Source organism: Suilimivivens sp. (assembly GCF_037359455.1).
In the GTDB taxonomy this organism is placed as follows: Bacteria; Bacillota; Clostridia; order Lachnospirales; family Lachnospiraceae; genus Suilimivivens; species Suilimivivens aceti.
The window spans coordinates 1-49576 of record NZ_JAXXXI010000027.1 but is presented as its reverse complement, the minus strand read 5'-3'; the positions used below and the strand labels follow the sequence as shown (position 1 = coordinate 49576).

The window sequence follows — 49576 nt, the reverse complement described above, 5'->3', positions numbered from 1 at the left end:
TAATCCTCGTCGTCTTCGTAATCCTCGTCGTCCTCGTAATCCTCGTCGTCCTCGTCGTCCTCCGCATACTCATCCTCATCATATGCAGCTTCTGTTTCGTCCTCTTCTATCTCATCATAATCATCATCGGACTCGTATTCATCGAATTCATCGTCTTCATATTCGTCTTCATATTCGTCTTCATATTCGTCAGTCTCTCCGTCCCACTCGTCCTCATACTCTTCCATGTCATCATCAAAATCCATCCACTCCATGGATCTGTTTCCTGACTTCCTGACATTTCCTGCCCGCTTTTTTTTCTTCTTATTATGTAAAAAAAGTCTGCTCATTCCAGTTTTAATCCTCCAGCTTCTGTCCAGCCCGTCTGCTTCGGACAGCATTTACCCAAAATAATTACATTTTAGTATATCATTTTCACCCTGTAAGCACAATTCCTTTCTCTTTTTGCTATTCTTAAAAAAAACTTAATGTCATTTTCCCTAAATTTCTGCTGTCGTCTTTTCCCGAGTGCCGAAAAAACATAGTCTATTTTTCCCATTTTTGCTAATTTATACGATAACTTAACAAAATCTTAACTGTTTTCACGGGTTTATCCATTGACAAAGATTGTAAAAAAAATATAATATTAAATCAGATTTACAACTTATAAAAGGGGGAATTTTATATGATGTATATGCATTACTGCAAAAAATGTCACCGGATCATGATGCTGACCGGTCACAAGATGATCTGTCCAAGGTGTACAGATCCGCTCACGGAGCTTCGTATCTCCTACCTGGACTATGTTGATCTTGATCCCGGAGAACGGGAAGCACTTCTTCAGAAATGTGCCAATGAAAGCGAACTGTCAGGCCTGAAGACAACCTACCGGATGTACAAGTACAGCAAATGGTACCGGGAACTGCAGGCAGAAAATTCTGACGAGCTTCCCATCACGGTTCTGCTTGCCGAAAAAGCCAACAAAGCACATCACAAGTAATACACAGCAATTCCTGCAAAGATCAGCGCCATTCCCAGGACTTTTCTTTTGGTGATCTTCTCATGGAAGAAGAAATAACTAAGGATCAGCACCATGATATATCCGGTCGCTTCCACGATCTGCACATTGGTAAAGTCCATACCGGAATAGGCGATGATCGTCAGGAACATAGAAAGAAACATCATTCCATATCCACAGATCACGTAAGGATTCAGATATTCGTAGATTATGGATCGATAGGTTTTCTGTGCACTCTTCTTTAACAGGATCTGTGAAAAGGATGCCACTACCACAGACAGGATCAGGATCAGTAAATGTGTATTCATTCCTTTACCTCCTCACTGTTCAGCACCACGATCCCAACGATCACAAGCAGAATGCCTGCCACCTTTGTCAGTGTGATCTGTTCTTTAAATAAAAGTGCCCCAAAAACCATGGCCCACAAAAGGACAACTGCCTTATTGGAATAGGCAACCGACAGTTCCATTCTCTTGATCAGCTGCTGCCAGAGGATCGCATAAACGCCAAGTACACACAGCTCCAGTCCGTAAAGCAGAATAAAATTCAGGCTAAATGGCTCCTGCGCCGATGCAAATTTCGCAACTACACTGTTAATACTGTAGATAAAAAAAACAATCTGAAGCATCAGAATATCTTTGATCTGAAACTTCCTTTTCTGATCTTTCATAACCTTCTCACCTTCCACCGGATGCTTATTACCGGATGTCCGTTTTTGAAATACGTTACTATTCTATCACATCCCCTCTGGCCAGTATATTAATTTTTTATGAATTAGGTAGATTTTTAGGCAGAATAATAGTAGAATAGCAGGGTACATTCCCTTAGAACAGGAGATTATCAATGAAAAAAGAAATAAAAGCCCAGGAGCTGCCTGATCCTGAAATTGAAGATCTGGATCTGGAAATGGACAGTATTCCAGATGCTCAGGCTGATGATGACGATACAGACAATGATGCATCTGATAATGAAGACAGGAGTCCGTCTGATACTGATAATGATAATGAAAGCGATGACATCGAGGATGTCGATATGGACAGTGTCCCTCCCTCGGAAGAAAAAGCTGCCGGCTCCGGCAGACAGCCACATATCCAGCTTGGTCTTCACCTGATCCTGCTGGCAGTCATCCTCTTTATCGGCGGCTTCTCTGTTTACCGCCTGGTGAAATGGAATCAGGGTACAAAGCTCGAGAAGATCGATCCCAATGAAGATACCTCCGAATTTGACATCGAGACCAATGATATGATCATTCCCATGGATTCTTCCAGACTGGAAGGTCATGAGGATGACGGCGTGACGACGATCCTCTGCCTCGGCAATAATCCCTTTGCTGATGACAGAAGCGGCGACGGCCTTGCTTCCCTGATCGCAGGTAAGACAAACTCTACTGTATATGACTGTTCCTTCCCGGATTCTTCTGCTGCCTGCAGGTATGCCATTTACAATCCGGAGTATACAAAGGATCACTTCAATTTATACTATGTAGTAGAAAGCTTACGCAGCGGTGACCTGACAGCCATCAATTCCATTGCCGGAGATGAGCCTGATCCCCGTTATCAGGAAGCTGTAGATGTAATGAAAACAGTAGATATGTCCAAGGTTGATATCCTGATCATCATGTACGACAGCACCGATTATAACAATGGCACTCCCTCTGATAATCCGGATAATGCCTACGATGTAACTGCCTTTACCGGTGGTCTGCGTATTTCCCTTAAAAATATTCAGGAAACCTGGCCATACATCCGTATTTTCGTAATGTCACCAACCTATGCCCAGTACATGGACGAGGACGGGAACCTTCACAACGGCACTACCACAGATCTTGGCAATGGTACCCTGAACCACTATCTCCTCAAAGAGATCGATGCTTCCATGGACTGCGGCGTATCCTTTATCGATAACTACTTTGGCACGATCAACGAGGATAATTACAAAGAATACATGCGCGACTATATGCATGTCAATCAGGCTGGACGCGAAAAGCTTGCAGACCGCATCGCCGCCATCATCAATGCCACAACAGGCACTGCAAATGCAACAGAAGAAGCTTCCTTTAGTGAATAACTACTCACCAGAAAGAAGCTCCTCAAAATCATAATTCTGAACAATGGTTTTCATGTGGGAAAGATATTCATCAATCGTCTTTCCCTTTTTTGATCCCTCTTTTGCCACAAGTCCTGTGCTGCCATCTGCAAAGCACTCTGCCATAAACCTGTTATACCTTGGATGATAATGGCTGTAATCCGCATAGTTATTCAGATCCAGGATGATATCCTCTCTGTCCGGGAAAAAATAGACCTCCACATTATCATAGGCATTCAGACGCTCTGCCAGATACCGGTATTGTGCAAGAGTCGCCTCCAGATGATTTCCAACAACCACATCATTCCAGAACAGAATACTGTACGGCGGAAAAAATACCACAAACTTGGTATCCGGATTCTGTTCAATATAGGGACAGATGTTAACATCTAGATTTTCCCTTGTCCCGGGCAGATATTCCTCTGCCGGTGCTTCCTCCTCCACAGGCTGAGGACTTTCATAATTATGCAGCACCCATTCTTTATTATAATATTCCTCAGTCCACCAGCTGGCATATACATTTGAGAGATTCGTCGGATCCGGATCTGCCATAGGCCTCAGGATGTAATTCAGGATCACATCCTTATTCAGTACATACTCTATGTCATTCAGATAATTGTCATCATACAGATATTCCGGGATAGGATACTTTGTCTCATCTACACCACCCATATAGGTGATCACATCAATACCAAGAAAAACCTCTTTTACCTCGTGGCCGCTGTCAAAGATGATCTTCATGATATTGGACTGATCCTTCGGATATGCACCGCTGTAGCTCAGCTTGATCGTATTGAGTCCCATCAGCTCTTTAAACCAGTCTGTCTGAAAATTTACGGTCATGGAGGATCCAAGGATCACGCTGTCATATTCCATATGTTCTGCCATCCCCGGATTCTGGGAAAGCTGATTGTCGATCAAATACGGAAAGCCCTTCAACGGCTTATGATAATGGAAAAAAGGATCTACTATAATGACCAACGTCATTGCCAGTATACAGCCCAGAATAAAGATGCCAAGCAGTCCTGCCACTGCTTTCCGAAAGGCTGATTGCTTCATCGTTCAAAATCTCTCTTTCTAAAAATTCAGGTAAATAAAGGAGCTGACACCGCCAAAGCCAAGCACACACCATAGTAAAAGTACTGCCAGTACCAGCGTGGACAGGGCTCCCGGCTTTATCTTTTCTGCCATTCTTACAGCGCTTTCCTTTTTCATGGAAAGGACAAGTGCCACTGCCAGGATCAATACCATCAGTATGTAATGCGCATACTGCCAGGAATCCAGATGCAATACCTTGATCACGTACCAGAATTCATCCAGTTTAAAGCTTCCGGCAAGATTCCAGTTTATCCTGGTAAAGGTAAGACTTCCCATCCGTTTAAACAGTGCCAGCGCATCATCCACAGACGGTGCCCGGAAGAATACCCACGCCGCATTCACAAATAAGAAAGTAAGGATCGTGCAGTAGAGCTTTCTGATCCCGGATGGGAAATCCCCCCTTCTCTCCATTCTTCCTGATGCCACAGCCCTGTCCTTCCTCCTGTCATGCAGCCATCTTGTGATCACATACAGTACGCCATGCATGCCACCCCAGATCACAAAGGTAAGTCCTGCCCCATGCCAGATACCGCTCACAAGAAATACCACCAGTGTATTTACATAGGTACGGATTCTTCCCTTCCGGTTTCCTCCCAGCGGGATATACAGATATTTCGTAAAGAAACGGGTCAGTGTGATATGCCAGCGTTTCCAGAAATCCATGATGTTTTCTGCCCGGTAGGGCATATCAAAATTTAACGGCAGCGAAATAGAAAAGCACTTTGCAATTCCCATTGCCATATCGCAATAGCCGGAAAAATCAAAGTAAAGCTGCAAGGTATAGGACAGCATGACGATCAGTGCATCCGGTGTATTCAGTACCGATAGATTGCTGTATCCAAAATCTACTGCTTTTCCAAGCGTATCTGCAAGCAGCACCTTCTTCGACAGTCCAAGAATAAACAGCGTCAGCCCTCGATACAGATTCTCAATGGAAAATCCCTTTTTTCCGCTCTCCTGATACGCAGGCAGAAAATCCGTCGGAAGTGCTATTGGGCCTTCCATGATCTTAGGGAAGAAAGTGAGATACACACTGTAATCAAGAAGGCTCGTCCTTTTCAGGCTTCCCCGGTATCCCTCCACCAGAAATGCGATCTGGCTGAAGGTAAAGAAGCTGATCCCCAGTGGTACAAAGGTGCTTCCCGTATATTTAAAAATGCCAAGCACCAGCAGATCGAGAAATATCCCCCCTGCCAGAAATGCTTTCTTTTCCTTCCTTTTTTCTATCTGTCTGTAAAAGGCAAAGTTCACCAGAAGGCTTACCAGCAGAACCGGCAGATATGCCGGCTTCAGATAACCATAAAACAGCAGGGATGCTGCCACCAGAAACAGAGAAGGCAAAAAGCTTCTTCCCTTCTTTTCCGCAGCTTTAACACACAGCCAGTAACCGGAAAGGCTCACCGGAAAAAACAAAAATACAAAGATATAGGAATTAAACAGCATTACTTATCATCCTCTTCATAATATACCGCAAAGCTTTCTGCCGCCGCCTTTGAAACAGGATCCAGATAGATCAGATAACCATCTATCTCTTCCACAAGTGTCAAGCCGGCATTCTCCGGATTTCCTGTCATCTCCCTGCTTTTATCCAGAATAATATACTGACAGTACTCTTCCCTGCAGGCCTCTACCAGCTTTTCCGGATCCAGAACCTCGTCCTCTTCCATGGCCTCGTGAACCTTATTATAGTAATCCCACTGGCTGGCGATCATTTCCCGTCCGTAGGGCATTCTGATATCCGAATCATACTGTCTCACAAAATGCACCAGCTTCTCTGGAAATACAGCTGTCACCTGTACATCCGGATCAGCATCAGATGGATGGATCAGGTCACAGATCCTCACCACTGTATCCGGAATGTGATATAAATTCTCCGCCTTGGAAATATAATCACTTTTGTATACATAACTGCCACAGAGTATGATCAGCACCATACTGACAAGAAGGCCGATCCTTCTGTGCCTGCCTGTCAGCTTCACAGCTCCGTAAGCGGTGATCATCCCCATCGGAATCGTCCAAAGCACCCGGTAATAGGTCTCCCCATCCAGCCCCATGGCCACAAACAGCTTCCGGCTCACCGGGAACAGAAATAAGACCAGGATCAGCACCGGTGCATATACAAACAGCTGCCGGATCGTTTTATCCTTTTCTGTGACCAGGAGATAAAGAAAGGACACCAGTGTCAATACAAACAGAAGCTTCAGTCCCGTATATAGCTTGAAGATCACAAGACTTTCCATAAAAATTCCAAACACGACAGACTCCTCTCACATATGGCTGGCAATCAGATAGATCAGCATATATGCTGCTCCGGGTACACAGGATAAACAGGCTTTTACCAGAATCCCAAGGCGTTTTTTACTGACTGCAAGAAGCAGGCCAAGTCCCGCCGTCAGAAGGCAGGTAAGCAATACCCCAAGGGAGCTGCTGATACCGGATGCCAGATTTAAAAATGCCAGCAGGAAAAACAGCTTCTGCTGTGCTTCTCCCCGGAACATACACAGATACAGCCAGAAGATCGCCGGGATCATGAAGTTTCCACACAGGGATTTGCCCTGCCAGGTTCTTGTCAGGAAAAAGGTCTCACTGGTGTAAATAGACACATTTCCAAAAATCTGGAACAGTGCCATCAGAATAAGAAACCGCAGTATCTCTGTTCTTTTCCCCAAAAACAGCTTCCTTCCAATCTGAAAATACAGTGCGTAGGTCAGCAGGATCAGACCGATCGGTGCTGCGCTGTGTGCAATGATCGTTGCATGGATCCCGCTCATTTCCCCAAGGAATGCCTCATAGATCGGCATCAATGCCAGCGCATGCCGGATATCTAATGGTGCACTTCTGCCGGTATTGGGATTGATCCGGTAAAGGGTGTCCTGCTGCTGGGCGATCAGTCCCTGCACACCATAATACGCATCATCCCCGTCAAAGGATGCTCTGGTAAACGCCATATATAGCTGAAATCCAAGCAGCAGTGCAAACAGCACCAAATAGACCCATTCTTCTACAGTCCTCTTTTCAGGGAAGCTGCCTTCCAAAAGACTGCTGTAGTCTTCCTTCTTCTTCAGCAGCCGCACCACTCCTGCAAGGAATCCCACTCCTGCAAGAAGCCCAAAAATCAGGCACAGCCTCGAAAATCCATGATAAACAGTAAACAGTACCACCGGGATTCCCACCAGCTCAAACAGGGCAAACAGTACCAGATAGCCACTGATCCAGATCCCCGTCAGTGTCCTGTCCTCTTTTTTTAGCCACCGTCCCGGCAGCACGCCAATCCCAAATGGCAGAATAACCATGCAGAAGATCAGCATCAGTATCTGCAATACGATCATTTCCTAATCCTTTCTCCGGAACAGATAATAGGTAAAGTCCTGTCCGTTTTCCGTCCAGTCTTCTTCTGCTGCCAATTCGTACCTCTCAAAGATCACATCCGGGTAGGAATCCCTGGCCAGCACAAACTGTATCTGTCCCTCTCTGATATAACGCTCCTGTTCACTGAGCACCGTATCCATAATGACGGTCTGCGTCTGAAACCACTGACAGGTAGGCACAATATCACATACCGTATACAGTCCGGCATCCAGACAACCGATATTTAAGAGCGTCGGAGCTTCCTCCTGCTCTACAACGGCTGCCAGCTTATACAAAAAATGATCTTCCTTCTTTACCTTATGAAAAGGGAAATTCATGGAAAGGTTACAGAGCAGCACTTCCATAATAACAAGAATGGCTGCACCGCAGATCAGGAAGGTTCCATACCGCATATTTTTTGCCGTTTTTACGCTCATCTGTGCACTTTCTCTCTGTCTTATGCACAAACCATAAATCCATTCCAGCACTTTTCCAAGCAATATAAATCCAAGCGGCGTGAACACGGATAACGGCAGCGCATAATAAGGCAGCTCACTGCCTCCCACATAAATACCAAGAAACAGGAAAAAGCACAGACAGATCATGCTAACTGCCGGCAGGATCCGTTTTTTCTTTCCCTGCAGAAGATACCATAAAACACCCGGTATCACAAATGCAAAATAGCAGAGATTTTTACGGATCACCCAGTAAAGCAACTTCGCCAGTATATAGACCCGCTCTGAAAGTCCCGGTCCTTCCCCGTTCAGATTGCTGTATGCAAATACATTGATATACACATAGCCCCAGTACCAGTCATACAGCGCATGCTGCAGGGCAAAATAAAGGATCCACGGAACAAAGGGAACAAACATGCCAAGCAGGAAAATTCCACAGGCCTTAACAGCACCTTTCAGATCCTTTTTCACAAGAAAAGCAATGGCAATGCACATCATCCATGCGAAGAAAAAGCCAAGCACGGTAAACTTGATATTGGCTACCATACCAGCCAGCAGCCCGCCAAAGAGCAGTGTCTTACTATCCATGACCTTTTCCGGATATTCCTCCTTAAAATAATGCAGGATCAGATAAAATCCGGCAAGCAGGAACGGCAGACAGATCTCCTCCGCGCTTCCTCCATAATAAAAGCTGTCTGATGCAAAAGCTGCCGCCAGTGGCAGCGGACTTAACAGAAGTGCCGGATCCTTTTTCAGATACAGTGACAGGATCCGGTAAATACTAAGCAGATCTGCTGCCGCCAGCACAAGCTCCAGCACAAAAACACCGGCAAAGGTCGTATGCGACAGCAGATAGGCCAGTCCATAAAAAAAGTATAAATACATACCCTTCTGATCAAAAATGTCCCTGTATGGCACCTTTCCGTAGAACAGTCCTTTTCCTACGGAAAAATAACTGTTGGCATCGTTCCAGTCATTGCAGGGATACAGCAGGGAGGATCTGCTGGCCACAAACAGTATGGCAAAAGCCGAAAGCAGCAGATATCCCGCTTCTATATAATGATTTCTTTTTTCCTTCTGATTCATACCTGTATTTTCCATAGGTTCTATTTTACACTACTTTCTCCGGAAGCACCAGTCTCTGTTTCTTCTTGCTTGACGCTGTCTGCAATCAATGTTACTATAATTAGGTTAGATTGTACATTTTATATATTATGTACCGATAAAGGAGTTTATTATGTCAGTAAGATTTCACAATTTCGGCGGTGCACTTGGCTGGAATCTGCAGAAGCATTTTCCCAGGCTTTCCTCCGAAAGTTACTTAAAATTACAGTTTCTTACCAGGAATAAGCTGCAGGAGCAGTATATCCAGTATTTCCTGAACGCAGAGGAAACACCTCAGCCGCTTGTAGTCAACCTGGAAACGATCAACCGCTGCAACAGCACCTGTTCCTTCTGTACTGCCAACAAGAACGCTGAAAAGCGCCCCTATAAGCGCATGGATGAGGATCTGTTCTACAGCATCATTGATCAGCTCCACGACTGGGGCTACAAGGGTCATCTGACACTGTATGGAAACAATGAGCCCTTCCTGGATACCAGGATCGTGGAATTCCACAAATACTGCAGGGAACAGCTGCCTGACAGCTATATTTTCCTCTCAAGCAACGGTCTCCTGCTCACCATCGATAAGGTCAAGGAGATCATCCCTTACGTAAACCAGCTGATCATCAACAACTACTGCCGCGACATGAAGCTTCATGATAATGTGCAGGAAATTTATGATTATGCGAAGTCCCATCCAGATGAGTTCAAGGATGTAGAGCTTCTGATCCAGATGCGTTATATGGATGCAGTCCTTACAAACCGTGCCGGCAGTGCTCCAAACAAGCAGAATACCCAGAAGATCATCAAGGAAACCTGCTTAATGCCCTATACCGATATGTTTATCTTCCCGGATGGCCGCATGGGCATCTGTTGCTGTGACAATTTCGAAGCTACCACACTTGCTGATCTTACTAAAACCCCGTTAAAGGAAGCATGGAGCAGTGAGGAATACAGGAAGCTCCGCCAGGCGATCAAAACCAGCCGGAGTGATTATCAGTTCTGTAAGTACTGTGATTTCATTGATGCCGGACTCCGTATGGACATGGTAGATGATACCTTAAAGCACAGAGCTGCAAATCACGGTGCAAGACAGTCCCTGTTCCGCAAGAAATAAAATAACCTTTCAAAAAAAGGCGCTGCCAGTTCATCATAACAGATGTCCTGTCAGCGCCACTTTTATTTACTCTGCCTTCTCAGCCTCAGTCGACCTCGGCCTGGTTCTTCTCATCCTCGTTATTGGAGGTCTCATGATATTCCTGCTCGGTATTTACACTCCAGATATTCTTCTTATCCTTTGTTCCGCTTATAATGTTCTTAACTGCCTCAAAGGAAGTAACCATGGAATGATCAATATTATTGTAGCGGTGCTGTCCATTTCTCCCCACACAGTACAGATTCTCAATACCGCTCAGATATTCAATCAGCTTGTCCATCTCATCATAGGTATCAAAGTAAGCCGGATAGGCCTTCTTCACCTTCTCCATATGGACATCCAGTACCACATCCGGACTGTCGATCAGACCAAGCTTCACCATTTCAGAAACACCGATCTTTGCAAACTCTTCCTCAGTCATATTCCAGTACTCATCGCCTTCATTGACAAAGTACTCAAGGCCGATCCATACGGTATGCTCCAGATCCTTGATCATATATGGTGACCAGTTATTGTAAATCTGGAAACGTCCCAGCTTTACATTGCGATCCTGCACATAGACCCAGCAGTCCGGAACAATATTGTTAATGGTCTTAATATTAGTCTTATTTACAAGATTGATCTTAGGTACCAGTACGCCAAGCGTCATATAATCACGATAAGGAAGTCCCTTGGCGATTCTTGCGGGCTCTGCCGGTACATCGTTCATACCGCCAACCAGATCCTTCACCGGCATGGAAGAAATGAAGTAATCACCTTCCATGGTGAACTCCTGTCCATCCTTTTCATAGGTCAGGGAGGTCAGCACATTATCCGCATTCTTGTGAAGCTTCGTAACCTTTGCATTTTTGATGATCGTACCACCAAGCTTTTCAACCTCAGCTGCAGTTACGTCCCAGAGCTGTCCCGGACCAAGCTTTGGATATTTGAATTCCTCGATCAGGGAGGTATTGACCTTACGGTTCTTTACCTTGAAAAGCTTGCCAAAGAAATCCTTCAGGATTCCCATAATGGAAAGTCCCTTGGTTCTCTGTGCACCCCAGGAAGCATCGATCTCACTGGGATGACGTCCCCAGAGGTTCTCTGTATAGTACTCAAAGAACATGGAATACAGCTTCCTGCCAAAGCAGTTAATATAGAAATTTTCCAGATTATCATCCGGCAGCTTATGGAACATGGATCCCAGATAGCTGAAGCCTACCTTCAGGGTAGTCAGCACACCAAAGTTCTTAAAGGTTTCCGGCTTTAAGGAAATCGGATAGTCATAAAACTTGGTATCAAACAGGATACGGGAAACACGGTGTCTTGTCAGCATAACACGATCTTCCTTCTCCGGATCCGGCCCGCCCTTATGCACAGGCATCTCCCGCTTTAATACAATATCATCGTAGGTCGGCGCTCCCTGCATAGGAAGCATGTTGTCCCACCATTCATTTACCTCCGGAATCTTGGAGAAGAAACGGTGTCCTCCCATGTCCATACGGTTTCCTTTATAATTTACTGTTTTGGAAATACCGCCAAAGCAGTCACTCTCCTCAAAAACCACCACCTCTATATCCCTGGCCTTGGTCAGGAGCTCATAAGCTGCTGTCAGTCCCGCCGGACCGGCACCAATAATCAGTGCTTTCTTCATGCTATACCTATACCTTTCCGATTAATCAATTATATTGATTGTAACATAATTCTCAATTACTGTCTATGTGACCGTTTTGGTTTACTTTAATTCTTTTTGCAATCTTACAGAGTTAAATCCATAAAACTTGCACATCCCTTTATTCTCCCAGAACTCTGGATCCTCCTGGATATCAGAAAAATACAGAAGTTCTGGCTGCGCCGGCAGTTCCTTTACCACCACATCCTTCTCTCCGCTTTCATAGACCGCAATACGTTCCTTTCTGGCCTCTCCATAGGCCTTTGCTGATCCGTTTGCAAGATCTGTAATAGCTGAAGAAAAAGTAAAATAGTGTGGTGTTGGTATAACCGCAAGAGCTGAAGCAAACGTAAAAAACAGCAGACAGAAAAGGATATACATTGCTGTATTCCCGGAAAACTGCTGATTCTGTTTTTTTTGATCCAGTTTTTTCCGGAACCATCCGGCTGTGTATCCGGTTCCCAGTGTCACCACCAGAATATACATCGTATAAGTCAGCGCCTGCAGTCTCTGTGCTTCCATACTCCCTACTGCAAACAGAGGCGGTGTCATCATCGCTGCCACAAGACAGAACCCAAAGGCTATCACACCTAGCGGACATGGAAAAGAAAAATCTGTTTTTCCCGCCATATCATAAAACAAAGGTATCAAAATCAGTACCAGGAAAAGCACCGGCCAACCGGACCATTCATTGATACAGTAATCAAATGCATAATAAAAGGATACAAAAATGGCTTTTACCGGATTCATCCCTGTGGCATCTGCTGCCCGTACCCAGTTACCAGGAGCCGCCACATTTAAGAGAAATCCCAGATAATACAGTCCTATGGGCCACCAGAAAGCTCTGCAAGCCCTCCATTTCTTCTGCAGGCTGACACACAGAATCACTGCCAGAAGCACAACTGCTCCGTTCAGAGCCGTCATCTGGTTGCCACCTCCCACCAGAAATCCGAGAACAGATGCCCCCACCAGCTTTCCAGTTCGTTTCTTTCCCGTATCATAAATAGCCGAGATCAGCAGTCCATAAAACCACATACAGAAGCTATGCACCAGAATATAATTAGCAGCACCACTGTACCAGTAAAAGGCCTCCACCCTGCCCTGCATACGCTGCACCGTGATGAACAACATCAACAGTATCACTGAGCCTGCCAGATACTTATCAGTATGAAATACCCTGCAGAAGATCACCTTCAGTAAATACGCTGTAGAAAGACTGAGTGCCCCGATCATGATCACACTGGTCCACACATAAGCCCTTTCCCCAAAGGTATTGGGGGGCAGAGCCATCAGAAAATTGGAAGTAAAATAACCCATCCAGTTCAGCCAGTCATCTGCTGCACGCACGATCCCTGCCCAGACTGTCACCAGCAGGGAATGGGTATTTACAAATGCCTGTCTGCAATCACTTCCAATCGAGTAATCATCTGCACTTGGATAATTATAAAATCCGATCCAGAGCAATGGAACCAGACTGAGCAGATAAACGACCAGTAAAAACCAGAATAACCGTTTCGGTGTCAGCCATCCAGAAACAAATTTTCCAAACTGTACTCCTTTTTCCTTAACAAATTCCTCCAGCTCCAGTGCTGTATTTTTTTCCTGTTTCTTCATGCTAAGGCTTTCCTTTACTCGCCTGTATAATCATTGCAGGCATCTATTACCAGCTGTACCTCGTCCGCTGTCATCTCAGGGAAAAGAGGCAAGGTTACGCAGTGCTTTGCCAGTTTTTCTGCATTTGGGCAGTCCCCCTCATGATATCCCAGCGAAGCATAGGCCTTCTGCAGATGACAGGGAACCGGATAGTGTCTGTTACACTCCATTCCCTTTTCCTGCATATAGGCCAAGAAGTGCTCCGGGTTCTCCACCTGGATGACAAACAGATGGAATACCGGATCTGTCTTATCCGGATGTGCCTGATGTATAATAAGCGGATTATAGATCTCTCTTAAATACTGTTTCCCAATCTCACGTCTTCGTGCTGTCCATTCCGGCAGGTATTTCAGGCTCACACTCAAAACTGCCCCCTGGATTCCCTCCAGACGGTAATTATAACCGATCATGTCATGATAATACCTCACATGACATCCCTGATTTTTCATGGTTGTGACTGTATCAAAATGCTCCTGTGTTTTGCAGGTCACACTGCCGCCTTCCCCGAAGGCATACAGATTTTTGCCGGGATAAAAGGAAAAGCAGCCAATATCACCAAGGCTTCCTGCCATTCTTCCTTCATAACCAGCTCCATGTGCCTGTGCGCAGTCCTCTACAACAAACAATCCGTATCTGTCAGCAATTTCTTTCACTTTGCTGAATTCAAAAGGCTGTCCATATAAATGGACTCCGATGATCCCCTTTGTCTTATCTGTGATCTTTTCTTCGATCTTATCTGGGTCAATCTCCCAGGTATCTGCCGTACAGTCCACAAATACCGGTGTTGCTCCTGTGTAGCTGACACCCCAGGCCGTTGCAATGTAGGTATTTGCAGGAACAATCACTTCATCCCCAGGTCCTACACCAAGTGCTGCCATCGCACAGTGCAGGGCGCTGGTACCATTATTGACACCCGCTGCGTAAGGAACTCCCACATATTCCGCAAACTCCCGGTCAAACCGATCTGCATATTTCCCACCGGAAAAGGCTGTTTCCTCACAGACAGCCTCAATCGCCTTTAAATATTCCTCTCTATGCTTCTGAAAATCCCTGGATAAATCAATTCTTTTCAGCATTTTTATGCCCCTTTCTTTTCTGACTTCAATGCCTTTCGTAATCTGTGAATCTGTATGATATAGTTTTTAATTGTTTTGAAGACCTTTACCGTGGTATTATAATCTTCCTGCCATTCTACCGGCATGTCGCAGATCTTCATACCATCCCGTTCTGCTCTGAGCAGAAATTCTACCGTATAAAACCAGCCATTGTCCTGACTGCTCTCTGCAACCAGCTGCTCTGCTTCTTCCTTCCTTAAGAAGGTAAATCCACAGAGTGCATCTGTTGCCTTCATATGAAATATTGTCTTCAGCAGAAACACCAGCCCCATAGAGGTGATCTTCCTGTACCATTTTCTCCCTTTGGTATCAGATTCTTTACTGAATCTTGTCCCATTTACATACTGAAGCTCCGGATCCTGCTGAAACATTTCTATCGTTTTTCCCAGATATTTCAGATCTGTGGAAAGATCAATATCCATATATCCCACAATATCGCAGTCATTCAGCTCGATTCCCTTCCGGAATGCTACACCAACGCCTCTCTCCCCTACTCTGACATAGGTTACTTCCGGATAAGCTTCTTCCAGTTTCTTTCCAATCTCCGGTGTTTCATCTTCAGATCCATTATCCAATATGGTAAGCCTGCAGGGGATTTTCACATGTTCCCTGACATAGGCTATCGTTGCCTCAATCCCTTTCTGCAGCCGCAGTCTTTCATTCAGGACCGGAAAAAGCAGATTGATGCTGTTTACTTCTCTGTTCATCGTATTTTCCTTATTTCCTTGCAATTTTCTCAATATCAGAAACCAGATATCTCTGGTGCTTATAAATCAGATTCAGCAGTACTGACAGATACTTCAGAATAATGGTCAGCAGTGCAAATACACCAAAGAAACCAAGCGCCAGAAAGCCCATGGTTGACAACCAGCCTTCCACCGGCTTATGGGAATTAAACAGATCTGACACCAGATAAATCCCCATGGCTACTGTAAACACCAAAAAGGCGCAGCAGATGACCATGGAAACTCTCTCCAGCACATTAGTAAAATAGATAAAGGAATCCAGTGCCAGTGATGTTCTTTCTGAGGCTACCGTCTCATTCGTGATCCTCGCCTTCTCATCCCTGCTCTCATAATACATGGTTGCTGCATTCAGTCCACAATTACTGTATACAGCCTTCCGGTATGGAATATACTGTCCTATCGACTTAATCCGGTTAATTGCCCTTCTCGAAATAATACGGAAGGTTTCCGGTCCGATCCTGCCGCCACCCCTGCTTGTCATATTATACAGGGAATAAAAGATCCGTGATGTCAGCCGCATTTTCCCCTTACTGCTGGCAGCCACAATATCATTTCCCTCAAGAAGCTTTTCATACACCCGGAGCAGCATATCCGGATCATAATCCATGAATACATCGTCAAATTCATACACAAAATCACCAATAGCAAGATCCCGGCCTGCATTCATGGCACTCTCGATCCCCTGAAAATAGCTCATATGGATGATATTGACCATGGCATTCACCTGGTTTTCCTCCAGAAAGCCTTTTAATTTCTCTATTGTTCCATCTGTACAGCCATCATCTACACATACGATCTCAAACTTTTCAAAGTTATCCTCAAACACCGGAATAATAGAACGCATGAAAAAGCGGATATATTCTTCCACATTATGCAGATACACAACCAGAGAAATAAACTTTTTTTCTTTTTTACTGTTTCCCGTCACATTCATTTCCTCGCTTTGTCTTTTTATAAATACGCATCCAGATCGTATACGGTATTGATCTTTCCTGACAGCACGCTGATAAAGACCGGGCTCTCACTGAGTACCCGGATTGCAGTCGGTCTGGAATCGTCTACCTCCGATGACTTCAGGATCGGCTTCATGGAATACAGGGATTCCTTATAAGTATAGGCATATTCCGGTTTCAGATACTTGTCTGCCAGATGCGACATATACGGCCATGCGCTGTCCGGCTTATGAATACAGGTATTGCAGTTGCCAAGTGCCTCCGGCCTGCATTCCGGCCTGCCATCCTCACTTTCCCTCTGACACTGGAATGTCGGCAGCTCTTCATAGCTTGTCACATGCGGCGTAAAGGTCACACTGGTCAGTGAATGCAGTCCGGTTTTCCCAAACGGCATGATGGAAAAAAACGGTCCATCCATAACGGTAATCCCCGTTCCTCTCAGTGTATCACCGGGCTCACAAAGAATGATCTCACAAAGCTCATACTTTATTTTAAACTTCTCCTGGTCAATCCCTTCCGTCTTCTCAATGATCTGGTTAACAGATGCATACGTGGCATTCAGTACAAAAGGAGCCTCAAAGTATATATCATCGCACATCCATACCTCGAACATGTCATTTTTCCGGAGGATCTTTTTCAGCCTTGCCCCAAAGAGAAATGTTACGTTATTCCTGTCAGAAAGCTGCTCTTCATAATATTTCTGAAGGATCCCGGCATCATAAGTATACTCCTCTGTCAGGAAGGCTCCATCGCACATTCCTGTCTGAAAATACTTGGAAACCGCCACTTCCTCACACCTGATCCCTGCTGCCCTGCAAAACTCCATGAACTGCTCCGCATTCGTCCAGGAAAAACGTCCTGACGTGGCATAGATCTGTTCAAATCTGTCATGAATACAAAATCCAAAGTCCTCTACAAACCGTCTGAAATATCCTGCTGATTTCACCGCTGTCGTAAGGCTTCTTGGATAATGATAGCCCATATGCACCCTGGCCTGATTAATATAGGTTGCTCTCTGAAAGGGTGCTCTGTCATATTCCAGCACCAGCACCTTTTCACCCTTATCACTGCACCTTTTCGCCGCGTACAGACCATACAGACCGGCTCCGATTATAATTTTGTCATATTTTCTGTCCATGGTGATCCTCTCACTTATGGTATTTCTATTTCATACAGCGTATAGGCTTCTCCCTTCGCTGTGTCTGTCATTGTCTCATAGCAGATCCTGCTGTTTTCTTCTCCAGGTTCAAAGCTGCTGATGCAGTTCTGCTCACATTTTAAAATATAAAAGCTTTTCTTATCTGGGAAATTAGCACCTGCCCAGTCCAGAAGATCCGCATATTCGATCCCGCCCTTCTGTTCCTCTGTATAATCTGCAAAGGCTTCGATCCTTCTATTTCCCGCATAATAAAACTGATATTTCTTCCCAAGATAGGCGAGCACTGTGGATGCCTCCGATACATCCGTACTGATGATCAGTGAATCCTCCGGTACATTTTCCCTGATGTAGGACGCTGCATTTACGCCGTCGGAATATACCCCGGATAAAGCATTCTGAAGGCTTGAGCTTTCCTCTGCACTGTTCCATTGTACAAACATCAGTATCGAGATGATGATCAGGAAAATCTCCGGCAGAATACGTGCAGCTTCTTTTGTGCTTCCTGCCTGACCAGCGCTCTCTCCATCCGTTTCCAGAAGGATCCAGAAGCACCAGATCACAGCAAATACTATTGCGATATAATGCCAGATATGAAGCTGGTACACCAGCACACTGAACAGTGCCTCAAACAGGAAAGTGCCTGCTGCCACGATCACAGGGAAGAAATTTTTCTTTTTTATACCAAGCCAGATTCCTGCTGCGAGAAAAAGTAAAATTAACAGCAGATCTGCTGTCTTTCCTGCTCCTGTCATTCTGGAGAGAATATGAAGGGAAAAATTTTTAATTTCAGTCAGCAGTGAAGTAAATCCCATATCCTGCATCTGATATTCCGGACTGTCTGACACCCCGTAGAATTCATAGATCCACAGCATCAGACTGGCAAACGGAATCCATAATCCCTTTGCTGCCTGCATAAACGCATTCTTCTGTTTCTTATGGACACTTTCTGATGCTGCTTCCCACAGCCACATCAGGGAGATCAGTCCTGCTGGTGCCAGTGCGATCGTATCTGCCTGTACCAGAAGTCCAAGCAGCAGACCACAGACTACCGGCTTCCGCTTACAATCCTTATAAAAAGCTGCCAATACTACCAGAAAAAGGGCGATCAGACAATAATTTCTCGCTACCACAGAATAATAATAGGAAAATACCGGACTGAATAAGCAGCAAAGCTTCGTCACCGGATAAAACGGTGCTCGGTATACAAATATTCCTGCCGTTATTCCCATGATCACATAACTGAGTACGCTGATCGTCTGAAAGGGAAGTCCTGCCTTGGCAAATGGCATCACCAGAAGATACCACAGACAGGGATGCCCCTGAAACCTGATCTGCGCAAACAGTTCCGGAACTGACAGCTCCCTGGCGATCAGCCAGACATTGGCTTCATCTCTCCACAGCTCATGCCCTGCCAGCAGGATTCCGTTAAAAGCAAGATAGGAAAGCCACAGGATGGTCAATATAACGATATCCTTCTTTTGGATCTTTTCCTTCATAGGCTGACCATTTTACTCCTTTTCCCTCTTGTCAGCAGCTTCCATCGCCTACCGACCCATAATGTTTATGGTATCACGATATAAAGGAATGGTCAAGAAAAGCGCTTCTTGAACGATGCCCATAAAATCGTCAAAAAGCGCTTTCCAAAAGCAAATATATACACTATTGCTTAATTATTTTTTGTCTCCTCAATAGACAGGATCATCTCGGAAAGAGCATCCGCATACAGCCTTCTTCCTGCCTCTGTCAGATGCACACCATCCTCCAGATATTCTTCTGCCGTGTACCCGTCTATGCCAAGATCCAGATAAGCATCAAAGAATTCTGCTCCCTGCTCCTTTGCCACATACTCACAGCTTCCCTTATAGTCAAACAGCGTGCCATAGCCTGTATTCAGGGTATTGCCATCACCGATAAATTTATCCCCATTATAAAACATGGCATAATTCGGCGCACAAAGGATCACCGTTGCATCAGGCGCTAACTCCTTCAGGTTGGAAACTGCATAGCGGAGCGCCCCTACATAGGTTCTGATATCAAAGTCATTATCCGAGTTACTTATAGGGGTAACCCGGAGAAGATCATTCATGCCGTATTCTACAACAAAATAATCGGTCCTTGAAAAATCCACATTTCCGCTGCTTAAGATTTCCCCTGCCCTTGTGCCATTAAAAATATCTGTCGGAATATCTCCTCTCATTGCCTTTACGATTCCCACAAGGCTTCTGGATGTCCACTGGTCATTTTCATATTTTTCATCAATTTCAATTGCTGCACAGGTTCCTCCGATAGCCAGATTGTAGCAGTCTGCATCACAGGCTTCCGATGTCAGGTAGGGAATTCCGGTACCATCCCTGCTGTTATCAAAAATACTGTCTCCCATAAACACGATCTGCAGATGACCGCCTTTACTTTCTATCTGATCCTCCTCAGAGATCACCTGCTCCTGCTCCGGCTCCTGTGGCATTTCCTCCGGCACCACATCCGGCGCCGGGAGATCACTCTGTGCTTCAGGTGTCGCTGCAGCCTCTGGTTCCTCCGTTGGCTGCTCCTGTACCAGAGTTTCCCCGGTCTCCGTAATGATCACATTATCCGCTGCGTTTTCCTGACTCCCACTCTCTGTTTCTTTTTCTGCACATCCACTGAGTGAAAAGACAAATAACGCTGTGATCAAGCCTCCTACTACTATATTTCTCCATTTTTTCATAATTTTCACACTCCTTTGAGATTCCATAACTCTCATCTGCAATCTCATCATAGCACATTCACTAAAATAGAAAAGAGCTTTCCATGCGTATTAAGGTTTCCTTCAGAAACTTTAATAAAATCTTAATGAATCGCATTCTTTCCCTGTGGTTCATCATATACTATGCAGTATTTCATACATTTATGCGTAATACTGCAAAAACCACTCTGCAAATCTGGACAATCCCTCTTCTATAGTTGTGGATGGCTTGAAATCAAAATCCTTCATCAGCTCACTGACATCCGCATAGGTTTCGTATACATCTCCCGGCTGCATTGGCAGGAATTCCTTCTTTGCTTCCTTTCCCAGACACTTTTCCAATACACTGATATAATCCATCAGCTTCTCTGGCTTATGGTTTCCTATATTGTAGATCTTATAAGCTGCACCGTTCTCATCCTGTGCCGGCGGATTGCAGAGAATGTTCTCCACTCCGGTCACAATATCATCAATATAAGTAAAATCACGCTTCATATCCCCATGATTATAAATCTGGATCGGTTCTCCTGCCATGATCTTCTTTGCAAATTTAAAATATGCCATATCCGGTCTTCCCATGGGGCCATACACAGTGAAAAAGCGTAGTCCGGTCAACGATATCCCGTATAATTTGCTGTAGGCATAAGCCATCAGCTCATTGGACTTTTTCGTAGCCGCATACAGGCTCACTGGCTGATCCACCTTATCCTCTGTAGAAAAGGGAACCTTCTTGTTCCCACCATACACAGAGCTGGAGGAAGCAAATACCAGATGCTCCACCCCGAAATGTCTGCACGCTTCCAGAATTTCAAAAAAGCCTACCAGATTGGACTGAATATAAGCATCCGGGTTGGTAATACTGTATCTGACCCCAGCCTGGGCTGCCAGATTCACCACAATATCAGGATGATAGGCTTCAAATATCCTGTGAACAGCTTCCTTATCCGCAATATCTCCCTTTTCAAAGGTGTAGCCCTCGTATTCTTTCAGGATCGCCAGCCTGTCTTCTTTCAGCGATACCTCATAATAATCATTCATATTATCAAGCCCGATGACTCTGGCTCCCTTTTTCAGAAGCTCCCTAGAAAGGGAAAATCCGATAAATCCGGCTCCTCCCGTAATTAGATATGTTTTGTCTGTATCAAGTGGTTTCATATATATCCTCCATCATCTGGCAGCCTGTGCCAGTTTTTCTTTTCTTTTTTCTTTTCTCTCCCTGACATTATCAAGAATGTCTGCAAGACCTGCTGCCGCAAGCGGCAGCATCAATACGAAATATCCAAGCACATACCTGGACTGTGCCTCCCAGATCATATGGAACAGAAAGCCTCCAAAAATATTCAGCATAAAATATGCCTTAGGCAGATCCCAGTCCCTTTTTCTGAACACTTCGATACCAAAATAAGTCCCTGTCAGCAAAAATATCAGAAAATGATATCCATTCATAACAAAAAGCAAAATTTCCCTTCCCTCTTCAAACAGAAACCATTTTACGATCCCTGTCGTGTGCAGAGAATGCCTGGTGCACCACTCATTACTGATCATTGCCTGAAAATCCGGAGCATTCCACTGAGAAGTAAACTTCTTATAGAAGTAATTCAGCGCATATTTCTGCTCATGCAAAAAACGTGACAGTGACTGCTTCAGGTTTTCCATACAGGCTTTTTCTGTAGCAGTCCTGTCAAATCCGTTCTGCCCATATACCGCCCAGTTATAACCATTGTACCATCCGCAGGCATACCCGCCTTCATCTCCCTCCTGCATACTCATAGCCACCCATGCAAGCTTGGGAATCCCCTCCGGGTATCTGTCAAGTCCGGCTCTCTGTACATAAACACCCTCTATTGCAGAGTTACACATCACCGGCAGTAAGATCATGGGGAGTATATACAGCAAATGTCTATATTTTCTCTTTTGGAAGCAATTCAGTAAAACAGCGATCACCACTGCCACAAGAACAATATTGATATTGGATTTGATCACGATGCCGCATGCCAGCAATACTGCTATCCTGAGCAGATATTTCCCCCCATCCCTTTTCAGATAGCAGAGCATCTGCCAGATTGCCAGCATTCCAAAAGCCCAGCCGATCAGATCTCCATACACAAAGGTAGAAAACAGGAAAAGCGGCAGCATTCCCATTGACAGAACCGACTCCAGCTTCCTGACATTCTCCGTGAAAAGCTCTTTCGTGATCTGATCCAGAGAAAACAGGATGATAGCAACAGCTGCCACATTTATGATCTGAAAAGCCAGATAATTTTCTACTCCTGCCAGGTGATACAGCACTTCAAGAAACGCTGTAAGACCAATCTGGAACGAATAATTATACAGATATTCGCCCTGCCTGAATGCATCATAATTTCCCCTCATAAAACTGACGGCGATCTCACTTACTGTCTCTCCATCACAAATTGCCGTTCCCCTGACAAGCAGTACGATCACAAGACTTACTCCTGTTCCGAACAGCAACGCTGTCAGAGACAATTTCCCTGTCCGCTGAAACCATTCCGTTACCGACAGTCTGTATAGGAGAAATAAGACAATTCCTGTTACGATCAGCAGAAGAATTGGATCGTCCCATTTATATTTTGCCGTTTCCATGTCCTTATACAGGTCAAAATATGTAGTCCTCAGCAGACTGTTCCCCGCATTAAACAGAACCATGATCCCCAAGGGGATCAGGTAGAATGCTGTCAGGAGCTTTACGATCTTTTTTCTTTTTTCATAATTTGTCGTTTCCGGCATATTTCCATCCTGTCTTTTACTGTCTGTCATTTTTACTCAGACCTGTGCCATCTCACTCTGTATCATACATTCACAATTATAGAGGATTGTTCCTGTTCTTTCAAGCCTGCCAGCTCCTCTTTCCCAAGGATAACATTGCATTTCTTTTTTTTCTTGCGTATACTGTTACTGTAGCCAATCAGAAAAAGAGGTATATTATGAATCCTTCCAATAAAACGCTTTCTGTGATCATTCCTTCCTATAACGAAGAAGCCATGATACAGACAACCTTCCAGACAGTAAAGAAAATCCTTTCTGAAAGCCAGATTCCATTTGAGATCATTTTTGTAGATGACGGTTCCCGGGACGGAACCTATCAGGAGGTCATCAGGCTTTCAAAGGACAATCCGGAAGTACATGGGATCTCGTTTTCCCGGAACTTTGGCAAAGAGTCTGCCATCTTCGCAGGGCTTGCAGAAGCAAAAGGGGCATGCTGTGTTATCATGGACTGCGACCTGCAGCATCCTCCCTGCACGATCATAGAAATGTACCACCTCTGGGAACAGGGCTACGAGGTCGTGGAAGGCGTCAAGACTTCCCGTGGAAAGGAAAGTGCTTTCCACCATCTCTGTGCCAACGGCTTTTATGCTATTATCAGCAGGCTTACCCATATTGATATGGCAAACGCTTCCGATTTTAAACTTCTGGACAGACAGGCTGTAGATGCCCTGCTTGCCATGCCAGAGCGTGCTCCCTTTTTCCGAGCCCTTTCTTCCTGGATCGGCTTTTGCAGCATCCAGGTTCCTTTCGAAGTGCAGGAACGTACAGTCGGAACCTCCAAATGGTCCATGTGGAGCCTTACCAAGTATGCCATCCGGAATATCACTTCCTTTTCCGGTGCACCCATGCAGGCTGTAACACTGCTTGGCTGGATCATGCTGGTGTTTTCCCTTGTACTTGGCATACAGTCACTGTACCGCTATTTCACCGGCACTGCGCAGGAAGGTTTTACTACTGTGATCCTCCTGCTTCTGATCATTGGCAGCATATTAATGATCAGCCTTGGCATTATAGGCCACTACATCTCCCGTATTTATGATGAGATCAAACGTCGTCCCAAGTATATTATCAGCAGACGATGCGGCAAATAAATAATCCACCCACTACAAAAAGCGCACCGCATCTGCCAGTGCGCTTATCGCTTCTTTTCGATCATCCTTATTTACTCGTAGAGATCGTAAATTGTAACCTTCAGAGCCTCAGCAAGTGCTTTCAGTTCAAAATCCATAACAGCCCTTTCATGACGCTCAATTCTTGAAATTGATCCTCTGCAGATATAAACAGCATATGTTTCCAGTCTCTCAGATAATTCCTTCTGACTTAAGTCCTGTTCTACTCTGTATCGTCTTACGTTGTCACCAACTACATTAAAATTTTGGAGATTTGTATCCATCTTTTCCATCCTCTGCTTGCTATCCTTTCTTTCCTCATTTGAATAAGTGGATCATTACTATTTTAGTATATTCTTATGCATAGTGTGTCCTATTTTAAGACATATTTCCAAATTTTTCAAACTGCATTAAACTGTAGAAATAATTTGCAATTATATAAATACCATTTCCCACTTTTAGGACATTTTTATTTGTTATTTCTGTGCATTATTTGTCAATATGCTGATTTTTATACATTTCTCATAAAACAGTCTTGAATATTCTGTTTTACGTTGTATAATAAGTGTTGTCAGAAAGACTGATGTTACTTATGAAGGGGAATCGTCTGTTAATCATTTTATATTTCTGCGTGGTATTATCCTCCTATAGTGTTATTATGAGTAAATATTGTTCAATATTCGTTCTTTTATTTTATTGACTTTTTCCCATGTTTCTTCTATGATATGTATACGTTAATGTTTATGTTAACAACATTATTATACAAAAGTAAGGGAAGAAATTATGACACTCAGCCGAAATGACAGATACCGTTTAACTAACAGAGAAAGAGATATTTTGGATATTCTTTGGGAATCCGGGAAATCTATGGTGGCTTCCGAAATCACCTCCATGCGTGATGACTTGTCCATTAATACTGTACAGGCTGTTCTGAAAAAGCTTCTTCAGAAGAAGCTGATCGCAGTAGATGAGATTGTTTATAGTGGAACTGTTCTCAGCAGAAGCTATAAGCCGACCATGACACCTGATCAATTTGAAATTCAGAAATTTGAGAATGCCTTCAGCAAGGTTTCCGGTAAGCCCTTCTCCCCCTCTTCCTTTGTAGCAACTTTACTCGAAGAGGAAAAAGATACCTCAGATCTCCTGTCAGAAATTGACAGTCTCGAGCAACTTATCTCTCAGAAAAGAGAGGAGCTTTCCAAGAAAAACTAGAAAGTTATTTGTCCTGTCCTTTCCTGAAAGGTAAATGAGAGATCGACCAAACAGGAAAGGATTGACAAGCATATGAGTTTCACGTTTTCTACCCTCTTAAGCATGATCATTATCAATGCTGTTTTTGTTATTGCCCTTAATCAGGTTGTTAAGACATCTGTGATCAATTATTTTAATATTGATCTGTTCCTTCTCAGTTCTCTTGTTATTCTGCTTCGTTTCCTTTTACCATTTGAATTTCCCTTCACTGTTTCTGTACCGGTAAAGTGGGGTTTATCCTATCTGTATGATCTCTTTGTTATGCTGGAGATCAACATTCTCGGTCCTCCCATCAACATCTTTACTATTTTTATGATTGCTTGGTACATTGGCATCCTTATCTGCGGCTCACGGCTTTTTCTCCAGTTCGCCACTATCCGGCAACGCTATCGGCTTCGAGAAGCTGCACCTGACTCTGACGCATATGCCATACTTCATAAGATCACTTCCTGCCACCAGAAAAGCAAAGCTGTTTTCAGGATCTACATAACTCCAAGGAATATTACACCCTTCATATATGGCATTTTCCATCCGGTTATCGTCCTGCCTGACAGCGTTCATTCCAAAGAAGCGCTATTCTATATTCTCAGCCATGAAACAGCCCACTACTATAACCACCATACCTTGTATAAGTTCCTTTGTTCTCTTCTTGAGGTGATCTACTTCTGGAACCCACTGGTTAAAATCTTCGTGAAAGAGATCAACCGTATCATAGAAATCAGTGTGGATTCCAAGGTTATCGCACCGTTAGAACCTCTTGGTCGCCTGGACTATTCCAAGAGCCTTACCAGTATGGCAAGAACCCTTGCAGAGAAAAAGACGACACCCGCTTTTACAGCCACCTACAGCTCTACAAAGACAGACGATTCCAGGTTGAATAAATCCTCAAAAACCCAATCTTCCAAAAAGCCGTCTTCTCTCAGCCAAAGAATACAAATGATCATCGGAAGCCCTGATAAGATCAAAACACTGGCACCAAATGGGCTGGTTTCCAGTCTGCTGCTTATTGGAGCATTGATGATCTCATTGGTTTTTGTGTTTGAGCCATATAGAATATCTTATAAATATACAGTGGAAACCTTTGATTCTGACAGCAGAAATCTTTTCTATATTGATAATCAAGATGGTACTTATGATTTATCTTGACAACAACTATTGCATGACTGAGTCAAAGATATCTGACCCCGATTTACCAGTGTATGATTCTTTTCCCAATTAGTAGATATTATAATTATGCATAATTTATCTGAAATATTGACACATCTTTTTAATGGATGTATTCTAAATACACAGGAGAAGTTAAAAATACTGTATTGTTTACTTTTTTAATGTCGAAAGGAGATTCTATCTATGAACTTTAAAAACAAATTACTTATTTATTCATTCATTACTTTCTTCGCCTCATTTTTTGCTATATCCACTCCCGTTTTTGCTGCAGAACCAATAATTTCTTCACAGCCTGATGAAATAATAGAAACCGCCTCTTCTGAAATTGCTCCATGTTCGGATATTATAAAATATCGCTATAAAGAAGAAAATGGCAAATTATATCGTCGTCTTTTTAACTATACCCGAGATGAATGGGCTGAACCTTACTGGCACCTTGTAGGCTAACGTCCAGCACCACCCTCAAGTTTTTCCCTTGACTTCTCCGACAAACCGTCATGGATCATGGCATGCAAATCGCAGGTGGAACAAGCGTCCAGCTGCGATTTTGTTACCTTGCCGTCACGATAGTCCCTTACGATCTTGTTTTCATACATACTGTATTTCTTATCTGTCCAGAACTTCAGCTTATGTCTGAGAACCCAGAACGCCGGCCCCCAGATATACTTGTGCATCGCCGGAGAAACTGAACCGATCATCCAACAGTTTCTGTCACAGCAGCGCACCTTTGCCCGTACTGCATCTGCCTGAGGACTGTTCCACAGCTCATCAAAGCTGTCACACTCATTCAGATTCCCCATCACTTCCTTATCCTTTGTACCATTACAGGGCATAACATCCCCGTAAGGATCAATAAAGAAGGTATCAAACGCCATATCACAGGGCAGAAGACGCTTCTGTCCATAGATATAGTTGATCAGTCCATGATTGAAATATGCCCGGAACCATTTCTTGGGACTCTTTGATTTCAGCAGCTCATTGATCAGGTTTTCAAATTCCTGCGCTACCATAGGTCTGTCATGAATAATGTTCTTCGCTTCCACAAAGTAGAAGGAATTGTGCAGAGATGCAGTAGCAAACTCCATATTCATCTCATCAGAAAGCTGATACAGGGCTACCAGATCCCTGGCATTGGCATCCTGTACTGTCATGCCGAAGCCCACATCCTTCATCCCCATATCCACCAGCTGCTTCAGCGTTGAATAGCCCCTTTGAAACCCATTCTCCAGCCCACGGATCTTATTATTTGTTTCTTCCAGCCCTTCTATGGAAATACGGATGCCGATATCAGGAAATTCCCTGCACAGGTCTACAATACGGTCTGTAAAAAAGCCATTCGTGGAAATAACGATACGGTCACTCTTTTTCTTTAATTCCCTCACAATATCCTTTAAATCTGTCCGTATAAAGGGCTCTCCTCCCGTGATATTGGTAAAATACATAGGAGGCAGCTTTTTTATCGTTTCCAGTGAAATTTCTTCATCCGGCAGGGACGGCTTCTTATAGCGGTTGCACATATTACAGCGTGCATTACAGCGATAGGTTACAATAACAGTTCCATTCAGCTTTTTCATGAATAACTCCTTTTTTTGCTATTAGTAACAGCGTGCGATAACTAACTATTTACAATGTTGTTATTTTTATATTACAATTATCCTGTAAAGGGGGATTGCAGAAGATGTGGAAATGAGAAATCATTTTTCGCATCTTCTGTTTTTTCCACATCTGTTCTTAGAAAGTAACCTCCCCATCATGGGAGATCAGGGATACGCTCTCAAGACCTTCCAGCTCCTGCACCTTCTGTACCAGATCATATTCTTTAGATGTCCGCACCTCAATCACCAGATTACAGCCATTTCCGGTAATATTCCTTGATTTGATCTTGTAATATCTGCAGAATTCCCTGATCCTTTCCACCAGCTCAGGCTCCTGCTTTCCCTCCTGCAGATTGACCACCAGGATCATTGGAGCCTTGCCAATTGGAATACGGTCTAAAATAAGCACAAGGATCGTCAGTAATACAGACAGGACGATCGCGATTTCTGTCACATGTGCGCCGCAGCAGATCCCCACAGCAATCGACCAGAACAGAAATACCAGATCCATGGGTTCCTTCACTGCCGTTCTGAATCTGACAATGGAAAGAGCACCCACCATACCAAGGGAAATCACGATACTGGACTGTACTGCCAGTATGATCCCTGCTGTGATCACTGCGATCGCCGCAATGGAAATATTAAAGTTCCTGGAATAAAAGGTTTTCCTTGTGATCACCCGGTATACCATAAAAATGTAGCAGCCTATGATACATGTAATGAAAAGTACCGCCACAATATGCGGCACACTCACTGTTTCGCTGGTATATGATGCCAGAAAATCCTTTTTGAAAATATCTGAAAATCCCATTCCTCTGTCCAAACCTTTCTGTTTCAATTATTTGTAGCTTCCGGCAGTGCCCTGCCCCGTTTTTGTCTCTGCAGATCTTTTTACCTCTTCTGCCGCACCTGAAATTTTCTGCACAGGTAATACTTGGAAAAGGTAGATGCTTTAAGCCCCTCCAGCTGCAGGATCTGATATATCTCATCTGGCAGGAAGCTGTCAAACTTCACTTCCATCAGTTCTGTCCCTACCGGCAGGATCCCTCTTCCCGCAATCCTTTCATCCAGAAACGCTCTCACATCACTACCGGAAAGGATCTTCCGGTCAAAGGTCACTCTCACATTGGCATCCTGCATCCTGTATACATAGGGAATACGCTCATATTCCACGATCACGGCTGGCCGCATCAGCCGCACTGCCATCAGATAAGCAAGCCGGTGCAATACCCTCTGTTCCTTTGTGATATCTGAAGGGATTTCTCCCCGCATCAGCTTTTCACACTGGGACAGTGTGATCGGGCTGCTGCTTTTATGTGTCATCCCACGATACTTTTCCTTACACTCCAGAGTGATCCGTTCTGTACTGTGATTATAGATCCGGATCCGGAACTTCTCTCTCTCATCGACCCCATTTTCATTGCTCATATAGCAGCTGTTCTGATAATCATCAAAATACAGGCTTCTGATCTGATAAGAGCCTTCTGCACCAGTATGGCTGTCCCTGGATGCAACTGCATTTATTTTAGCATTTTCGATCAATGCCTGTCCATGCGTAAGGGGATATTTATATTCGTGTCGATACCGCTTTTCCTCCACCTGTTATGCTCCTTACTCCTCTTTCTGTTCCCATCTGGCCACCAGTACAAGATCGTCCATGACGGGTGTTTCTGCCACATACTGCTGTCCATCCTCATCATCAAAGCAGCCAAGGAATACACTATCCTCTCTGTCTTCATCCAGAATGGCCGGCAGAGGCTGTCCTTTTTCCACCCAGTAATACAGCGTCTGATTATAGTCCTCATTAAGGAACGGCGCCCTGCGCTTCACTTCTACAATACAGTATTCCTTTTTTTCTATCCAGATGCTGTCAAGGAACTCCTTTTTCTCCGTAAGATACTGCTTCACCATGGAAAGTTCCTGCGAGAGCGTATCAAATCTTGTATAATCCCCCTCTGCAGGGATTTCAAGTCCATCCGGAAGGACAAATGCCCAGGAAAGCCGTTTTTCATTCCATCTGAGGGCATCCAGCTGCGCACTACGGCTGATCATCTCCCCGTAATCACTGATCCCGCTGTCAAGCAGCTCTTCCAGCGGCTTCTGAAAGGATGATGCGTAGATCTCTTCTACCGCCTGCCGGAAAACCGGATTCTGATACATGGCAGCCAGCCAGGTGTTCTGATTGGCATTCCCTTCCGGTCTGCTCATGGCAATGGATGCCGTTAACGCCTCCGGGATTCCATACATAGGCGTATTTACATTCCCCATAGCTCCGTCAAAATCCCATACCGGTCCTGCATACAACAGGGAACTCTCTCTCTTCGTGCAGGCAAACTGACTGGCAATTCCCACATCATGATCACCGGAAATCTCTTCCGCAAGCCATCCCGCCGCCCATGAGGGGATATCGATCAGCTCCTCCAGTGACTTTCCACTGATATCGCTGATCCCATCATCCGCAAGCAAAGCGCTTTCTACATCATTCAACAGTTCCTCTGCTTCCTGCTTTCGCTCTGCACTCAGCTTCCGGCCGGATGCTTCCTTCACCTCGAACAGCCTGCCGCCCGTCGTTGTAATATAGTCTTTCCCGTTTTCCTTCCGGAAATCAAGCTCCATTTCAAAAGCGAAGCCGCCATCTTCTGCAATATCCCATCTGTTTTCCCCAATCTCTACTGCCTCTGTAATGAGATACAGTCCCTGATATTCACCATTCATAAACAGCTCGACAAATTCACCATCCGGCTCATAGCCTTCTGCCCCTACCGCCCTGTCTGCCAGATCCAGTACGATCTTATTCCTCATATAAGAACCATCTGTAGCATTGGCGATCAGATTCCACTTTCTCGCCGGCGTCATGCCGCATACAGAAGCCTCCTTTGACAGAGTAAAGGTATAGGGCTTCTTATCCAGTGTTGCCGTCAGATTTCCCCTTACCCTCAGCTTTTCCAGATGATCGGTAAGGACAGCCTCCCCGGATGGATCCAGCAGCAGAAGCTCTCCTGTCTGCGCATACTTTTTCTTATCTGCCTCCAGATCCTTCTCCAGAAAGGAAGTATTCTCTACTGTCAGAAGCAGCGATGGCAGCTTTTCAGAAATAAGCACCTGCAGCTCACGGTCACAGAAGGTTTCACCAAAGCCTCCCTTCACCTGATAACCAAAAACCTCTTCTCCCTGTATCCCGGAAACGGTACTTCCGTTCCGGAGCTTCTCCCCATTCAGGAAAAGCCTGCCATCCTCTTTGTCATAATGCACAGTCAGGTCTGTCTCTTTTCCCTGAAAGCAGGACGGCAGGATCAGATAATATCTTCCGTCTGTTTCCTCCAGAAACGGCTTGAAGGAAACCATTTCACCATCCACCTCCGCAGTGAATGTAAGCTCCTCCAGAAAGGATGCCTCATGGTCTGTCCGCAGATAAGCGATCCAGAGCGTCAGCAGCAGAAGTGCCACAGCACTTATCATCAGTAATATTCGTATCAGCTTATTTTCTCTCATGTTCACCAGTATACCACACACACCACACACAAAAAAGCCCGTTATCCTGTTTTGTCCACAGGATAACGGACTCTCTTATCTTTTTAGATGGAAATCATCCAGCCAGTTCCTACTGTGCACCGTCGATTTCCTGCCACTGCTTCTCGATCTGAGCGCATGCACCATCCTTGTCAAGATCGCCTGCGATATAGGACTGCATGATCTCACCAAAGGTCTGATGCCAGCTGTCTGTAGAGTAAATGATCTCAAGGTCTGCTGCACCTGCAGAAGCTGCCAGCTCATCGCCCTGCTTGATGATCTCGAAGTTGCTCTGTACATCAGATTTGATCGGAGGAACAACACCTGCTACATCTGTAAACCATGCCTTGCCATAGTCAGATGTATACCACCAGTTCATGAAATCAAGAGTCTGCTGAAGTACTGCAGAATCCTTGTTTACATGAAGTGACTGGTCAGAACCGGAAATAACCTGGCACTGGGAAGCATCCTCTGTTACAGGATAGCCATTGAAGCCGATCTGGATATCAGGATCGATGGAAAGAACATCAGCTTCGATCCATGCGCCCTGTCCGAGAACCATAGCCGCCTTACCTGTACCAAAAGCAGATTCCTCACCATCGAGTGCTGTTTCAAGAGGCTTATCATCACCGTACTTTACAGCCAGATCGATGAAATCGAAGAAGTTATTGTAAAGCTCAGGATAGTCTGAGATCTTGGCTGTTCCATTTTCAAAGCCGGATACCAGCTCTGCTGCGGAAATTCCTGCGTTTGCAGCTGCAGCATCAAAGAAATGCTGTGCTACATGCTTATATACCCACCATTCATTGAAACCGGTCGTGAAAGGCTTGTATCCTGCTGCAGAGATCTTTTCACAGGCATCCTTCATGGCACTTACAGTTGAAGGGAACTCAGTAATACCGCATTCTTCAAAGATCGCCTTGTTGTATACGATACCGAAATAATTTCCCTTGATCGCGATTCCGTAGCATCCGCTTCCGTCCGCCGGACTCTGCATAGTTGCTGCTACTGCATCAGACATGGTCTCTGTCAGCGGCTGTCCTGCCAGATCATAAGAATATTCCTTGTAAACATCGATCTCCTTACCCGATGTAGAGGAAAAGATATCCGGAACCTCACCGGAATTCAGCTTTGCCTTTAACAGTGTCGGATAATCATTCTGAGTGGTTTCATAGTTGATGGTCACATTTGGTGCTACTTCCTTATAAGCATCAATGAGTTCACCGATCGCATCTGCATATTCCGGAGAACTGATGAACATATAGATCTCACAGGGCTCGTCAGAAGAAACCTGTGCTGTCTCTTCTGCTGCAGAAGTATCTGCTGCTTCTGTTGTCTCTTCGGCCTGTGTACTGTCAGTGGATGCACTGCTGCTGTCTCCTGCGGATGATCCACAGCCAGCCAGAAGGCTCATTGTCATTGCTGCGCAAAGAATTGCGCTGATGAATTTCTTTTTCATTTTTACCCTCCTTTGTCCCATCTTCGGGAATCCCTTTTTTACTTTATTTTCACCCGTCTGTTTCCGGCTATAACATCATCCCCACTTCACTGCGGCAGACAGACAGGAAAAAATCATTTTGAACTTTACGCCAGGGGAATCAGCCCTTTACTGCTCCTGCCACAACACCTTCTACGATATACTTCTGCAGCAGGATAAATACGATGATAGACGGTACAACTGTCAGCACCATGGCAGTCAGTGCGTAGTTCCATTTAGTATTCATCTGTCCTACAAAGGTGTATGCCGCAAGTACCAGTGTCTTTGTCTTATTATTGCTGTTTACCATCAGAAGCGGAAGCAGGAAATCGTTCCAGATCCACATAACATCCAGTACGGTAACCGTTACCGTCACCGACTTCAGCAGCGGGAAAATAATGGATCTGTAGGTGCGGAAGGTGGAGGCTCCATCTATCTTCGCACTTTCGTCCAGTTCCTTCGGGATCGTCTTCATAAAGTTAAAGAAGATGAAGGTTGCCATGGGGATACCAAATCCCCAGTACTGGATCCCGAGACCGATCTTACTGCCTGCAAGGTGAATCACATTCATGGATTTCAGCAATGTGATCATGATCGTCTGAAAAGGGATCAGCATTGGTGTCGTGATGATCAGATAAGCAATCCTGCTGTAGGTTCCCTTTCTTCTGTCCAGAATGTATGCTGCCATGGATGAAAAGATTACGATCCCGACAATACCGATCACAGTGATGATCACATTATTCTTAAAGAGTGCCAGATAATCCATTTTCTTAACAACATAAGTATAATTGCTTAAGTCAAGGCTCTTTGGCAGGGCAAGTACATTCGCCACGATCTCTCCAAACGGCTTGAAAGAGTTCATAAACATAAGGAACACCGGATAAATATAAATAGCTGCAACCACAATAAGCACGAAGATCATGACTGTCATCCGGAGTCTTCTTTTAGCTTTGATCGTCATTACAGATCAACCTCCCTTCTGCTGAAGGCCTTTAACACCAGCTGTGTAATGACCATGACAAACAGGAAATAGATAATGGATTCTGCGGAACCAAGTCCATAATTATTATTCGTAAATGCTTCCTTATAAATCTGTAATGTCACACTGTTAGATGCCGTTCCCGGTCCTCCCTTGGTCAGTGCAAGGATAATGTCGAACACCTTCAGACCATTGGTCAGTGACATGAAAATACAGGTCGTAAAGGACGGGCCAAGAAGCGGAAGCGTTACCCTGAAAAAGGTCTGCACCCTGCCGGCTCCATCTACGGTCGCCGCTTCAAGAACGTCCTTCGGAACTGCCTGAAGACCGGCTATGTAAAGCACGATATAGAAGCCAAGCGACTGCCATACACCAACTAATACCACCGAGAAGAATACCAGCTTCGTATCACCAAGCCAGCTTAAATTTAAGAAGCTCCAGTCCGTTGCTTCATACAGCTTCTCAAATCCGCTGGTAAAAATGAACTTCCAGATAAAGCCTACGATCGTCATGCTCATGATATAAGGAACGAAGAAAATTCCCCTGAAGAAATTTGCCCCCTTAAACTTCTTTGTCAGCATCACTGCCAGCGCCAGCGCCAGCACATTGGAAAATACCACAAAGCAAAAGGTATATTTCGTCGTAAACCAGAGTGCCGGAAGGAAGTCACCCCCCTGCGAAAACAACGTTTTAAAATTGGTAAGTCCTACGAATTTAACGGCCTTTGAAATACCATTCCACTCTGTCAGGGAATAGTAGCCACTCAGAATAAAAGGCACATACATCATCAGACAGACCAGTATGATCGCCGGAACTGTAAAGGCTGCCATTTCCAACCCGTTTTTAACCTTCTTATTCATTTCCGTCCTCCTTCTCTACTTGATGTAATCATTATAAAATACTCGTCCCTGTCCTGAAAATGAAATAAACTGACCAGAAAGGTGTAAAAAAATGAACAAAGCACTTTTCACTTTTTGAAACTTTTTGTATAATATGCCTGAAGTGAGGGTGAAAAAATGTCATTATCCACAAAAATAAAAGAATTACTCCGCCCATGGGTTCAAAAAATACGCAAAATGCTGAATCCGGTGCCATTATGGATCCAGTTGATCTTTATTATGATACTCCTGACTACTGCAGTGTCTGTACAGCTTGTACATAAAGACTATACCTCGACCAAGGAGCTGACTCTTTCCCAGTACCTGTCCACCACCTCCCAGATTCTTTCCCTGGAGGCAGAAAACTCAGACTGGTATCTGGACTCCCTTGCCAAATTCTGTATCCAGCCTTATTATGACTCCTCCTATACCAGGATCATTGACCAGAAAACACCGATCACCACAGAACAGCTCAGCTACGTCAAACAGCAGATGTTCTATAATTACTATACAAGAAGTGATATCCTAGACTACGAGCTTTATCTGATCAATCAGGACATGATCATTGGCAGAAACGAAAGCCAGCAGCACTTTACTGTGCAGCAGAATATGGATATCCAGCCCTTTCTTGATGCCGCGGAGAAATGCAAGGGCAGCCCACGGAACCTTTATATTGAAAGTGATGCTTCCGGTAATCTCACCTATTACCACACACTGTTTACCGTCCCCGGCCAGATCATCCAGGCCGTCGTCCAGGTCACCCTTGATGCCAGCTTTACCAGACGGCTCGTAAAGGATCACAGCGATACCGGCGAGATCTTCCTTCTGCTGAACAACGAACAGGAACTGATATATTCCTCTGCCGATACGCTTCCCTTTTCCCTTTCAGAGCTGCTGCCGCTTCCTTCCTCTGAGCAGCCGGCTATTACACTGAACAATCAGTCCTATTACCTTGTAAGCAATACCGGCACAACCGGCGATCTGACTATGGTCTGCCTCATGCCGGAAGCCTGCATCGATGCTGAGATCGGACACCTTGGCCACTCCATCCTGATCAATGGCTTTCTGTTCTGGCTGATCACGGTGGTTCTCATCTATCTTCTGCTGAAGCTCCTGATGAACCCGTTAAAGGAGCTTTCTGTACAGATGCAGCGGACCGGAGCCGGTGATTTTTCCACCAGAATACAGGCAGATGGCTGCCAGGAAACCTTCGAGCTGTCCCAGAGCTTTAACGGCATGGTACGGCACATAGACCGTCTCATCGATGAAAATTATGTGGCAAAGCTGCGTGCCAACGATGCCAGACTGGCCGCGCTGGAAGCCCAGCTGAATCCCCATTTCCTGTATAATACCCTGCAGGCGATCTCCACAGAAGCACTGATCAATGACCAGCCACAAATTCATAAGATGATCACCTCACTCGCCTCTAACCTGAGGTATACTATTAAAGGCAACGTTATGGTTCCTCTCCGGCAGGAAATGAACTATACTGATAATTATGTATTTCTGCAGAAGGTGCGGATGGGAGATGCGCTTGTCTTTTCCTCTGAGATCGATCCGGCTTCCCTTGACTGCCTGATCCCCAAGATCAGCATTCAGACGCTTGTGGAGAATTCCATTATCCACGGAAAATCCGAAAAACAGACCTCTATCCACATTACGGTTACAGTAAGACTCATGGAAAATGATCTTCTGATCACCGTCAGGGACAGTGGCTGTGGCATTTCTGATGACCGCCTCCAGAAGATCTACGAGGATTTTGCATCCCAGAAATCCTCCGGCAAGGACAGTGGCATTGGTCTTGCAAACCTTTACAGCCGGATGCAGATCCTCTATAACCGCGAAACAAAGTTTGTGATCAATACAGAAGAGGGTAAATACACCAGTATTTCCCTGACTCTTCCCGTTTCCCGGGATCACTCCCAGGACATTTTCCACGAAAGGAGCTCCCATGTACCGTTCTCTGATCATTGATGATGAAAAACCTGTCCAGATCGCCATTTCCAGGCTTGGCCGTTTCGCCTATTACGGCATTGAACCGCCACGCTATGCGGTCAATGGCAAAGACGGCCTTGCCGCCATGCGCGAATTTCATCCGGATATCGTTTTTGTAGATATGAGCATGCCTGTCATGGATGGCTGTGCCTTCCTTGAAAAGGCCCATGAAGAATTCCCTGACAGCCAGTACATCGTAGTCAGCGGCTATGACGACTTTTCCTATGCCCAGCATGCCCTCCGCAACGGTGCCTGCGATTATCTTCTGAAGCCCGTAGACGAAGAAAGCCTCAACTGCGCCATTGAAAAGGCAGTCAAGGCCATTGATCCTGATGCAGTGTTCGGTATCTCTGACACTTCTGCCAAGACCGACCACATCACCCCTGATGAAATTGTTACTATTATCAAAGACTACATAGAGAGCAATTACTGTACCAATATCCGCATCTCCATGTTTGCAGAAAAGTACTTTTTTTCTCAGGAATATCTGAACAAGCTGTTTAAAAACAAGTATGGCTTTACCATCTATGAGTATGTCCTGAAGCTGCGTATGGAGCGTGCTGCAGAGCTGCTCGCCCAGCCGGATATCAAGATCTCCGATATCGCAGAGCGCCTCGGGTATGCAGATAACCACTACTTCAGCAAGGCATTCCGGAACTACTACCAGCTGACACCGACGGAGTACCGGAAGGGGTTAGGCTGAGCATCATGTATCAATCGTTTTCACTACCAGACTTTTACAGAACTCTTTTTTATCCTTTATATTGTTATGGTTTTTTCTACGATAAAAAATATAAAACATATTGTCCTTCGTAGTATCTGCAGCTGCTATACTCCCCAAATGAAAAACACCGATAGAATGTACGAAGCGATTATGTATAGCAGAAGAATATAATGGAGAATAACTCGTCTGTAAAATCTCAATCAGTACATTCGCTGGAATCTGAAATAAACCCCTTCCATTTTCGCCCATTCCAGGTCTGGGCAGCTATTTTACCTGTGCACTGGAATTCGAAATTTCAAGTCGGCTTTTTCCCTGCAGTTCTGTCAGTTTCCTCTCCAAAATCTGATATACCTGTTCTTCCTGCCCATTGGCCGGTGAGAACTCACTGATTACCTTCTGTAACAGCTCCACACCTCTTTCTGAATCACCAAATCCCGCATAAATACAGGCACAGTTCATCAGATTAAACATGGCATCTATCTTATTAACTGCGATCCTGTTCTTCAGAAGCTTTCTGTAGCTCTCCTCCAGAATACCAACAATTTTATAGGATTCTTCCTTTAACTCAGCTTCTGAAACCCAGGTATGATTTCGAAGCCTGACTCCCGGCAGTCCGATGTTTGTCATTTTAGCAGTCAAAGAATTTCTCAGCAATGCCGCAGTCATCATAAAATTCAGTCTCATCATATCAAAACAGGAACTTCCCTGCTGGGATATCCCTATCATATAGCTTATAAATTCATCCATTACCCGAATTGCCACCTTCAGTTCCCAGAACATGGCATTCTGGATCCCTGTCTGCATCCTGTCATCTATGAACTGAAACAGTCTCCAGTATGCTGTAAAATACAGTTCCAGTTCATGAACATCTGTAAGCTGCTGCCATCGTATTTTCCGGCTGTCCAGAATCTGCTCCATCATATCACAGGTTTTCCGGAACATTTCTTCTGCTGTCTCTCCCTGTCCTGCTGACCTGTAACAGGCTGCAATCATTACATAGTCTGAAGCTGTTCCAAAAGATGGCTCCTCCTGCCTCAGAATATTTTCCAGCTCCCTGGCAAGCTTTAATGTTTCCTGTGGCTCACTGTTTCTTTTTGTTCCCAGATAATTATGCAAAAGGACTCTTCTGATCTGTCTGCTCCGTTCTACATATCCGTCATCTTCACTTAGTTTTTCCAGACATTCCAGTGATCTTCCATAAAACTCTTCTGCCTTCCTTTCCTCATATTCTTCACAGAAACGTACCATTGCCTGTCCATAAAATACCGCCTGATTTATCTTTCTCTCTGCCGTATCTGCCGGGAACAGACCAGGATATTGATCAATCATCTGGGTTATCCTTTCTGCGATATCCTTTCCTGCCTGCATTTCCCGTAGATTCACAGCTTTTTCTATGGCACTGGCTCCACAGACTAACAGCAGATCTCCCTGCTTTTGTTCTGCTTTCTGCAGTTCTATCATCTTCACAATCGTATTGATCACAGAAGAAAGTCCCTGAAAAGCTCTTTTTTCCCGATGGATTTTGTCATACATGGGTACCGCCTGACAAAGCGTATAGATCTTTTCCAGAATATTCTTTCCTGCCCCTTCCATAATAGAAAAACCTTTGTCACTACTGCGCTCTGTCTGCCAAACTGCCAGATTGGCACAGATATACAATAATACGTCCTGTCCAAGCGAATCTGCCCTCAGTCTCTCATCCAACTGTACTTCTTCCAGCATCATCCGCCAGCTTCTGACCATTTCAGAAAACACACTGTGATATGCACTTTGCAGGCTGTCCCTGTATTCTTCTCTCGACAATACGAACACATTTCCCCGGTAGGAACGATACTCTGTCAAAAAGGGATACAAATCCCGCAGGAAACACAGCTCCTGAATAGTCGGTCCTTTTCCGGCATACAACTGGGAAATTTCTGCAAATGTCAATCCCTCTGCTGCCTCGGAAACAGTCATAAGAAACCGGACTGCTTCCTGAAAATATTTTTTCCCATAACGCAGACTTAATCTGTCAAGATATTCCTTTGCAAGATCTGTCAGTGACAGTACGCCTGCCTCTGCCTGATCTGCCAGCCTTAAAATTTCTTTTTTATCCTGTCCCTCCAGCAAAGGCAACGCCACCAGTCTGTCATCCAATACTGCTGTGATCCTGCCCGCCTCTGTTTCTGTCAGATCAAACCTGTTCTTTAAGATTTCCACCAAAAAGCTGTGATTTTCTCCGTGAAGATCAAATTCTACCTGATCCGTAAACGGATACCTTTCTGTGAAATCCAAAATAGCAGGCAATACTTCTTCCTTTTCCGCCCTGCACGTCAGAACAATATAAACGTTTTCCGGCATTTCTCCAGGATCCGGCAATTCCAGTAAAATATCCTGTCCCTTTTCTGTCAGCTCATCTACTCCGTCAATAAACAGCAGCAGCTTTTCACGTCCAAATGTATTTTCACACTGCTCCTGATAAAATGCGAGTATTTTCTCCAGCGGTGCATCATCTCCCGGAATGCTCCCCTGTCTGCTTCGGAACTGCTCTCCTTCTACTGTTGTTTTCAGCATTTCCTGAATGTATGGTACAAAATCATTGATTCCACTGACATCGATACGATTACAATAATATGCTCGGACCGTGACCGGCTCCCCTTCTATCTTCAGCCCTATTTTCTGATCTCCATGCTGATTCAGTTCATCGCACGCCAGTACAAAGGATGACTTGCCTGTTCCACGTCCGCCTTTCATCAGAAAAATACCTCTGTCATTTTCTGACAGAATCTTATCTATCCAGTTTTTCATATAGTCCGGCTTTTTATAAAAGGATGTAAGATAAAAACCATCTATCGCTTCATCTTCAGAAGCCAGATAAACATCCTTATCAAGCCTACCTTTACACATTACATTTAAGCTGGCCGTGTACTTTTTCCTTTTCTCTGCGAAATAATCACTCTCTTTGTTTATTCTCTTTCTGTCTGCATGATCTGTGTAAAAAATAAGCCCCGTTGCCGAAACTGATTCATACAGATAGAAATGTTCCTCTTCTCTGAACATAAACGGTTCCAAGTGATCAAAATCAAGCTGGCTGATCTCTGCCGGCAGTATATCTGGATTCAGAAAATCTGCAAGCTGATCGAGCATCTGTCCTGCCTCATCAAAAAAGCTCTGATCCTCTGCATTACTCATCAGTCCATGCCCGATGAAATTATTTCTCCATTTGACAATACCGGATTTATTATAAAAGGTCACCAGCTTTTTCAGATATTTGTGCAGTACAGGATTCTGCATCACCAGATTACTTTTCTTCAGTGTAGAAGGCAGTTCATTGACCCAGTCTCCAAACGCCATCTGCTTTTCGAAAAGTGTCCGGCAGAACCTGTCATCATCATTTTCTTTTAAAAGATAGCAGATAGAAAGCAGTATGATCTTTAAGACTGTTTCATAACTGTCCCTTACTGCAAAAACAAGCCCGTAATTGTCATTCTGTAACTTCTGCAGCCTGTCCCACTCCTCACGGATGGGGAGAGGAAGGGTGGAGGGGATTGGTTTTAATTTGAACATGATGTTCCCTTTCCTTTACTTTTGTATCATTTCCACTTTTCTAACATCTTTACACTTCAGAATTTTCACCAATATATCCATATTCTCCTGTATTTCCAACCGTATCCAGTCTTCATTTAGGATCATTACCTGATTCGCCGCTAAAATATTTCCATTATATAATTCGCATTTTACTTCCTGCTTTTCCAGCTTTTTTCTTTCCCTGTTATCCCAATACTGTCTTTCGTATTCAATTCTTTCAATATCTTCCAGACTCAAAATTAAATTTTTTCCCTTGATTGTTTTATATTGCACTTTATTTCCCTGATATCGCTTAATTGCACCTTGCGTTATATCTTCACCATATATTGTAATTATCTTAATCTTTTCATTTTCTTGCTTGATAATTATAATATATATATATTCAAAAACAGCTAACCCCATCCACACCAATGTAATTGCCCTAACATATACACCAGCATTTTCCCATATAAATATCATTACCACATATAAAGCCAACATCACACATCTGATTATTTTACTAATTTTCACAACTATATATTTATAGTTTAGACCAAATTGCATTCCAATTATTATTGTACATGCTGCTAAACCCAGTGATGCTACTATCATAACAATTTGAAATATCTCTTTTTTTGTTACTGTCAGTAAAAATATCACATTTAGCAAATACACATCACATCCTACCAAGATAATAATACATTTGACCTTATCGCTTTTCCCTTTCAAATTCTTAAACCAAGGCACTACAATACAGTTAAGAATCAGAAACAAAATAAATATTAGCAACACCAACATATCTGTCACCTTTTTATCCGCTGTATTTCTATAAGTGACAATTATTAAGACTGTTTTCATTTCTAATAATAGCAATACTGTTATAATCACAATTGTAAATTCATCATACAGGAAACTTAATATATTTTTCCAATAACTCTTTGATGTTTCATCACGTACAGGCCCAATTGTCCCCTTTCGATATGCTACTCCATTTCTATATTTTTCTATAAACTTTATCCCCCCAGTTATACATGTTACCAGAAATGCTATAATACTTGTTATTGAGCCTGCACTCCCCAGCCAAGCGTTAATATTAGAGAGAATGAATGCCTTTTCCATCTTTTGTTTTTTCCTTTGCAAAAATTAAAACCAGTTAGATATTCACTAACTGGTTTCTGTATACACGCAATCAGTATATTTTATATATACTATGCTTGTCAAAATATGTCAATATTTTCCTCTTTTTCTCCATCTACTTAATACAATTTTTATATAAACTTGGTTTTCACATGTCGTTCTATACCTTCTATCATATTCCCCAGCTTTTCATCCAACTTTCCAAACATCAATTCCCGAATACTTCCTATCAGCAAACATCCCACAAGTATAATAAACACGATTCCTGCAAGCATCAGAAATCCTCCTGCCGCTCCCTGTTTAACCAGATTATTTTCCCGCAATATCTTCATTACACATGCTATCAGTGTATTATTCAATGCAAATACGGCAAATATATTTTTTGCCAGATGATTAATTATTCCAGATTGAAATTTCCAGTTTTTAAAGATAAAGAACAGAATCACTGCCATCGTCAAATTGGTTATGCTGTTATCCTTGCATAAATGATGATAAATTCCTCCTATTTGAATGGGAAGCTCATGAGAAATTCCATTAATGATCCATAAACCAATAAATACAATAATTGCCTTCCCCTGTAATTTTCGATCATAATAGGAACGTATATATCTTCCGATCATATATACCATTATCATCTGTACCAGACCTTTACCATTATCTGGGATCAGTTCAAAGTAAAAAATCGTAGGCAGCACACCGAAAAGAATAATCATCAATATCAACAATTTTTTCATTTCTTCCTGTTTCAGTGCATCTATCAGTTTCTGAATATACCCACTTAGCAGCATCAAACATACGTAACAGGAATAAAACCAATATTTTCGACTGATGAATGGCAATAAAGATTTCACAAGCTGTTCCAGCAGCGCTGCTCCCTGCAGTTGTTCTGGCATAACCAGATACATGAGCAAAATCTCAAGCAGAGAATAGGAGATCATCATACATTCCATTTTTACAAGCTTCTTTAACTTGAACTGAACCCCATAATAGCCAGATATCAAAATAAAGCAGGTAACTCCTATATTACAGATTCCATTCACAAGCCCATTAAAAAAGATCATCGACTTTCCTCCACAGAAAGTCGATAAATTCAAGTTTGCATGTATGAATACGATCATATACATCGCTATAATTCGCAACAGTTCCAAATTAGAATTACGCCTTGTATGTTGTACGCTATTTTTCATCTTAATTAGCCCCTGAATCCTGTATTTTAATCTTATATTCTCTAATAATTATTATCCAATACCCAAATACTATAACTTCCTATCGTCTCTTTCTGTTCACACTTCACCCCGGTATCCAGAAATCTCTCATCTTCCGCTGCCATACAATCTGCCGTCATTCCTTTTCTTAAATAAATATTCAATGTTAAGAATCACTGCAAATGCCATGAAGGAAATCCCCATAAAATAGTATCTTTCAGAACTTTCCACTGTCGTAAGCAGAAAACACCATTCAAGACTACTCTGCTTCTGCCACTTAAGCATATGTACTAACAGTACAATTACCCATATCACTACATTCAAAATCAGTGCGCCAAGGCATACATTCCTGATCGTATGTCCTTCACTGAATCCAATCGCTCTCCAGGTATCTGGCAGAGCTACCTGAATCAGTTTCGAAAACTGTTCCGGATATTTCTTGAAATTTCCTGTCCTGAGGAAAAAGGCATCTTCGTCCCCACAAAACTGAGCACCAGTAATCCACTTACCCACCAAAATGGTATTCTGCTGCGTTAAAACGCCTTTCTGAGAATAAATTTTTACAACAGCAGTTGATGCTTTGATAGAAACTTTCTGATGCTTATAAGCCTTATCTACGCTATAATAAGCATTATCAAAGCGTACGTGGAAGTCGCTTGATACCTTCGCCTCTTTCCTCTCCATGTACTCGTAAGGTACAGAGGGAAGAGGCATTAATTCGGCTTTCTCTTCTTCCCAGTAATAGCATCTGCTGTGTTCCTTATGTTTGAAGTTTTCATAGTTAATTTCGTCCAGTTTTTCCCATAAATCAGAGTTAAACTGTTCAAGGCTAAAGTACTGACGTTCTTCGAGATCATGAAAAAATCCTTTCTCCAAAATTCCCACGGAATTCTCAACAGAACTTTTATATTTGGGCTTACGAACCTTGGCCGGTACGATAGCCGTATGATTATGTTCCGCCCACTCAGCGTAATCCTTGTTGAGTTCCGGCTGGATCCAGTCCTCGTTGGTAATCACTGCCTGCTTGCAGTTATCGCATACTACTAAAGCAGGAACGCCTCCATAAAAGGCCAGGGCATTGTTATTGACCTGTATCCACAGGAGTTCTTTCGTAGAAATCATTCCTTCAGCATAAATCATCTGGGAATAGGGAAGTACTGCAACAAACACAACTACGACAGACACTTCACCTGCAAGCCGGTCTGTCATTTCAAAGGTCTTTCCCGCGAAATCTACCTCCATTGTCTGAGCGATGATTGGCGTAAAATGGGCTGTTTTCTCATTTTCATCACACCACATGCTGTACCGCTCACAAAACTGTCGATAAGAATAATGTTTCAGGGCATCGGCTTCACACTTTTTCTTGTAACGGTTCCACTGATAAATCAGCGTCATGTTCTTTCTGGTAATAAGCTGGGAATGAACTACTGAATAATCAGGGAGTTCAAAACTCTCATCACGATTTCCGGATGCAGGGGCTTTGCCATAAACCAACTCAGCAATACCACAGTTTGTGATTCCCTCCGGAAGGTGAAAACTTAAAGTCTCGCATTTTTTAAATGCGTTAAGGAAGTCATTGACTCCCGATTTGCTACAGCCCAACTGTCTTGCAATCTCTGCACCGGACATGTTCAGGGCATAGCTTTTGATAATTATGTCTTTGTAATCAAGCATACCATTATCCTCCTTCATAATGTATTCACTGCCAAATAGCAGCTACTGCCATTATGATGGATAATTCAGGTAATTAAAACGGACTACGTCCGACCGCTCAGCTACGCATCGCGACCGTTTTGCTCCGCAAAACTGACCGTTGGGATGCGCCATTTGCAACCAACTTTAATCAGTATATTTTTTATATATACTGATTTTATAACCATATCAACATTTTATTATTGTTTATTCCAAATTTTATATACTCCCATTTCACTTAGCAACTGATATTCTCCTTCATTGCTTCCTCTCTTAGTTATTTCTTCCTCACATACCTCCGGCACAATATACACAACTCCATCCTGATCTGCAATTCCATCCTCCGGATATCCGTCTACATTTGTCAGCCATTTACAGATATCCATAGTTTCAAAAGAATTGATTGCATACACATTTACCTTTCCATTCGATAATGCTGTCATTTTGTTTGCATTCTCAAACGTGGAATATGCCATTTCGTATCCATTTTCTTCCAGGTAATTTACAACTTCCAACGCATCCGATGCTGTTGGTTCTTCTGCATTCAAAATTGGCTGATAAACTGTATGTATATTAATTCCGATCACAATGCCGGCAGTTGTAAGCGTTATTACAGTCAGCACTTTCCATGCAGATATACCCGCCGTCATTCCTTTTCTTAAACATTCAAAGCTAAGAATTGCTGCAAATGCCATAGAGAAAATCCACATAAAATAATATCTTTCAGAACTTTCCACCGTCGTAAAAGCCACAATAAGGGCTGTTACAACCGGTGATGCCGCTGTAACCAAAAAACACCATTCAAGGCTGCTAAGTTCCTGCCATTTCAGCATATGTATCAGTAGTACAATTACCCATATCACTACATTCAGAACCAATAAGCCAAGACATATATTCCTCACTGTATCTCCTTCACTGAATCCAACCGCTTTCCATGTATCCGGCAGAACCACCTGGATCAGCTTTGCAAAACCATTCCTGATATTTCTTGATATTTCCTGACCTGAGGAAAAGGGCATTTTGGTTCCAAGGAAGCTGAGTACCAGTAATCCACTCACCCACAGAAATGATATTTTCTCCTGCTGCTTTCCCAAAATGATCCCTTTTTTCTGATATCTACTACGGCATATCCTTTCATACAAACTTCTGATCATCTCTATCCCAAATAAAGGACCAAATGTGATCAGGATTCCTCTCGTTCCCTGCATCCCAAGCAGAAAAGCAAGTATCAGTCCTATCATATACTTCCCATACATCTTCCTGCGAAGACTTTTACTCTTTTTCCATTCTTTCTGAAGCAAAGAGCTGTAGCAATTCAAAATAAAAAAGAAGGCTATCACATGAATGGCGTAATATCCAGCAAATACATAAAGAAGCTCCAGTATTATTATATTTCCGGCAAATCCAAGACAGAATAAGCACATAAGCAGACAACTGATCCTACCACTGCCTGCTTTCTTCATAAAAAACCATATAGCTAATACAATACCTATTGTCATCGTACAACAGGCAAGTCCCATGGAAAGATCCATATTTCCTGTCAATCCGTAAAACAGTGCCGCAACCTGCGGTGTTGCTATGATCCTGGTTTCAGTAGAGGGATACCATGACGCCGGAATAATCTCTTTGCTATCCCAGATTAACCTCCCAAGAACTGCCTCTGCACCAATATCAGAGTTCATCTTGTAATTATAGTGAAAAAGGTTAGTCAAAATTACACAGAGCAACAACATCAGTATAAATATGATACCTGTTGCAAAAATAACTCTTTTTACCCTGCTTTGCATACTACCCCACACTCTTTTCCGCTATACCAATGCTGCTTTGACCCTTTTTCTTTGCAAACACCTGCCATGTCAAAAGGATCCACGCAGCTAAATAAACCACTGCCTGCCATTCAGAAACTTCTGCACCATTAAAAAGATAGTATTTATATCTTAAAATACTGGATATAATTTCTATAACAAATATCAGCGTATATTGCTTGTCCATAAATACCAGCAGAAGTAGTAAAATATCGATCAAATAACTATATCTTTCATGCATCGCCGGCAAAAACAGGATACAGCTCCATGCCATCCATACGGCTGCAGATAGAAATTTCGTGGGACTCTGTAAATCCATCTTTATATACAGCATATAGCATACTGCAGCTCCCAGTACTGCTATTGTAGTAAAAATCGCTGCCTTTTTCAGCATATCATAATCATCCCCTATCAGTATCCAGAAACTGGGAAAATTAAGCCACATATATCCATGGGCTTCTGTCTGCTGAAAATAAACCTTAATCGGATCCAGCCAGTGTCTTCCCATAATAACTGCAGGCAGACACATCAAATACCACATTCCAAAGCTTTCTATAAAATATAAAATTGTAAATTTTTTTCTCAACAAATAATATGCTACAAGAAAGGGAAAAATAAATATGGTCTGCAGCTTAAAAGCAAATGCTGCCCCAAGAAGCAAAAATGAAGCACTCCATTTTTCGCGATATAAGCACCAAAGCGACATTACGATAAAAAAGCAATAAATAGAATCACACTGTGCCCACACTGCCGAATCCAGGATAGTAGTTGGAATGAACAGTACCCCTGTATACACTCCTGCAAATAACTCTACAGACCGGCTTTTTTTCAACGTACAAACCAGAATTCCGCAACCTGCTGCTATTAAATAATCGAATATAATAGAAAGACCTTTATATAAATAAAGCTCCTTAAACGGTAAATATGTCAACAACGCAATCAATATCTGATAAGGAATATTATAGTTTCCTACCTGATGTTCCAGTGCCCTTATCCCACCATCTGCCTTTATTTCCACAAACCACGGAAGCAGATCTGCATTAAAATCACCCGATTCGTATCTTCTCACATAAAAGCAGATCATAAGCCGGATTAACGTAACTGCACCTATACAGATCCAACCAATATTTTTTTCTATAAAGTTAATGATCTTCTTCTCTATTTTTTGCATTTCTGACCGATTCCTGTTTTTGACCATTCTCCCGAAGTGCATCACGAAGCACATCTGCTCCATCTGAATATTTTCCAGCATTTCCTGCTGGTAAAGGCTACTGAAATAATCGAGTACAAATACAATTACATTATCCGTTGCTGATACTGTGTATTATTCTTCACCTGAAAATCGTCAATACTATTCCAAATTTCTTTTTTATTTATTCCTTTGGTTTCTTTTCCATCCTGTTTTTCACTTTACTTATCTGACATCTTGTACGCATCCCTTTTATATAATGCAATCAATATAGGCATGGCATAGATAATCGGGAACGCATATCTGGGCTGATTCTGAATCTGTGATGATGCTATGATAATAAGAAACGTTAACCACAGGGGCAGAAGCAGCCAAAGCTCCCTTTTTCTTCCGTCCTTCAGGAAGAAAAAGGTTATCATCCATAACAGAATTATATAAAATCCTACATTACTTAACATTCCTATAACAGGCAGCCTGTGCAGCAACGTATAGTAGCTTACCATAATGCTGCAGATCCCGTGCATTTTCTCCGGAACATGGAAAGAAATCTGCTCCTGCATTCCCATCTGTTCCATAATTTCATGTGCTATCGTGCAATCCTTGTTATAAACAATATTATCTATATTAGGTGCAAACAGATAATAATTCTGATTCCATGTTGCTTCCACATAGCATAAGGGATGCTTCCAGAACTGCTTAAACCATACCTTAAAGTATGCAATCAGGTCATCCGTACTCTCTGCATGATAGGTAGTCTTCACCGGGTCAGAAGTCAATTCCATATAAACATCCGCAATCTTATTATAGTCCAGTACCTTTCCTATTACTTCTTTCTCTTCCTCGGTAACATCATCTCCATAATCCCTGACATACCTTGCCTTATGGATGACTGAAACAAAACTGTCACTGTATTCTGATATGCATACCCGACTCCGGCCACATACATCAAAGAAAGAAATAGGGATACCCCTTTACTATATCTGATCACTTCCATCTTCTTCTGCTTCCAGATATACCAATATCCTCCAAAGAATAACAATGTTAATATGGATAATAGAAATCCCTTATTATACCTGCTTCCGGTGCATCTGCCACATTCAGATCCATTGTGACAGCCAGTGCTGATATCGCACTATACAAAAACAAAATCCAATTACTTTTCCACCATTTCATATACACACTTCCCACCCTCTGCTACACTATAATATCTTACACCTTTACCTACGCACATATTATGATACCAGGGTCAAAAGGTCTAAGCCCACATGAGCTTGCTCATAAGTGGGTG

At 43.4% G+C, this 49576-nt stretch carries 42 protein-coding genes; 9 read left to right on the top strand and 33 right to left on the bottom strand.

Annotated features, from left to right (window positions below):
* Positions 1-329: hypothetical protein (locus tag WJQ40_RS03635; protein ID WP_337537938.1), on the bottom strand; the 329-nt coding region annotated here is incomplete at its 3' end.
* A gap of 335 nt (positions 330-664) precedes the next feature.
* Between WJQ40_RS03635 and WJQ40_RS03630 the strand changes: the two genes are divergently transcribed.
* On the top strand, positions 665-979 hold the full coding sequence (locus WJQ40_RS03630) for a hypothetical protein (protein WP_337537936.1): 315 nt from the start codon (positions 665-667) through the stop codon (positions 977-979).
* Here WJQ40_RS03630 and WJQ40_RS03625 read toward each other — a convergent pair.
* Positions 970-1305: an EamA family transporter gene (locus tag WJQ40_RS03625; protein ID WP_262572327.1), complete on the bottom strand. Its 336-nt coding sequence runs from the start codon at positions 1303-1305 to the stop codon at positions 970-972. The genes WJQ40_RS03630 and WJQ40_RS03625 overlap by 10 nt on opposite strands.
* Positions 1302-1667: an EamA family transporter gene (locus WJQ40_RS03620; protein ID WP_262572329.1), complete on the bottom strand. Its 366-nt coding sequence runs from the start codon at positions 1665-1667 to the stop codon at positions 1302-1304. The genes WJQ40_RS03625 and WJQ40_RS03620 overlap by 4 nt, the downstream gene beginning before the upstream one ends.
* 173 nt (positions 1668-1840) lie before the next feature.
* Here WJQ40_RS03620 and WJQ40_RS03615 point away from each other — a divergent pair, with 173 nt between their 5' ends.
* Positions 1841-3064 carry a hypothetical protein gene (locus WJQ40_RS03615; protein ID WP_337537932.1) on the top strand — a complete coding sequence of 408 codons (1224 nt, stop codon included), beginning with the start codon at positions 1841-1843 and terminating at the stop codon, positions 3062-3064.
* Here WJQ40_RS03615 and WJQ40_RS03610 read toward each other — a convergent pair whose 3' ends face one another.
* The 5 genes from WJQ40_RS03610 to WJQ40_RS03590 are packed head-to-tail and all read right to left on the bottom strand — an operon-like array spanning position 3065 to position 9069.
* Positions 3065-4141: a hypothetical protein gene (locus WJQ40_RS03610; protein ID WP_118798299.1), complete on the bottom strand. Its 1077-nt coding sequence runs from the start codon at positions 4139-4141 to the stop codon at positions 3065-3067. It abuts the gene before it with no gap.
* A gap of 18 nt (positions 4142-4159) precedes the next feature.
* Complete coding sequence (locus WJQ40_RS03605; protein WP_337537929.1) at positions 4160-5623, bottom strand: MBOAT family O-acyltransferase; 1464 nt, start codon at positions 5621-5623, stop codon at positions 4160-4162.
* A complete protein-coding gene (locus WJQ40_RS03600) occupies positions 5623-6435 on the bottom strand; it encodes a hypothetical protein (protein WP_337537926.1) in 813 nt (270 codons plus the stop codon). Before WJQ40_RS03600 ends, WJQ40_RS03605 begins: the two co-directional genes overlap by 1 nt.
* Positions 6436-6447: 12 nt before the next feature.
* Positions 6448-7509, bottom strand: a complete 1062-nt coding sequence (locus tag WJQ40_RS03595; RefSeq protein WP_337537924.1) for a DUF6077 domain-containing protein — start codon at positions 7507-7509, stop codon at positions 6448-6450.
* Between the two features lie 3 nt (positions 7510-7512).
* Positions 7513-9069: a hypothetical protein gene (locus WJQ40_RS03590; protein WP_337537922.1), complete on the bottom strand. Its 1557-nt coding sequence runs from the start codon at positions 9067-9069 to the stop codon at positions 7513-7515.
* A 151-nt stretch (positions 9070-9220) separates the two neighbouring features.
* Between WJQ40_RS03590 and WJQ40_RS03585 the strand changes: the two genes are divergently transcribed.
* On the top strand, positions 9221-10204 hold the full coding sequence (locus WJQ40_RS03585; RefSeq protein ID WP_118798294.1) for a radical SAM/SPASM domain-containing protein: 984 nt from the start codon (positions 9221-9223) through the stop codon (positions 10202-10204).
* An 85-nt stretch (positions 10205-10289) separates the two neighbouring features.
* Here the strand turns inward: WJQ40_RS03585 and WJQ40_RS03580 are convergent, their stop codons facing one another.
* From WJQ40_RS03580 to WJQ40_RS03535, 10 genes are all read right to left on the bottom strand, one after another.
* On the bottom strand, positions 10290-11876 hold the full coding sequence (locus WJQ40_RS03580) for an NAD(P)/FAD-dependent oxidoreductase (RefSeq protein ID WP_337537921.1): 1587 nt from the start codon (positions 11874-11876) through the stop codon (positions 10290-10292).
* 81 nt (positions 11877-11957) lie between these two features.
* On the bottom strand, positions 11958-13508 hold the full coding sequence (locus WJQ40_RS03575) for a DUF6056 family protein (protein ID WP_337537920.1): 1551 nt from the start codon (positions 13506-13508) through the stop codon (positions 11958-11960).
* Between the two features lie 14 nt (positions 13509-13522).
* Positions 13523-14623 carry a DegT/DnrJ/EryC1/StrS family aminotransferase gene (locus WJQ40_RS03570; protein ID WP_337537919.1) on the bottom strand — a complete coding sequence of 367 codons (1101 nt, stop codon included), beginning with the start codon at positions 14621-14623 and terminating at the stop codon, positions 13523-13525.
* Positions 14624-14625: 2 nt separating this feature from the next.
* Entirely contained in the window at positions 14626-15369 is a 744-nt protein-coding gene (locus WJQ40_RS03565) for a glycosyltransferase (protein WP_337537918.1), read from the bottom strand.
* Between the two features lie 10 nt (positions 15370-15379).
* On the bottom strand, positions 15380-16336 hold the full coding sequence (locus WJQ40_RS03560) for a glycosyltransferase (RefSeq protein ID WP_337404361.1): 957 nt from the start codon (positions 16334-16336) through the stop codon (positions 15380-15382).
* A gap of 23 nt (positions 16337-16359) precedes the next feature.
* Positions 16360-17499: an FAD-dependent oxidoreductase gene (locus WJQ40_RS03555; protein WP_337537917.1), complete on the bottom strand. Its 1140-nt coding sequence runs from the start codon at positions 17497-17499 to the stop codon at positions 16360-16362.
* Positions 17500-17513: 14 nt separating this feature from the next.
* Positions 17514-19016: a hypothetical protein gene (locus tag WJQ40_RS03550; RefSeq protein WP_337537916.1), complete on the bottom strand. Its 1503-nt coding sequence runs from the start codon at positions 19014-19016 to the stop codon at positions 17514-17516.
* A 170-nt stretch (positions 19017-19186) separates the two neighbouring features.
* Positions 19187-20224: an SGNH/GDSL hydrolase family protein gene (locus WJQ40_RS03545; protein WP_337537915.1), complete on the bottom strand. Its 1038-nt coding sequence runs from the start codon at positions 20222-20224 to the stop codon at positions 19187-19189.
* A 180-nt stretch (positions 20225-20404) separates the two neighbouring features.
* Positions 20405-21397, bottom strand: coding sequence for an NAD-dependent epimerase (locus WJQ40_RS03540; RefSeq protein ID WP_337537914.1), 993 nt, complete (start codon positions 21395-21397; stop codon positions 20405-20407).
* A 12-nt stretch (positions 21398-21409) separates the two neighbouring features.
* Complete coding sequence (locus tag WJQ40_RS03535; protein WP_337537913.1) at positions 21410-22990, bottom strand: glycosyltransferase family 39 protein; 1581 nt, start codon at positions 22988-22990, stop codon at positions 21410-21412.
* A gap of 197 nt (positions 22991-23187) precedes the next feature.
* On the opposite strand from WJQ40_RS03535, the gene WJQ40_RS03530 reads away from it, so the two are divergent.
* Complete coding sequence (locus WJQ40_RS03530; RefSeq protein ID WP_337537912.1) at positions 23188-24120, top strand: glycosyltransferase family 2 protein; 933 nt, start codon at positions 23188-23190, stop codon at positions 24118-24120.
* 71 nt (positions 24121-24191) lie between these two features.
* Here the strand turns inward: WJQ40_RS03530 and WJQ40_RS03525 are convergent, their stop codons facing one another.
* Positions 24192-24422: a helix-turn-helix transcriptional regulator gene (locus WJQ40_RS03525; RefSeq protein ID WP_118798426.1), complete on the bottom strand. Its 231-nt coding sequence runs from the start codon at positions 24420-24422 to the stop codon at positions 24192-24194.
* A 499-nt stretch (positions 24423-24921) separates the two neighbouring features.
* On the opposite strand from WJQ40_RS03525, the gene WJQ40_RS03520 reads away from it, so the two are divergent.
* The 3 genes from WJQ40_RS03520 (at position 24922) to WJQ40_RS03510 (ending at position 27003) form a co-directional block, all read left to right on the top strand.
* On the top strand, positions 24922-25350 hold the full coding sequence (locus tag WJQ40_RS03520) for a BlaI/MecI/CopY family transcriptional regulator (protein ID WP_118798282.1): 429 nt from the start codon (positions 24922-24924) through the stop codon (positions 25348-25350).
* 72 nt (positions 25351-25422) lie between these two features.
* The gene (locus WJQ40_RS03515) at positions 25423-26535 is read left to right on the top strand and encodes a M56 family metallopeptidase (protein WP_337537911.1); all 1113 of its coding nucleotides are present in this window, start codon (positions 25423-25425) and stop codon (positions 26533-26535) included.
* Between the two features lie 204 nt (positions 26536-26739).
* Positions 26740-27003, top strand: coding sequence for a hypothetical protein (locus WJQ40_RS03510; RefSeq protein WP_337537910.1), 264 nt, complete (start codon positions 26740-26742; stop codon positions 27001-27003).
* On the opposite strand, the gene WJQ40_RS03505 is transcribed toward WJQ40_RS03510, so the two are convergent.
* The 7 genes from WJQ40_RS03505 to WJQ40_RS03475 form a co-directional block, all read right to left on the bottom strand.
* Positions 27000-28130 carry a radical SAM protein gene (locus WJQ40_RS03505; RefSeq protein ID WP_337537909.1) on the bottom strand — a complete coding sequence of 377 codons (1131 nt, stop codon included), beginning with the start codon at positions 28128-28130 and terminating at the stop codon, positions 27000-27002. The two genes, WJQ40_RS03510 and WJQ40_RS03505, sit on opposite strands and share 4 nt — an antisense overlap.
* 157 nt (positions 28131-28287) lie before the next feature.
* Positions 28288-28989 carry a DUF4956 domain-containing protein gene (locus tag WJQ40_RS03500; protein WP_337537908.1) on the bottom strand — a complete coding sequence of 234 codons (702 nt, stop codon included), beginning with the start codon at positions 28987-28989 and terminating at the stop codon, positions 28288-28290.
* 53 nt (positions 28990-29042) lie between these two features.
* The gene (locus tag WJQ40_RS03495; protein ID WP_337537907.1) at positions 29043-29750 is read right to left on the bottom strand and encodes a polyphosphate polymerase domain-containing protein; all 708 of its coding nucleotides are present in this window, start codon (positions 29748-29750) and stop codon (positions 29043-29045) included.
* Between the two features lie 12 nt (positions 29751-29762).
* Positions 29763-31643, bottom strand: coding sequence for a CotH kinase family protein (locus WJQ40_RS03490; protein ID WP_337537941.1), 1881 nt, complete (start codon positions 31641-31643; stop codon positions 29763-29765).
* 109 nt (positions 31644-31752) lie between these two features.
* On the bottom strand, positions 31753-33120 hold the full coding sequence (locus tag WJQ40_RS03485) for an extracellular solute-binding protein (RefSeq protein ID WP_118797406.1): 1368 nt from the start codon (positions 33118-33120) through the stop codon (positions 31753-31755).
* Positions 33121-33259: 139 nt separating this feature from the next.
* Positions 33260-34099, bottom strand: coding sequence for a carbohydrate ABC transporter permease (locus tag WJQ40_RS03480; protein ID WP_337537906.1), 840 nt, complete (start codon positions 34097-34099; stop codon positions 33260-33262).
* Entirely contained in the window at positions 34099-34977 is an 879-nt protein-coding gene (locus WJQ40_RS03475; RefSeq protein WP_337537905.1) for a sugar ABC transporter permease, read from the bottom strand. The genes WJQ40_RS03480 and WJQ40_RS03475 overlap by 1 nt, the downstream gene beginning before the upstream one ends.
* A 156-nt stretch (positions 34978-35133) precedes the next feature.
* Here WJQ40_RS03475 and WJQ40_RS03470 point away from each other — a divergent pair, with 156 nt between their 5' ends.
* Together WJQ40_RS03470 and WJQ40_RS03465 are read left to right on the top strand one after the other, a co-directional pair.
* Positions 35134-36969, top strand: coding sequence for a sensor histidine kinase (locus tag WJQ40_RS03470; RefSeq protein ID WP_337537904.1), 1836 nt, complete (start codon positions 35134-35136; stop codon positions 36967-36969).
* A complete protein-coding gene (locus WJQ40_RS03465) occupies positions 36947-37693 on the top strand; it encodes a helix-turn-helix domain-containing protein (protein WP_118797402.1) in 747 nt (248 codons plus the stop codon). Before WJQ40_RS03470 ends, WJQ40_RS03465 begins: the two co-directional genes overlap by 23 nt.
* A 285-nt stretch (positions 37694-37978) precedes the next feature.
* Here WJQ40_RS03465 and WJQ40_RS03460 read toward each other — a convergent pair whose 3' ends face one another.
* The 7 genes from WJQ40_RS03460 to WJQ40_RS03430 form a co-directional block, all read right to left on the bottom strand.
* Positions 37979-41260, bottom strand: coding sequence for a hypothetical protein (locus WJQ40_RS03460; protein WP_337537903.1), 3282 nt, complete (start codon positions 41258-41260; stop codon positions 37979-37981).
* Positions 41261-41275: 15 nt separating this feature from the next.
* Complete coding sequence (locus WJQ40_RS03455) at positions 41276-42379, bottom strand: hypothetical protein (protein ID WP_337537902.1); 1104 nt, start codon at positions 42377-42379, stop codon at positions 41276-41278.
* Positions 42380-42528: 149 nt separating this feature from the next.
* Entirely contained in the window at positions 42529-43584 is a 1056-nt protein-coding gene (locus WJQ40_RS03450) for an acyltransferase (protein ID WP_337537901.1), read from the bottom strand.
* A 126-nt stretch (positions 43585-43710) separates the two neighbouring features.
* A complete protein-coding gene (gene istA / locus WJQ40_RS03445; RefSeq protein ID WP_337537900.1) occupies positions 43711-45276 on the bottom strand; it encodes an IS21 family transposase in 1566 nt (521 codons plus the stop codon).
* A 218-nt stretch (positions 45277-45494) separates the two neighbouring features.
* Entirely contained in the window at positions 45495-46976 is a 1482-nt protein-coding gene (locus WJQ40_RS03440) for a hypothetical protein (RefSeq protein ID WP_337537899.1), read from the bottom strand.
* A 106-nt stretch (positions 46977-47082) separates the two neighbouring features.
* Complete coding sequence (locus WJQ40_RS03435; protein ID WP_337537898.1) at positions 47083-48351, bottom strand: hypothetical protein; 1269 nt, start codon at positions 48349-48351, stop codon at positions 47083-47085.
* Between the two features lie 158 nt (positions 48352-48509).
* On the bottom strand, positions 48510-49175 hold the full coding sequence (locus WJQ40_RS03430) for a DUF6020 family protein (RefSeq protein WP_337537940.1): 666 nt from the start codon (positions 49173-49175) through the stop codon (positions 48510-48512).
* Positions 49176-49576 lie beyond the last annotated feature (401 nt).

What these genes read in the sequence shown, in the direction of transcription:
- WJQ40_RS03630 (WP_337537936.1), top strand. Translation starts at nt 665, where the DNA reads ATGATGTATATGCATTACTGCAAAAAATGTCACCGGATCATGATGCTG.
- WJQ40_RS03625 (WP_262572327.1), bottom strand. Translation starts at nt 1,305, where the DNA reads ATGAATACACATTTACTGATCCTGATCCTGTCTGTGGTAGTGGCATCC.
- WJQ40_RS03620 (WP_262572329.1), bottom strand. Translation starts at nt 1,667, where the DNA reads ATGAAAGATCAGAAAAGGAAGTTTCAGATCAAAGATATTCTGATGCTT.
- WJQ40_RS03615 (WP_337537932.1), top strand. Translation starts at nt 1,841, where the DNA reads ATGAAAAAAGAAATAAAAGCCCAGGAGCTGCCTGATCCTGAAATTGAA.
- WJQ40_RS03610 (WP_118798299.1), bottom strand. Translation starts at nt 4,141, where the DNA reads ATGAAGCAATCAGCCTTTCGGAAAGCAGTGGCAGGACTGCTTGGCATC.
- WJQ40_RS03605 (WP_337537929.1), bottom strand. Translation starts at nt 5,623, where the DNA reads ATGCTGTTTAATTCCTATATCTTTGTATTTTTGTTTTTTCCGGTGAGC.
- WJQ40_RS03595 (WP_337537924.1), bottom strand. Translation starts at nt 7,509, where the DNA reads ATGATCGTATTGCAGATACTGATGCTGATCTTCTGCATGGTTATTCTG.
- WJQ40_RS03590 (WP_337537922.1), bottom strand. Translation starts at nt 9,069, where the DNA reads ATGAATCAGAAGGAAAAAAGAAATCATTATATAGAAGCGGGATATCTG.
- WJQ40_RS03585 (WP_118798294.1), top strand. Translation starts at nt 9,221, where the DNA reads ATGTCAGTAAGATTTCACAATTTCGGCGGTGCACTTGGCTGGAATCTG.
- WJQ40_RS03580 (WP_337537921.1), bottom strand. Translation starts at nt 11,876, where the DNA reads ATGAAGAAAGCACTGATTATTGGTGCCGGTCCGGCGGGACTGACAGCA.
- WJQ40_RS03575 (WP_337537920.1), bottom strand. Translation starts at nt 13,508, where the DNA reads ATGAAGAAACAGGAAAAAAATACAGCACTGGAGCTGGAGGAATTTGTT.
- WJQ40_RS03570 (WP_337537919.1), bottom strand. Translation starts at nt 14,623, where the DNA reads ATGCTGAAAAGAATTGATTTATCCAGGGATTTTCAGAAGCATAGAGAG.
- WJQ40_RS03565 (WP_337537918.1), bottom strand. Translation starts at nt 15,369, where the DNA reads ATGAACAGAGAAGTAAACAGCATCAATCTGCTTTTTCCGGTCCTGAAT.
- WJQ40_RS03555 (WP_337537917.1), bottom strand. Translation starts at nt 17,499, where the DNA reads ATGGACAGAAAATATGACAAAATTATAATCGGAGCCGGTCTGTATGGT.
- WJQ40_RS03550 (WP_337537916.1), bottom strand. Translation starts at nt 19,016, where the DNA reads ATGAAGGAAAAGATCCAAAAGAAGGATATCGTTATATTGACCATCCTG.
- WJQ40_RS03545 (WP_337537915.1), bottom strand. Translation starts at nt 20,224, where the DNA reads ATGAAAAAATGGAGAAATATAGTAGTAGGAGGCTTGATCACAGCGTTA.
- WJQ40_RS03540 (WP_337537914.1), bottom strand. Translation starts at nt 21,397, where the DNA reads ATGAAACCACTTGATACAGACAAAACATATCTAATTACGGGAGGAGCC.
- WJQ40_RS03535 (WP_337537913.1), bottom strand. Translation starts at nt 22,990, where the DNA reads ATGCCGGAAACGACAAATTATGAAAAAAGAAAAAAGATCGTAAAGCTC.
- WJQ40_RS03530 (WP_337537912.1), top strand. Translation starts at nt 23,188, where the DNA reads ATGAATCCTTCCAATAAAACGCTTTCTGTGATCATTCCTTCCTATAAC.
- WJQ40_RS03525 (WP_118798426.1), bottom strand. Translation starts at nt 24,422, where the DNA reads ATGGATACAAATCTCCAAAATTTTAATGTAGTTGGTGACAACGTAAGA.
- WJQ40_RS03520 (WP_118798282.1), top strand. Translation starts at nt 24,922, where the DNA reads ATGACACTCAGCCGAAATGACAGATACCGTTTAACTAACAGAGAAAGA.
- WJQ40_RS03515 (WP_337537911.1), top strand. Translation starts at nt 25,423, where the DNA reads ATGAGTTTCACGTTTTCTACCCTCTTAAGCATGATCATTATCAATGCT.
- WJQ40_RS03510 (WP_337537910.1), top strand. Translation starts at nt 26,740, where the DNA reads ATGAACTTTAAAAACAAATTACTTATTTATTCATTCATTACTTTCTTC.
- WJQ40_RS03505 (WP_337537909.1), bottom strand. Translation starts at nt 28,130, where the DNA reads ATGAAAAAGCTGAATGGAACTGTTATTGTAACCTATCGCTGTAATGCA.
- WJQ40_RS03490 (WP_337537941.1), bottom strand. Translation starts at nt 31,643, where the DNA reads ATGAGAGAAAATAAGCTGATACGAATATTACTGATGATAAGTGCTGTG.
- WJQ40_RS03485 (WP_118797406.1), bottom strand. Translation starts at nt 33,120, where the DNA reads ATGAAAAAGAAATTCATCAGCGCAATTCTTTGCGCAGCAATGACAATG.
- WJQ40_RS03480 (WP_337537906.1), bottom strand. Translation starts at nt 34,099, where the DNA reads ATGACGATCAAAGCTAAAAGAAGACTCCGGATGACAGTCATGATCTTC.
- WJQ40_RS03475 (WP_337537905.1), bottom strand. Translation starts at nt 34,977, where the DNA reads ATGAATAAGAAGGTTAAAAACGGGTTGGAAATGGCAGCCTTTACAGTT.
- WJQ40_RS03470 (WP_337537904.1), top strand. Translation starts at nt 35,134, where the DNA reads ATGTCATTATCCACAAAAATAAAAGAATTACTCCGCCCATGGGTTCAA.
- WJQ40_RS03465 (WP_118797402.1), top strand. Translation starts at nt 36,947, where the DNA reads ATGTACCGTTCTCTGATCATTGATGATGAAAAACCTGTCCAGATCGCC.
- WJQ40_RS03460 (WP_337537903.1), bottom strand. Translation starts at nt 41,260, where the DNA reads ATGTTCAAATTAAAACCAATCCCCTCCACCCTTCCTCTCCCCATCCGT.
- WJQ40_RS03455 (WP_337537902.1), bottom strand. Translation starts at nt 42,379, where the DNA reads ATGGAAAAGGCATTCATTCTCTCTAATATTAACGCTTGGCTGGGGAGT.
- WJQ40_RS03450 (WP_337537901.1), bottom strand. Translation starts at nt 43,584, where the DNA reads ATGAAAAATAGCGTACAACATACAAGGCGTAATTCTAATTTGGAACTG.
- istA (WP_337537900.1), bottom strand. Translation starts at nt 45,276, where the DNA reads ATGCTTGATTACAAAGACATAATTATCAAAAGCTATGCCCTGAACATG.
- WJQ40_RS03440 (WP_337537899.1), bottom strand. Translation starts at nt 46,976, where the DNA reads ATGAACTCTGATATTGGTGCAGAGGCAGTTCTTGGGAGGTTAATCTGG.
- WJQ40_RS03435 (WP_337537898.1), bottom strand. Translation starts at nt 48,351, where the DNA reads ATGCTGGAAAATATTCAGATGGAGCAGATGTGCTTCGTGATGCACTTC.